This is a genomic window from Devosia sp. Leaf64 (genome assembly GCF_001421945.1).
Taxonomy (GTDB): Bacteria; Pseudomonadota; Alphaproteobacteria; order Rhizobiales; family Devosiaceae; genus Devosia.
This window is the reverse complement of record NZ_LMLO01000016.1, coordinates 1-57,671: the sequence shown is the minus strand read 5'-3', so window position 1 is coordinate 57,671 and position 57,671 is coordinate 1. Positions and strand designations below refer to the sequence as shown.

Sequence of the window (57,671 nt, the reverse complement as noted above, 5' to 3'; positions counted from 1 at the left end):
GTATTTGCCGGCGACCTTCTCCTGTGTCGCGCCGAAAATAACCCTTTTGATCCCTGCGAAACGCATGGCCGAAAGGCACATCTCGCAGGGTTGCAGTGTTGAAATCATCACGCAGGAGGAAAGGTCGGTCGTGCCCATGGATTTGGCAGCCTCGGTGAGCGCAACCATTTCGGCGTGCTTGGTTGGATCTGACTGCAGCCGAACCTCGTTCTCGCCGCGGCCTACCACCTGACCATTGAGAACGATGGCCGCAGCAATGCCCGCTTTGCCACTTTGTACGCGGGCTTCAAGCGCACGATCAACAGCTTCCCGCATCCAAGCATTCTCTGCGTTCGAGATCGTCTGCCTAAACCGGGCGCTGTCCGATGCAGAGTTACCGTCTTCGATATGGTGGGCTGAACGAGAGGGATCAGATCCGAAAGGCATTGGCAACTCCGACAGTGTCAGAGCGAAATCCGCTACGGCGATATGGGTTGCCTAGTGTGGGCAAGATGCAGCTTAGGCAACACGAGTATCGAAGTCGGCCATGGTTGTGTCCGGAAACGACCCCATCTCTGCCGCTCACAACAAAAGCGTCACTTCCCGAAAGCTGCCGCGCCTCGAAGTCAAACCTTTTGCCTCAAGAGGTGCACTGGGGATGGCTTCAAGACGATCGTAAACTCTCTCAAACGGTGTGGGCGGCCAAAAACATTGTCACCGCCGACTGGCAATAGGCTTCGACCTCGTTGTCGTCTTCCGCTTTCGCCCTGTCAAAGCGTGCGATCATGAGGAGATCGGATCCCTTGAGTAGCGCCGCAAACAAACGAGCGGATTGGTGTGGATCAGGCACTTTCAAAAGCGATTTTGCGTGCAATCGCTCAAGCAATGTCTGGACCTGGCTGATGATACTGGCAGGGCCGGCTTCGAAGTGAAGCTTGCTCAAGGTCTCCTTGTTCGTCTTGTCCGCAAGGATCATGGCTTCAACGTTGATGACTTCCGGGTTCAGAAGCGTTCGAAGGAGAGAGCGGGCTACCGTCGTCAACTGTTCCTCGGCAGAGCCGCCCGCCTCTTCAAAGCGCAAATTTGGCGTGAGTTGATGGCAGCGGGCGGAAATGGCAGCGCTGAAGAGCGCTTCCTTGTTTTCGAAGTGCCGATAGATGCTGAGCTTGGATATCTTGGCGTGCTGGGCAACCGCATCCAATGTCGTCGCATGAAACCCCAATTCACCGAACAAGTCGACGGCGGCATCAACGATCGTCTGGCCAAGGGCCTCGTTGGCAGGCCGACCGCGCCGGCCCCGATTGTGTACGTCCACGAAAATTCCGATACTTGACGGTATTGCAATTCTGCGATTACGATACCACCTAGTGTTGTAATTATGCAAGGCGGATAGCGGGCGTAAAAATCGCCGTCCGTTGCGCTGATCTACCGTTCGGAGTTGGTACCATGAATGACGTCGTAATTATCGGCGGGAGCTTTGCCGGGCTTGCCGCGGCCCTGCAACTCGGTCGTGCTCGCCGGAATGTAGTCGTCCTCGATACGGGCAAGCCTCGCAATCGTTTTGCCAGTCATTCGCACGGCGTGCTCGGGCACGATCATAAGCCGCCTCTGCAGATTCTGAGTGAGGCCAGAGAACAACTGCGGCGATATCCAACGATCAAGTTGATCAGTACCTCGGCCGTTAGCACCTCCGGGGCCAAGGACGACTTCACCGTTCTGACGAGCGATGGCGAAGGGATGGCTGCGCGGCGTCTGATCCTCAGCTACGGCGTCATAGACCTTATGCCCGCGGTAGCCGGCTTTGCCGAAGCCTGGGGCACGTCGATTGTGCCCTGTCCATATTGCGACGGTTATGAAGTCGCCGGACAGCATTGGGGCCTCGTCTGGTCAGGCCCCCAAGCACTCAATTACGTCAGGCTGTACCACGACTGGACCGACACGCTGACGGTCTTCTCGGATGGCCATGATATCCCGGGCGATGTGCGGGCGGATCTGGCGCAACGCAACGTGTCGGTTGTCGATGGACGCATCACCGAAATCCAGCGCCATGGAGGCCACCATGCCACCGTCAAGCTGGATACCGGTCTTGATGTCGTTGTCGATATCCTGTTCGCGCACCCGCGCAACAAGCCATCCGCAGGCCTTCACGATGCCCTTGGCCTTGAAACAATGAAGACGCCGCTTGGCATTGCTCTGAAGGTAGACGAGCGCCGCGAGACCAGCATGCCCGGGATTTATGCTGCCGGCGATCTCGCAAATCCCGCCATGTCCTCTGTCACCACGTCCATATCACAAGGCGCGACAGCGGGAATCTCGGCCCAGCAGTCGATGCTGGCCTGAGAACAGAAATGGCGTTCCGACATGTCACTTTCAAATTGCCACATGGAACCTTTCACGCGCTGCAAGGTGGCGATCCCGATGGTCAGCCGACGCTTGTCCTGCACGGCTTCCCTGACCATCCGCCGACCGCGAAGGCCTTTCTTGCCGAGCTCGGCCGTCGGGGTCGTCACGTGCTCGCGCCGTGGCTGCGCGGGTACGCGCCTTCCCCAACTTCGGGGCCATTCGACTTCGCGGCTCTGACCAGCGACGTTATCGCGCTGATCGACAGCTGGACTCCGGGGCGACCCGTCGAACTGATCGGCCACGATTGGGGCGCCCTGATCACATATGACACCTGCGTCACCGCGCCGGACCGAATCGAGCGCGCGGTTACGATGGCCATGACTCATCCACTCACGTTCATGCAGCAGTTGATACGCCCCGCGCAGTTGCGACGGAGCTGGTATATGGCGCTCTTCCAGCTGCCAGGGAGTGGGTGGATAGCCAACGCCCGCGATCTCGCCCTGATAGACCGGCTATGGCGAAAATGGTCGCCGGGCCTTCAGCTCGATACGGCTCAGAAGGCGGAGCTCCATGAACACCTGCGGGCAAGCATGCCCGCGCCGCTGAAGTATTACAGGGCAATGATGCGACCGGGCATGTTGGGTGCGACGCGCCGCATGTCCCAGCCGATCACGGTACCCCTGCTGCACCTTCATGGCGCCAACGATGACTGCATCCTCCCGCCGCAGGTTGACGACGGATTTCGCTTTGCTGCCCCGCACGCGATGAAGATTATCCCCGGCGTCGGGCACTTCCTGCACATCGAAGCCCCCCAGGGGATTGCCGAACGCATTGCGGACTGGGCCGCGCCGTTTCCGATCCGGTCCGAGCAAAAGGCCTTCGGCGCTGACGGCCAGGGTATTGGTGATCCATAAACGGCGTGTCCGCGTCCTGCGTACATAGCCCCTATATCCGACAACTTGTTGCGATTGCCCAAAAGGAACGCTTATGCCTCTCAAGAGCAACGCCGATCGATACGGCAGTGTGGCAATCGCCATTCATTGGGGTACGGCCGTGCTGATCATAGCCCTCTTTGTCACTGGACTGCAGGCGGCCTCACAGACGAACGAGGCAACGAAGATCACCCTGCTCCGCGCTCACATCCCGTTGGTTATCGGCGTGCTGGTACTGACGGCGCTTCGGATCGTCTGGCGCCTTCTGGCTGATCGCGGTCCGAACCCACCTCCTGATGAACCGGCCTGGCGAAGACGTCTGGCCCAGGTGGTGCATGTTGGCCTCTATGTGGTTGTGATCATCGCCGCCGCCAGCGGTATCGCCGTCGTTGTGATTTCCGGCGCCCTGCCATCCATCATAGGCGGCACGTCGTTGCCCGAACTGGCTATCGGTCTGCCCCGCGCGATGCATGGCATAGTGCCGCGCTTGATGCTCGCTCTACTGGCACTCCACGTCGGCGCAGCCCTTTATCACCAGTTTGTCCTGCGCGATCGCCTTCTTGCCCGCATGGGGCTTGGACGGCATCGCAACGCGTAACAGCCTTACCAACGGACCTTTTCGTCCCCCAACGGCACCTTTCATCCTTTAACAGGTGACACATGACTACAACCAATCGCGGCGTTGCCATCGTGACCGGCGCATCCTCCGGCATAGGGTTTTCTTCCTCCAAGTTTCTACGCGATGCGGGATATAAGGTATTCGGCACCAGCCGGCGCCCGCCTGCATCCACCGCGGACGGCATCATGACGCTTGCCCTCGATGTGACGGACGATCATTCCGTGGCGACATTGGTCGATCGGGTGATGACCGAGGCTGGCCGCATCGATGTGGTGGTCAACAATGCCGGTGTCGGCCTGCTGGGTGCCGCAGAAGAGTCTTCGACAGCCCAGGCCCAGGCCTTATTCGACGTGAATGTTTTTGGAGTCATGCGCCTGACAAGGGCGGTGCTGCCCATCATGCGGAGCCAGAGGCAAGGGAGGATCGTCAACGTAAGTTCTGTGTTGGGCCTGATACCCGCTCCATTCTCCGCAATCTACGCATCGACCAAACATGCCGTTGAAGGCTATTCGGAATCATTGGACCACGAGCTCCGCCCCTTTGGTGTTCGTGTAGTCGTGGTCGAGCCCGCATATACGCAGACGGCATTCGATGAAAACCTCATAAAGCCGGACAGCTTGCTGGAGATTTATGACGCCGCACGCGCGGGGGCTGGCGAGATTTCAAGGAAAGCGGTCGAAAATGGTGATGACCCGCAAGTGGTCGCCAAGACAATCGTCGAGGCTTCGACAGCACACTCTCCGAAAGGACGCTACACTGCCGGAAAAATGGCGCGACAGGTGAGCCTGCTGCGTCGGTTCGTCCCCGCAGCCGCCTTTGACAAAAGTTTGCGCAAGCAAAACGGATTGCCGGTCTGACGATCGCGGCACAGTGTGAGCGACTGTTATCGCTAGCAAAAATCTGAGAGCTGACAGGCCGCTTTCCACCCCGGAGTTGCGGATCAGGAATTGACCCATCTCGGTACTTGGGCCATTGGCCTTAGCCAGGCGACGCAACGAAAGCCCTAGGCAAAGATTGGTGATCGGGCGTATCGCCCAGGGACACCTCCAATGCCGTTGATGATTGTCGTTCGCTTCCTGCTATCGCTTGTGTCGCTGGCTATCCTGGCGGGATCGATTTACCTCTTAGCCGAGTGGTATGACGGCACGATCTATGTGATTAAAACCGATGGCGAGATGGTTCGCCATCGCGAGTTGTGGATGCTGATGGTGGGAGCGGCCCTATTTGCCTTTTCGCTGATGGGCCGCTTCGTCATGGTGCCGATGCTCGCCAGGGGCGATACGGACCCGACCAAGCCCGAGCGCGGCGATGGCGTGACGATCTTAAGCCCCACGGGCGCGGGGCTTTACGTCGAGAGCATGGGGGCGCCTAATCTGCCGACAATCGTCCTGACCCACGGCTGGGCGATGGACAGCACGATCTGGTACTACGCAAGGCGGGATTTGCTGGCAGACTTTCGGGTGGTGCGCTGGGACCTTCCGGGTCTCGGCAGGTCAAAGGCAGCATCGGGTGACGGTATCGATCTGGAGGCCTTTGCGAAGGATCTGGCCGCGGTGGTGGAATGGACCGGTACACAACAGGTGGTGCTCGTCGGTCATAGCATCGGTGGCATGACCATCCAGACGCTGGCTCGCGACATGCCGGAATTCTTCAACACGAGGATCGCGGGCGCGGTGTTGCTTAATACGACCTATACCAATCCACTCAAGACCATGATCCTCAGCCGGCTGGCGCAGGCGATCCGCTGGCCGCTGCTGGAACCGGTCATGCGGTTGTTAATCGTTTTGCAACCGCTCGTCTGGCTAGGGGCGTGGCAGAGCTATTTCAGCGGCTCGGCGCATCTGTCCAATCGTCTGGGCTTCGGCAAATATGTAACGCGTAGCCAGCTTGAACATACGACGCTTCTGTCCACGCGCAATCCGCCCGGCAATATCATGCGCGGTAACCTCGCAATGTTCCGTTGGGACGCGACGGGTGCCCTGGCTAAGGTATCTCCGCCAGTGCTCGTCGTCGGTGGCGAAGTCGATATCGTCACCAAGCCAAACGCCGGCGTGGTCATTGCTACCTCGGCGCCACTGGCGCGATACCTGGCAGTTGAGGGCGTCAATCACATGGGATTTCTGGAACTGTCCGCAGTTTATGACAGGGAGATTGCCCAGTTCGCCAAGCTGTGCTTGGGCAACGCTGGCGATAAGGCTCTCTGAGAGGATGGGTGGAGCAGCGCTCACACTTACAAATTGATGATGCTGATGGAGCCATGTCGGACAAACCGAAGTATTGCGCTTAAGTTGCTATGCGGTTCAGGGTACGCTCAGGGCAAAGCTCGGACCGAGACAAAAATGAAGGAATACCGAGAAGCGTCGCGGCCGTTGCGCGTGTTGACGTTGCATTAGTTAAGATGGCCCCTAAAGAACCGTCCGCTTGTTCGACCATTAGCTAGCAAAGCAGAATGTCTGAAAAGCACCCCTTGTCCTGCCCGTGCCATCCCTCGATCCCGAATGGACAACGAGGAGGCGGCCCAAAGTAGACGGGCTGCTACCGGGCTGACCTCCCCTCTCAGCGGATATCCGCGATGTGCGAACATTGATCAGTGGGACAACGCCGATGCAAATTGTGTGAAGCGGATGCTGACCCCAATCTCACGTCAGCAAGGCAAATGGTCGCCCCACGGCCTTGTCCATATCCACCATGTCAGGCCACCGGCTCCATGGCCTCCAGCAACGACCTAATCTTGATAGTGGCAAAGTTTGAGTAGGTGTCGGACACCGCGTAGGGGAGGATGATGCGGCTGCCGTGGCGGATGGCGCCGCAGGTATAGACCACGTTCGGCACATAGCCCTCGCGCTGCGAGACGTCGGGATGCACTAGAGGCTCGCGCGACCGAGCCAGCACCTTGCCGGGATCGTGCTTGTCGAGCAGCGCAGCGCCGATCGAGTAGCGGCGAACCGGGCCAACGCCATGGGTGAACAGCAGCCATCCCTCCTTGAGCTCGATCGGTGATCCGCAGTTGCCGATCTGCACGAATTCCCACGGCCAGAGGGGCTTGAGGATAGGCTTGCCGCCATTCCAGGTGATCAGGTCGTCAGAATAGATGAGATAGAGATTCTCGTTGTCCTGCCGGCCGATCATCGCATAGCGGCCGTCGATCTTGCGTGGGAAGAGCGCCATGCCTTTGTTCACCGCCGCACTGCCCTTGAGCGGGGTCATGCGGAAGGAAAGGAAATCCTTGGTCTCGATCAGCTCCGATCGGATGCCGGCGCTGCTATAGGCCGTATAAGTGGCGTAGTACGTGCTCCGATCGCCATCTTCGAAAAGCACGAAGCGCGCATCTTCGATACCGTTCGACTGTGCCGCGGTGACCGGGAACAGCACGCGTTCGCTAATGTCTCCAGTATCAAACGATACCTCCACCGGCTGGTCGATCGCCGGGTCGAAATCCTTCGGAAGTTTGGAGGTGGCGGCGAGGCGGGCAGTGGGGTCGATGGAAACGCTGCCATCCTCGGTGATGGTGCCTGCGCGAAAGGTGAGGGAGGAGACGTGTCCCTCTCCCACCGCACGCAGGCTCAGGATGAACCGCAAGCCGCCCGGGGGGGCAAGCCCCTGGTCCGGGTGGGGCACGATGCTTGGATTGAACAGGGCCGAGGCCTCGAAGGAATATTCGTTGAGGAAGTAAGCCCCGGCCAATTGGCTCTGCGCTTTGGTAAAGCTCGGATGGTCGAACAGCGCCGCCTCCATTTCGGCGGCGCGTAGCTCGAAGGTGCGCAACAGGTTGCGATGCCGCCCCTCAAAATTCTCCAGCACATCGGCAAGCTGGCGCGTCACAGTCTCTTCATCAAGGGCCAGTACCCGATCAACGATGTGGTTAGCGCGCGTTTTTTCGGAAGGCTTGAGGTCTTTGGGCTCCGTTGTCGGTTTGAACGGGCGAACGACGACACGGGTCGGATCAGGCCTGAGGTAAAGGGCCTGGCGGTTCAGGAAATTTGCTTGCGACAAGACGGCCTCGAAATTTGGGTTGGGGAAGCAGGGTCAGCCGAGGCTTGTCGACCGCCAGTCTGGATGGGCTGGGTGCGAGGGCCAAGCGATCGAACTGCTGCATGTCAAGCAGGCCCAGCAGATAGGACAGGACAGATTCTGCACCGCGGTTCTCGTTTGGCCGATCTGGATGCAGGCCGTCGCGGCAACTTCCCGTCGTGGTGTCGACCAGCGAAACACCCAGATCGTTGCTGCCTGTAAACCAGGCGAAGGCGCGGTTGGCTTCGCTCCGCCAACGCGTATCCGTCGTCACGCGCCAGGCAGCAAGGCAGGCCGCGATACTGGCAGATGCCTCGAGAGGCTGTTGATCGAAGGCGCGCGGCGGCTGACGAACATCGCCGAACCCGGTGCTGCCGACAGGACGGAAATCTCCGGCCGAGCTTGTCTGTCGTGCCATCAGCCAATCCAGCGTTCGCAGGCCCGTCTGGGCGTAGTCCGGCTGTCCGGTCTCACGCCCGGTCAGGATCAGGGCTTCGCAAAAGCGCGCATTGTCATAGGCAAGGCCTTCCTCGAACCAGATCCAGTCCGGGCTCTCGACCTGGGTGAGGAGCGCGCAGAGCCGGTCTGCAAGGATGCGGCGCAGACCAAGGGCGAAACCGTCCTCCGGCCGGACCTCGCAATAGCCGTTGAGGCCAAGCAGTGCGAAGGCCCAGGAACGGGGGGACCCGAAGTTTTCTACCCCTGGCAAAGCCCGTTCGAAAAGTTCGGCGGCCCAATGGCTACGGGAGGACTGGCGTTGGCCGCGGGCCGTAAGGCCGAGGGCCCAAAGCGTGCGCCCGTGACTGTCCTCAGACCCTTGCGGCTCTAGCCAGCGCCGGTCATAGCCCATGAAGTTTCGGAACCGGCCCGTGTCCGAATTGAAGGCATGCTGGACAAAGGACGCGTAGGCCGAAGTCATCCGTTCAGGAATGCTGTCACGGCCCTCGCTCGCCAGTGTGCTGGCCAGGAGAAGCGCCCGCGCATTGTCGTCGACACAGTAGCCGTGCAGCCGATCAGGCACGTCATGGATGGCGTGCTGAATAAGCCCCGTATCATCGCTCATGATTTCGAGGTGGTTGAAACGCAAGGCAGGCAGGGTCGGATTGGTGCTGCGCAGGGGCGACTGCTTGCGCTCCGCAGCTCTAGCCCGATCAAACAAGGTGACATAGCGGGCGGCCACATGGTCCCACGTCATATGCCGGCTATCGGCATAGGCCCGCTGCCGCATCGCTTGGCGGCGAGGCTCATCCGTCAGTAGCGCAGAGATGGTCTGGCCCGTCGCCTCCGCGTCACCGAAAGGGACCAGTAGGCCATGGCCGTGGTCGAGCAATTCGACCGCGTGCCAATAGGGAGTGGAGACGACCGCGTTTCCAAGTCCGAAGCTGTAGGCCAGCGTGCCTGACGTCATCTGCGCCTTGTTGAGGTACGGCGTAACGTAGACATCGCACATGGCGATGTATTGCAGCAGTGTTGGTCGATCGACGAACTTGTCGAGAAAGACGACGTGATCGTGCAAACCCAGTTCGTCCACCCGTGACTGCAGGCTATACCGGTAACTTTCTCCGTGATCGCGCACGAGGTTGGGGTGCGTTGCCCCAAGAACCACATAAACAGCACCGGGATGGCTTTTCAGGACCATCGACATGGCATCGATCATGACCTCGATGCCCTTGTTGGGCGATAACAGGCCAAAGGTGAGGATCACCGTCTTGTCGAAAAAGCCGAGACTTGCCTTGGCAGCTTCCGGTCCGACAAAAGGGTAATTGGGGATGCCATGCGGGATGACCTCGACTTTTCCGCGAGGCGCGTCATAGGTATCGAGCAGCAGGCTGCGCCCCTTTTCGGCCATCACCACAACGCGCGAGGATAGCGCAAGGATGCGATCGAGGACCCGACGCTGGGCCGGCTCGGGATCGGCGAGCACGGTGTGCAGCGTGGTCACGACCGGGATGGTCACTCGCTCAAGCAGGTCCAGGATGTGGCTGCCAGCTTCGCCCCCGAAAATCCCGAACTCATGCTGCAGGCTCATCACGTCATAGCCGCCCTTGTTGATGAATTCGGATGCTCGAACATAGTCCTCCAGGCGATTTTGCTGCACCTCGAAGCCGACCACCTTGGGATAGCTGTATTGCCGCCCCGGGTCCGTCAGGGCGACAATCGTTGTCTCGAGGGGTAGGGCCGTGGCAGCCACCGCCTGCTGTAGATCGGTGGTGAAAGTGGCAATGCCGCACTGCCGCGGCAGGGAATTGCCGACAAATGCGATGCATTTAAGGCGGGTCATGGGGAATTCTCCTCGAGCTCGGCGCCCACAACCAGGGACGGACCGGGATAGGCGAACAGCACCACGCAGGGTACAGCGCCAGTGGCAAGGATAGTGCTCGTCGCGCAAAGGTAGGCCGCTTGCGCAATATCCAGATGCACGTCATCAACGCCGACGCTGCCGGCCACGGCAAGGATCCAACCTTCTCGATTAACGGTTAGCCGGTACCGTGAGAAAGGCGGAAGATTTAAGCGTTCGAGCACAAAGGCGTCGGAGACGACCAACACCGTTCTTATCGTGTCGAGTGCCAGAATCGGCGCCTGATCAGGCAGCGGTCCGGCATCAGCGATAGCCAAGGCATGATCGAGATGCAGTTCGCGCTGCCGCCCGAAGTCGAAGAGCCTGAAGGTGGCATCGCTGCGTTGCTGGATCTCGGCGATCACAATGCCCGGCCCGATGGCGTGTATGGTGCCAGCCGGCACGTTGACCACATCGCCGGCGACGACTTCGCGCCAGGCGATCAGATTGGCAATGGATCCGTCGAGCACTGCGGCGCGCAACTCCGGTTGACTGAGCCTTGTGGTCAGCCCGATGGCAACGCGGCTGCCCGGGCGGGCAGAAAGCACATACCAAGCCTCGGACTTGCCGTTCGGCAGCCCAAGCGCGCGGGCGAAATCGTCGTCCGGGTGTACCTGGACCGAGAGGATTTGTTCGGTGAAAAGGAGCTTGAGCAGCAAGTCTGACTGGTCTGGCGCGCCGCCGGCCGGGTCGAACCAGAGTTCGCCGATCGGCTCTCCGGGTGCGATGACGCTGACGTTCCAAGGGTGCAGGCTTTGCGCACCCCAGGGCTTGCCAACCGCCCTGATGGCCGCTCGCTGCGCGGCCTGGACCCGGGCGCGAGGACGATGCGGGCCGACTGATGCTGCCGGCTCCGCGTCAGGACTCAAAGCTTGCCCTTACGGGCCATAACGCCGGTCACCGTACCCTTGTCCGCCGCCGGTTCGGCGACGGGCTTGATGGCCTTGGGCTTCTTGGCTTCACGATTGCCGTTCTTGCGATTACTGGACATGGGATCATCCTTTTTTGAGGTGCGGCATTAGCGCCGCTAGTTGAATAGGCCTGGTGGTAGGCTTGCGATGGTCAGCAACACGATTGGGGTGTCATAGGCGTCGATTGCGACGTCTACTTCCTTGGGAAAAGGCGACCACTCCGGCGTGAATGGGGCCGAGCCGTTCTGCCCTCGAGATTGCCGCTTCGTGCGTCTTGCACGATTTGACCACGTCTGCGACGAGCCTGCTCCCCTTGAGCCTGAGGCCTTGAACCAAATAGTGTGTTGCTATTTCGTTCTTTTACTGAACCCAATGTTCCTTGGCGAGCGTGGGGGCGAAGTCAAACGTTCAGAGAGTGCGGTAGCGAAGACGCGTCCGATGACCTCGTGCCATCGGTTTCATAGTCTCACGGACCTATGAGACGATCGGTTTAGAAAAATCAGGCGCACACGATGCGTCCGCCCCCAGCAATTGAATAAGAGAGGGACTTGCGGTCGGTCGTACACTGTGGCGCATCTACCGATAAACCTTTGTGCGCTCTAATTGTTCATATAGCAAATGGCTTCGTATGTCCGGCCCGAACTTGCTCTGCACACCTGCATCTGGATAGGCAGACATGGATTGATTTAACGAAACCACACGAGTGAACCGGAAACCCACACGCCCTGAGAGGGGCGTTTACCTCGGACCGCCTCCGCTAATCCTATGTTACTGTGCTCAGGATTAGCTGTTTGAACATCGTCCTGTCGGGTATAGCCAGCGGGTTCTTCGACACCCTTTCAAAGGCGCGAAGACGATCGAACAAACTGCTTCTCGGAACTCTCGGATCGACGTCCCTATCGACAAGCGGCTCGTCGCCACCTGACCGTTACCGACCCCATTGCGGCCACCTGCGGCCAGCACGATCTACGTCTGCTGCTGCCCGCACCTGCCGGGACTTAGACGGCTACGTTGGCTGATCTTGGCGACCGCCTCCTGCCTTATTGCCTTGATCGTCAATGTTGTCGTCGTCCTGTCCACTGTCACCAGTTTCTACGGGAGCAGGTTTTTGCTTGTGGTTCGGGTCGGGTGGCGTCTCGCCCATCGGGGGGACAGGCGTCGTATCTGCATCGCTGCCAGGTTCAACATCTATAGGTCTTTTGTTGGTCATCGCGGCTCTCCTTCAAAGAAGGGCAGCGGATAGCTATGGGAATGGTTCCCATGAGTAACGGTTCTATCGCAATTGCCTACACGGTTGGTCATCCTCGAACGGTTTTGGAGCTGCAGCGACCCGCGAGCTGAACAGGCCGATAGCCACGATATTATGATGATCTCCCGAGACAATTAGGAGAAGCATGGGGGGTGTGATACAAGGCAGGTCAGGAGAGCTGCGTTTAACGCGCTGCCAAACTATCATGGAAATAGTCATCACCTACCTCGCACCGCAAACGGGCGGGCATTCTGGCTCGGCGGGAAAGCAGTCCGAAATGCACTTCGAGTGCCTTGGCGACCTGCGAAAATGGGTTCTTGCGAACATCCCCCAAGAGCAGCGAGCACGAATAAAGGTCTGGATTGACGATCTCAGGATCAGCGGCTCAAAGCGGGATGAACTGTTCAAGCCAGTTCGGTATATTTGGATAAACCCGGAATGTTCGTTCTAGTCCGAACTGCCAGCGCCGGCCTCTAATGCAGACTGCAATCTATGGCGTAGCTGCGATGGACCCGGCCGCATGCTAAATCACTGCGCGCCGGGTGTTGGCTCTATTGCTTCTGCTTGCGCCGGTCGGCGTTGTCGTTCTGAACCCCAAAGACTCGGGCTGGTAGCCCGCAAGGGTCGTTTGAAGATGTATCGGTATGCGGTCTTTTGAGTTCTTCTCTGAGTTGCCGGATCAGGGCAGATCCCTCAATTCGTTCGGTAGAATACCTTTCGGTTCTCAAAACGCTTTTCACGTCCGTCACAGTTCTGCACGAACTGTGTCAGTGCTCGATCCATCCCAAAGTCTGGCTCGTTCACGTCATGCAATCGCTCTTATCTCGATAGGGCAAACCAGCCGTGAAGGCTATTATCCAACATAAAACTACCGCGACAGAGTTGATGGTCCCACCCCGTTAACCCAGTCCTCGGTTGGATGAACAGCAACAGGCACCTGAAGGCGTATATACTCCGATCCGTCAGAGCTGGCTGTAAAGCGTGGTCACTCGTCGTTGGCCAATCGCATCTAGCCCTGTAACTCGGGCACGACGCCGTCGGACGTTGCCGATCTCATGCAGATCCTCGTTCAATGCCTTCATGGCTGCGGCCTTTGGGCTATGCGCAAAGACCAGACAGACATCGGATTGCTGTGAACGCCCTTCTGGGTCGGTGTTAAACGACTCGACTTGAAATTGCTGCAGCGGCGCTTCGGTCATAAGGGCTCCAGGGGAGTATGATATCACTTAAAGCAAGGCTCGTCTGTAGCTACCAGTCACCGACAAAAGAAGCACACCAGCGCTCTGTGGATTCGCCTCCGGACACGAAGATAGTCAACGCCTTCGATCCTTTTTAACTTTCAGCCCGAATGGTATCTCGTGGCGGTCACCATCCTCTGAAGGCATGTTCAGCTTGCGCGCTGGCAGCTTCAGTAGGAAGCATTGCCCGACCACATCCTCGTCACGGAACTCGTCCATGAAGCGCATCCTAGCCCTGTTCATTTTTCTGCCAATGCCGGCGATGGCGAACTGCGTACCGCCGTGGCAGACGCATTTCTCCTGCTACATTCCGGAGCAGAACGCTCACGCGGAGTTCTGCCGCATCGCCGACACCAACTTACATCCGGGCAAAAAGGAAGGCTACTATTCCTATGTGGTCGGCGCTGAGCCAGCTGAACTCTATTTCGAGACCGACACGATCGGTTTCTCGGTCAAGGACACGAATATCGACCATCCGACTGACCTGACCATGTCAATGGGCTACATGCGGAACGACTGGGTCTATGCGTTTGTGATTACGGAAGACGAGCGAATTGGCGGTGACATTCGGGATGCCGAGGTGCGCGTTTATGGTTCGTCCGATGACTTTTTCAACGACAAGAAGGATGTGGAACAAGCCCGTCTATATTGCGAGTCAGGATCGATCATCGCTAACCAGGACATGATCGCTCCATAGCAACCTGTTTGTCGGACATCGACCGATGGCGAACATTCAGGCATTTCGATCACGGACTGACAGCACCTCCTCTCCCGAACCGGGCGGTCCCCGCAAGCCTGGGGTCGCTAAAGCGCTTCGGCGCGAGAGTTGGGGCGAAGAATGCTGGCCGTTTCTGGACGTAGGCGATCTTCGTTTCCTCCGCTCATCGGCAGGCGTTTCCAGAATTGTCGGTAGTCGAAAATGCATTTCGCGCATCGCAGGAGAGCAGATGGTCGGCGAGTGGCGCCGACCCCACCTCGACCCATACTTTGCAGAAAAAGTTGGCGCCCAAAGAACGGTGATGCGATCACCGATCCGTCTAGACTGGTGATCTTCGCGCCCTCCGCAAACACCCGTGCAAATCAGCGCACAATACAAAATCCATGAACGAGAATTTGAAAGAACGCCGAGTGGATTTCCGCAAAACTAAACCCAAGCGGTCGGATGATTTATTCACCACGCGGCCTGTGCACGCCTCGTCCGAGTTGATCCAACAGGTGACGGTCTAGTGCACGGTACCGAGGTTTGCGGAAAACTTGAGCGTCAGGATGATGACTCCTTCAAGATCAGTCACTGTCATCGTCCATTCTTCGCCCTTCCAATTTGAATCCAATTCACTCATCATGGTGGAGGTGATGGCGATGGCATGCATGCGCGCCTCTGCGTTTCCAGACAAGTCGGTACCGTCGAGATCGATTATCGCGCGACTGTTCATAATATGGAAAAAATAGCGAGACATTGACTCCTCCTTAGGGCGGGAGCACCAGTGTCTCTCAAGCATTGCAAGCCGAACGTTGCAACGACGCTATTAAAGTAGCATGCTTCACTCCACATTAGAAGCAAAAGCTCGTTGGCGATGACGTTACCACACTGTTAGCACGCCGGCCTCTACAAGGCTGGTTACGTTGTAATTGCGGCCTTCCTTGTCGGAGTCACCGTTCAGCCAGCCGCCCTGGCGCAATTGCTCATAGGAAAGGTGCAGTTCGTAGCGATGATCGGGGTGTCCAGAAATGGACGTGCTGACCCAACCCGAATACTGCCCGGGAGCAAGGTGAACATCAGCGAAAATGTGAATCTCGTCCTCGGCGACGAAAAAGATGTTTTGCCTAAACCGTTGCGCCATGATCGTCGCCTCCCCGGCGACGTCGGGGAGTTGGAAACACTTACAAAGCAAGTGCGCGAAGGCCTTTAGCCGGGTGCGGCCTGGACATACGCCAACGCCTCCCCGACTTTAGGGTAGCGGAACACGTGTGGCAGTGTCCAAGCCGCGCTTTGTAGGGGTTTCCATGCCCCAGCCCATATTCAAGGGCTAACTAACGATACTATGCTGAGGAATTAAATCAATATATAAATGCATCTCTGAACTAATTCAGTCGGCTTCGCTCTGAAGGATTTGAACGAAAAAATGCGCTCTCTGCGCAAGTTTATCTGCTGATCCAAATTCGACAAACTACCGGATTGAAATTAAAATATTCGCGTAATCATTGTGCACGCGACTGATTGTGCAATGGAGCCAGTTAGAACTTGGTTGCGAGGTAATCGCCGAGGCGATGAGCCATACGCATAAGCGTAAACGTGGGGTTGGCGCTGCCGGCGCGCGGAAATACGGAAGCGCTCAAGACACTCAGATTGCTGACGTCATGGCACGTCAGGTCGCCAGACACTGTGGAGGAGGCCTTGTCCCATCCCATACGGGTTGTGCCGGACGGGTGATAGTAGTCGATGCTGGTGTCAACAAGACGGCTGCAGGAATCGGTTATCGATGGAAGAAAAGCGAGGCTAGCAACCTTATCCCAGCCACTGCGGCTCCAGAATTGTGCTAGGCGCTCGACGCTGACGCGCAGTGTTTTTTCGTCTTCGGCCTTGGGCTCCCAGTCGATGCTGGCAAGGGGTATTCCATGCCTGTCTTTGTCCTTCGAAAGCGTAATGGCGTTGTCCCAGTGCGGCGCTTGCTCGGCGCAGATCTCAACATTGAAATCGACGCTGGCCGGAACGAGGAGGCGCTTGCGCATATAGCGCCAAACAAGCGATTGAAAAATGAGACTACTATGCCCGGACAGGGCCAGCAGCTCGGTTGTATCCATCTGCCCCTGTTGGAGGTTGCGGGCAATTTTCTTTATCGAACCAAGCGCACTGCCATCCATATCCATTGAGACATAGGCAAAGGCGCTCGCTACGCCGCATTCGGCCTGCGTTTGCGGCGAGAGTTCAAGGTGCAAAGAGCGGCGGACGGAATTGGCGAAGCGATAGCCAAGAAGTTTATTGCTTTCTCCGACGTGATGTCTAACCACCTTCGCCGACTTGAGATTAAGGTGATCCTGAAAATATCGCCCTAAAGCTTTGGATCCTAACAGCCCCTGGCCGGGCTGACGTTGCATCCACAGCAAAAGGCGCGTCGATTCAACCGCCCCTGCCGCGATGACGAAGCGCTGGGCGCGAACGGTGATCTCGCGTCCCGAGCAGTGTCTGGCAGTGACTTTGTCAAGGCGACCATCCGCGGCGGCAAAGGCAAAGCCGGTCACCGTGGCATTCGACCAGATCGTGACGTGCCGATTTGAAATGACCTGCCGGTGAAGACGCTTTGCAAGGTTGAGATTGGAAAAGGCCGGCCACTTGGCCCAGCGTATCCGAAAGTCAGGATCGATGTCGGTCTGTCCATAGAGATCGGCTTCGTAGCTCGAATGATCGAGCAATAGCAGCGTCTCAATCTCTGCCGTGTACCGGTCGAGCTCACTGATCGGAAAGGGCCATCCTTCGCTGTCTAGATGAGGCCGCGCTCGTGCTTCCTCGAGTGCAATGGGAATGGTTCGGCCACCCCAGCGCCGCGACGTGCCTCCGATTCCCCGGCATCGACTGCGCAGTGCCCCCGTCCACCTTCCGTTGACGTTGTCGATACGGTTGAGGATTTCAGCCTCGCCATCGACCACCGTGTCCCCGCTCTCGAGCAGCAGTACCCGGATCCCCTTCAAGGCAAGACTATGCGCCAAGGTGAGGCCAGCCATGCCGGCTCCGATGATGCACACGGGCGCTTCGGCCGTGAACGAATTTGGTTGGGCTTGGGCCAGGTCTTTGACGGCCACCTCTTAGCCCAGAATACGCGAAAGAGGTGTTGGCTGACTATCCCTGAAAAATGCCGCAGCCTCGGTCCGGTTGTGGGCGCCGAGCTTGGTGATGATGTTATGAAGATGTATCTTCACGGTGAACTCAGACAGATACAGCTGGGCTGCGATGGTCTTGTTCTGAAGGCCACGGGAGACCAGTTCGAGAATTTGCAGTTCGCGACGGGTAAGCTGGGTGAGTTGCAGCCCGTCAAGCTGAATTATCTCTCTCGCAAGGAGGGGGGGCGGGGCTTGGGCCTCCACAGAAAGCATCTCCCTTGGAAAGTACTGTCCGCCTCTTAGCATGAACGAGACAATCGCCACGAACTCATGGGCTTTGGAACGGAGCGGCACGAGGCCCTGCAAAATCTTTGACGAGGCGACAATTTCGCGCGTCTGAAGCCCTGCGTCAGCAATGTCCGTCTGCAAAAGACCGATCAGTGCCAGTGGGTGAAACCGACGGATCTGTGGTGCGGAGCGCTCGGCGGGTTGCACAGCGTCCGGATGGAGCAGGATCAGAGAAACGGTCTCAGGAAACGTGTTGCAAGCCGTGGCAACATTATCGACTTCATGGAGGACAGCCCAAGGTAGTTCGCGTTCAAGCCCGAAGCGTAGCCTCTCAGGGATTGTGCCCCTCGGAGCGACGACAACAATGGCGCGTTGCCGCTTTCCGGAAACAGCCATTCGAGACGTATGAATATATGGGCTTGAGATGGGCATAAACGCGCTCCGGGTCCAAAATTCAGTATCGATTTGCGTTCGAACGATACCACTTTAAGTACCGGAGAGAGTGCCTTAGCTTGAATAGCTACATTGGCCTATGTGGAAGCAAACAACACTGGGGTAGGACCGGTTGCATTAACTTCTGATCTAGGTTGCGCCAACCATGTCCCTCCATCATTCAACATTCGGCGTTCTTGGTATACCAGTCGATGAATTCGGCATTGATCAAGTCATCCGTGAAATTGACAAGGCTGTTTTCAGTCACAGAAAAATCCTGATCTCAACAATTAACGCCAATTTTCTTGCCAATAGCGCAATCAGCAAGCGATTCCGGCTGTCGCTCTTACGCAGTGATGTGTGCACCGTCGATGGTATTGGCATGTTGCTGATGTGCCGGCTGGCCTTCGTTCGCAAGATCTCGCGAGTTTCTGGCGCCGACGTGATGGAACAGTTGCTCAGCCGGGATCACACCGACATTGGCCGGCCTCTTCGTATCTTCTTTTTCGGCGGCAATGGCGAGATCGCCAACCGTGCCCGCCACATCGTCAACAAGACTCCATCGTCGACCATCTGCTGTGTTGGATCGCTCAATCCCGGCTTTGGCTCGATGGATGACATCAGCAGCCCCGACTTCCTCAGGATCATCAACGACGCCCACGCCGATTTCCTGATCGTATCGCTGGGTGCCGAGCGCGGACAGGAGTGGCTGCTGCGCAATCGAGCGGAGCTCAACGTGGCGGTGTCGGCCCATCTGGGGGCGGCGGTCAATTTCGTGGCGGGTTCGATCACTCGCGCGCCGCGCGGCTGGCAAAGGCTCGGATTTGAATGGCTCTGGCGGATCCGGCAGGAGCCATTGCTGGCCAAGCGTTATTATCGCGATGCTCTGATCCTGTTGCGTCTCCTGATGCGCGATGCGATGCCGCTGGCCTTGGGTCAAATGCGCGATCGCATGTTGCTGGCGATCTGGCCTCGGCCGGTCCGGGTGGAAGTCGAAAGCGAACGTCAGCGCGTCACCATCCGGGTTTCCGGCGCTGCAATCGACTCCGCAGAAATGTTCGACAAGTTCTTTGCCCAGGCGCTGAACGAGCAGCGGGACGTCATGCTTGATTGCCGGCGGTTGACGGCCATCGATGCTGCCAGCGTCGGGGCGATCATGCGCCTCGAGCGCGATCTCGAGGAACGCGGTTTCCATCTCCTCATTAAGCAGGCGCCGCGACGGCTCGGGCGTGGGCCCGATCTGACCAGGGCCGTCGCGTGATGGGGGCCGAGGCAAATGATAGCCGCGTGGCCCCTTGTCCTCGCATCAGCGTCGTCATTCCCCATCTCAATGAACCCGACAATCTCAGGCGATGTCTCGATGCCCTTTATCGCCCTGGCGCGGGCGCACCAAGTTTTGAGGTAATCGTCGCCGACAACGGCTCGGTCGTGCCGCCTTTTGCCGTCTGCGCCACCTATCCAAAAACCCGTCTCGTCCTCGAACCGCATCCTGGGCCTGGGCCGGCGCGCAACACTGCGGCGAGCCTGGCGCGCGGCGACGTGATCTGCTTCATCGATGCGGACTGTTTCGTCGAGCCCGATTATCTGACCATCTGCGCGGCTTTTTTTGACACCCATCCCGGTTGCGATTTTGTCGGGGGCAGCGTCGGGATAGCGCCGAGCCAGCCCTCCCGGCTGATCCCGGCCGAGGCCTATGAAGCCGCCTTCGCCTACCGCACCGAAATGTTCGTACGCCGTCAGGGCTTTGCCGCAACCGCCAATATGGCTGTACGACGTGAGGTTTTCAGGGTCGTCGGGCATTTTGCCGGGATTGCGCGCCACGAGGATCGCGTCTGGGGCCAGAGGGCCGTCTCCATGGGCTTTGAACTTGACTATCTTCCCGCTGCCCGCGTGCTTACTCCAGGAAGCCTCAATTTTTTCGAGCTGAGCGAACGGATCGAGCGCCATGTCGCGCATGACTTTGCCGAACTCGGCCCTGGTTGGGTGGCTAGCCTCAAATGGTTTGTGCGGGCCGGCATGGTGCTGGTCTCGCCCCCGCTCGGCATCGCCGAGATCATCCGCTGCGCCCAGATCGACGGCCCCTGGCTGCAGCTGCAGGTCTTTGCCTATCTCTGCCGCGCTCGGGCTTATCGCGCCTGGCTCATGATGGCCGCACTTGCCAGCAACAAGTCCGGACACCTGCTGGCACGCTGGAACCGATCCTAAACCCTCGACTGCGAGAAACGACAAATGCAGGACACCGAGCTCGACGTCGTGATTGTAACCTACAACAGCGCCTCGGTGCTGAAAGGGCTGCTCGACACATTGTGGATTGCGCTCGCAGACCTGCCCAATGCCAGGGTGATCGTAGCGGATAATGACTCGCGCGATGACTCTGCCGGGATCGCGCGGGATCATGCGATCGGGGCGTCCGTCGTCTCGGTGGGATACAATGCGGGTTACTCCGCCGGCATCAATGCGGCGGTGGCAGCGTTTGGGCGCAGCGGGCCTTTATTGCTGCTCAATGCCGATATTCGCCTGCGTCCCGATTGCATTAGCCGAATGTTGGCCGAACTCGCGCGCCCAGAAGTGGGCGTGGTCGTGCCCAAGACGCTGCACGACGATGGAACGCTGAGCTATTCCATTCGGCGCGAGCCCTCGTTGCTAACCGCCTGGAGCGAGGCGCTTGTCGGGGGCGGATTGGCAGGCCGATTGGGGCTCGGTGAAATCAGCCGTCGGGCGGAAGACTATGCGCAGAACCGCGCTATTGTCGCTGCGAGTGGCGCGATCATGCTGGTGTCGTCTTCCGCGCGGGTCGGTGTCGGCCCCTGGGACGAGCGCTATTTTCTCTATAGCGAGGAAGTCGACTACCAAAGGCGCGCGCGGGACGGGGGGTTCGAGATCCGGCTCGCAGCCAATGCCGTGTGCACCCATGCCGGGGGGGAATCCAACTCCGATGCCACGCTCTTTGCGCTGTTGACGGCAAATCGCCTGCGCTATTTCCGAAGATATCATGGGAGCCTTGAGACCCTGCTGTTCCGGCTAGCAGTGACGACTGGCGCGGGGCTTCGCTACCTGTTCGGACCGACGCATCGAGCGGCGTTCAAGGCGGCTTGGATGACAACGGCCGAGGTGGCGCGGCTGGTGCCTTCGCCACGTGCAGCGGCAGCGCTACTGAAAGAACTTTAGAAAATTTCGCCGGCGCCAGAGGTTCTTGGCGCGGTCGATGCCCTGTGGCCCGAGGGTCCATAGGATTGTGTGCTTGGCCGTTGCCCGCACTGTTTCGGTCATGGTGCGGACGGGAACGCGGACAAACCGCTCGCGCAGCAACTCGCCCAGTGCGGGATCGGCTGCGGTTTCGAGCGCAACGAAGTTCGAGCGGTATTTTCCGGGCGCGACACGCCGGCCGCGGACGCGATTGCTGACATTGTCGCCATGGATGACCTGCAGCCAGCCTGGTGATCCGTCGACGCTCATGAAGGGCATGTGGCGCGAAAGCGCGTTGTGCGGATGGGCCCAGCAGGTGATCGGTTCGTGCCATGGCTCGCTGACGCTGCAGAAGGCGTTCTGCCGGTCGCGATTGAGGAAGACGCGACTGCCATTGAGAACGAGGCCATTGGCAAGGAAAATGGCGCAGCGCGGATGACTGGGGCGAACGGCCTTGATCCGTGCAACGAAGTCGAGCGCGAGGCCATCGTCATTGTCGAGATTGGTGGAGATCAACCGCTGCCGCGGCGTCAGATGCGCGGCAATGTCGGCGTGTTTTTCCGCAAAGCTCACCTCTTCGCGAAAGATGGGATGAAAACGGACATAGCGCTGCCAGGTTTCGATCTTGCGCATGAGCCAGGCGGGACTGTGGGGATCGAAATAGACGATCCAGGCAAAGTCCTGGTCGGTTTGCGCGGCGACCGAGGGCAGGCAGTAGCGCTCGAAAAGGTCGACGCGCTTGTGGAGCCAGTTTTCGGCACTGCGGACATAGCTCTCATAGCCTTTCGAGGGCAGGTTGAAGCGGGTGAAAAACACATAGGCCGGCGTGTCCAGGGCTTGGGTCATGACAGCTTCTCCGCTCGGACAAGATGAGCAATGGCGGCGCCGCCACGCAGGCGGATATGTTCGACGACAGGGACTGAGGTAACCGATGCCAGCCAGCCGCCGGCGCCGAGAAGAAACAAGAACAAGAGATAAGCGGCGCCCCAGAAATGGACGGTCCAGCCGACGAGGAAAAAGCTGGCGATGACGATGAGGTAGGCCACTCGGTAGAGCGCAACACGTCGGTCGGGCTGGTGGGCGGACGTGGTGATCGCGAGAGTAACGGCAGGCAGCGACATCATGAGAAAGCCGCCAGGAATGCCGTGCCGGATGGCGACGGTCATCCAGAACATGTCGATGCTGTCGCTCATCCAGACAGGCCGCACCCATTGGCCGAAGCCGATGCCGAAGAGCGGATGGGCCAGCACCGAGGCCGAACCGAATTCCCAGATCAGCAGCCGGAGCCAGGCGGTTTCGCGGTCGAGCGAAAAGCGGGCGATGTAGAACTGGGGCACCGATTGGGTGGAGCCGAGTTCGATGGCAAGGAAAGTGGCGGCGAAGATGCCGCCGAGCAGCATCCAGTTGTGCGGAATGCGGGACGTGGTTTTGGCCCAGCCGATCAGCGCGACCTGAAAGGCCATCATCGCCAGCGCACCCGACGAAATGGAGAGAAACGCGGTGGCGGCGACCAGCACGGTGCCGAGGCCGCGCCGCCAGATGCTGTGGGTGTCGCCGAGGACCAGATAGACCAGGGCAAGCGTCGATCCTGTGCAGACGCCGAAGAGGATGGGGTGCTCATAGACGCTTTGCACGCGCTTCAATCCCCAGCGGAGGCCATCGTAGGACACGGCGACGGTAGGCAGGATAGAGCCGAAGAAATCCATGGGCAGATTGGTGCCGGTGAGGGCTTCGACGATGGCGAGGGGCAGCAGCGCGATGACGCAGAAAAACAGCACGCGCACAACGGCCAGAAAATCGTCGGCTGTGCGGACATAGCAGCGGGCGAGGAAATAGGACCCGGCGGTTTCAACCGCGACCATGCCGCCGCTCTCGAGCCCGGAGGTCCAGCCCTCGACGACGGCGAGGCTGAGGCAAATCCAGGCGCAGAGCGCGAGCAGCAGGAAATCAACGAGATTGCGCTGTCCCGCCTCGCCCCGCGCCCATTTGAGAAGGCACGGCACCGTGACCACCAGAAGCACGAGGCGCGGCAGGGTAATGCCGAAGGAGCCGAGCTCGACGCTCCAGGGCACGACGAGGCCGATCAGAAAGATCAGCACTGGCGCCGCAGGCCACTGCGCCACCCGGCGCACCTGCGCCGTTCTCATCGATATCGGGGCACGGGCTGCAATTGCGGTCATTGGCCGTTCGGTTCCTGCATTGAACGGCAGGTTCGCCCGGTGCCGGGGCCAATACCATTAGGCTGTTTGATCTATTCAAAAGTGGCCTTGAACCCTGAAGGCTCTGGTTTGAGGAACCAGGGAGAAAGACGTGGAAGCGCCGCACCAGATTGCCCGTTGGACAAGGCAGATCGCCGCTGTGGCGCGAAGCGATGGCCCGAGGGGACTTGAGCGCGCAGCGCGCAGGGGACTTTCGGCCTGGATCGGGCCGCAGGCGGAACGCTGGCCGGTCAAGCCAGAGGATATCGCCGCCGCCGATCTCAAGAAGCCGCGTATGCCGGCGACCCTGCCGATCGAGGCGGGTGACCCGATGGTGCTCAACTGGGTCATGCTGCCGCCCTCAGCTGGGTCGGGCGGACACACGACCATCTTCCGCATGATCAGGCATCTTGAAGGGCAGGGGCACCAGAACCGCGTCTATTTTTACGATCCTTATGGCGGCGATCATCGCCACTATGCGCGGATTGTTCGCTCCTATTTCCGCTTCGACGGCCCGGTGCTGCCGCTCGATGGGATCATGGAAGCGGCACACGGCAATATCGCCACCAGCTGGCCCACCGCCTATGCGGTGTACAACCGAGGCGGGCCGGGAAAATGCTTTTATTTCGTGCAGGATTTCGAGCCGGATTTTCATCCTGCGGGAGCCTTTGCGGCACTTGCGGAAAATACTTATCGCATGGGTTTTCACGGCATAACGGCAGGCCGGTGGCTATCCGAAAGGCTGGAGGCCGATTACGGCATGGCCGCTGGCTACTTCAATTTCGGCAGCGATACCACGGACTATCGCCGCATCGATTTCAAGGACCGGCAAGGCGTCGCATTCTATGCCCGCCCCGGCACGTCACGCCGCGGAACCGAGCTTGGGCTCATGGCCCTGCAGCTCTTTGCGCAGCGCTTTCCCAAGGTGCCGATTCATCTTTATGGCGGCGCGGTCGGCGCATTGAATTTCCCGGCAATTCGATACGGCCACACCGCGCCCGCCCAGCTAAACGGCATCTACAACCAGTGCCGCGCCGGAATCAGCCTCTCCTTCACCAATGTGTCGCTGGTACCGCACGAATTGCTCGCCGCGGGCTGCATTCCCATCGTCAACGATGCGCCCCAAAACCGGCTGGTGCTCAACAATTCTTCGGTTCGCTACGTGCAGCCAACGCCTCATGCCATCGCCGACGAGCTGGAAGTGGTGTCTCACATGCCTGATTTCGACTCTATTTCGGCTAGCGCCGCCGCCAGCGTCACCCATAGTTCGTGGGAGGCCGCGGGGCGGGACGTGGAGAAGATCGTCAAATGCGCCATCACCATGGGCGGCAAGACGCGCGCCGACTATGGCGCTGAATGCTGATGGGCTTTAGAGATCGCGTTTCAACCGTGCTGCCCACGCTCATTGCCTCCGGGATGGGTGGCGCCGTGCGGCGGCTCGTGCCTCTCAAGCGTCGGCCGCGCGTCACCGTCGTCATCCCCTGCTACAATTACGGCCGCTACCTCGGTCCGTGCGTCGCCAGCGCGCTTGATGGTCAAGATGGAGTCGATGTCGACGTCATCATCATCGACGATAAATCGACCGACGATAGCCTCGCGACCGCGCGCGAGATCGCCGACGAGCGGAACAACGTGAGGGTCTATGCGCATCCCTACAATCTGGGTGGGATCGCGACCTATAATGATGGGCTGACGCTCGCCGATGGTGACTATGTCGTTCTGCTCTCGGCCGATGACCTGTTGACGCCCGGATCTCTTTCGCGGGCCGCCATGGTCATGGAAATGGCGCCCAATGTCGGCCTCGTCTATGGCACTTCGCGCGTGTTTCACGACCAACTGCCGCTGTCGCGACCGGGGCACGGCCACTGGATCCACTGGCCGGGCCGAGACTGGCTGCGCATCCGTTGCCAGTCGGGCTACAATGTCGTTGCCTCGCCCGAGGTGATGATGCGCACCAAGCTGCTGCGCAAGATTGGTCTATACCGGGCCGACCTGCCTCATGCTGGGGACTTTGAAATGTGGTTGCGGGCGGCAACCGTGACCGATGTCGGCTTCCTTATCGGCGCCGACCAGGCTTTTTACCGCCAGCATGATACCAACATGCACAAGACCACCTTTCAGGGTGGCACCCATCAGGGCGTACTGGTCGATCTCAAACAACGCTGGTTGGCCTTTGAGGCGGCTTTGGGGACGGGCGAGCACGCAAGCGTCCTGCATTCCCAGCTTCTGACCACCGCCCGCGCCACAATTGCTCGGCACGCGATCCAATATAGCAGCTACGCCTATGCGCGGGGATCGCTAGATTTCCCCTTTCCCGCCTATGAAGAGCTGGCCCTGCGGGCGCGACCCGACATCGGCAAGACATATGGCGGGCGGGGGCTCGCCTGGCGTAAGCGCCTTGGCATGGCGCGGGGCCTGCCACTCCATCCGCTGTGGGCGCCATCGGCGCTGGCGCTGCGCATTACCGAGGTTTTGCGCCGGGTGCGCCGCTTTGGCGCTGGCGTCTAGCTGTGCGGGGCCGCGACGACTAGCTCTCTCGGGCTATTCTAACCCTGCTTCGCGCAAAATACTCTCCTGACATCTGCAGAGACGCCACGCGGAATGTGTGTCGAACGGTTGATGTCCGGAGAAGAAATCTATGTTGTCTCGCGTGACGATGGGTAATGGAGTGGTCATTCACCAGCCTGATCTTGTTAATCTTTACGACTGTCATATCGGGGCCGACAGCCGCATTGGCGCTTTTGTCGAAATCCAGCGCGGTGCCGTCATCGGCGAACGCTGCAAGATTTCCAGCCACAGTTTCATTTGCGAGGGCGTGACCATCGAGGACGAGGTTTTCCTTGGCCATGGCGTCATGTTCACCAATGATACTTACCCGCGTGCCGTCACTGCCGATGGCACGGTGCAGACCGATGCTGACTGGAGCCTTGTCCGAACCACGGTCAAGGTGCGCGCATCGATCGGCAGCAATGCCACCATTCTGCCCGGCGTGACCATCGGGCGAAACGCCATGGTCGGGGCCGGTGCAGTCGTGACCCGCGACGTGCCCGATGGCGCCGTGGCCGTGGGCGTCCCGGCGCGCATCATCAAGGGTGACAGCGAACAAACCGACCCTCCGCTCCTTTGGGAGGAGCGGGCATGATCGGGGTCGGCGTTGTTGGCTATGGCTATTGGGGTCCGAACTTGGTGCGTAATTTCTGGGCCATCCCAGAGGCGGATTTGCGCTGGGTCTGCGACCTCCAGACCGAACGCCTTGGCGGGCTGCGCCAGCGCTTTCCTTCGATAGGGATCACCGAGAATTTTGATGATCTGCTGAACGACCCCAAGGTCGACGCGGTGGCTCTGGCGACGCCGGTTTCCACCCATTTCAAGCTGGCGATGCGGGCACTCAAGGCCGGCAAGCATGTGATGGTGGAAAAGCCGATCGCGGCTACTGTCGAACAGGCTCAGCGGCTTGTGGATGAAGCCGAACGTCGCGGGCTAGTGCTCGCCGTTGACCACACCTTTCTTCACACAGCGGCCGTGCGCAAGATGGCCGAGCTCGTCGTCAATATCGGCGAGATCTATTATTATGACGCCGTTCGGGTGAATCTGGGGCTATTTCAACAAGATACGAGCGTCATCTGGGATCTTGCCGTCCACGACCTGTCGATCATGGACCATGTGCTGCCCGAGCGGCCCATCGCCATTTCGGCGACCGGGATGAGCCATGTTCCCGGCGAACCGGAAAACATCGCCTATCTCACGCTCTTTTTCTCCAGCACATTGATTGCCCATGTGCATGTCAATTGGCTGGCGCCGGTCAAGATCCGCCGCACGTTGCTCGCCGGCAGCAAACAGATGATCGTCTATGACGACATCGAGCCGAGCGAAAAGATCAAAGTCTACGACAAGGGCATCACCCTCAGCCCCAAGGGCCATGGCGGGGAGGCCCTCAACAGCATGAAGGTCGGCTATCGCACCGGCGACATGCGCGCGCCGCATCTCGATCTCAGCGAAGCGCTCGATCTCGAACTGCGAGAATTCCTCAATTGCATCGCGACGGCCGGGCGCCCCACCGCCGACGGCCAAGCAGGCCTGCGCATGGTGCGGCTTCTCGATGCCGCATCGCGCTCGCTGGCCCAGCGCGGCGCCATTGTCCAGATCGAACAGGAAAGGGTTTTTGCATGATCCCGATGTCGGACCTGCAGGCGCAATACAAATCCATCCGGCGTGAAGTGGAACAGGCGGTCATCGAGGTGCTGGCCAGCGGCCAATATGTGCTGGGGCGCGAGGTTGAGGCGTTCGAAGAGGAATTCGCGGCGTTCTGTGGCAGCAAGCACGGGATTGCCGTCAATAGCGGCACAAGCGCGCTGCATCTGGCGCTGCTCGCCGCCGATATCGGACCAGGCGACGAGGTTATCACCACGCCTCTGACGTTCGTTGCCACGGCATCCGCCATCGTTTCGGTTGGGGCGATACCGGTCTTCGTCGATATCGACCCGCTGACCCTGACCCTTGACCCAGTCAAGGTGGAAGCAGCGATCACCGAACGCACGCGTGCTATCCTGCCCGTACACCTGTATGGCCAGATGGCCGATATGGACCCGCTGCGCCTCCTTGCTCACCGCTTTGGTCTCGTGATCGTCGAAGATGCCTGCCAGGCGCATGGCGCGGAATATTTCGGACGCCGTGCCGGCAGCATCGGCATGGCCGGCTGCTTCAGCTTTTATCCCGGCAAGAACCTTGGCGCCTGCGGAGAGGGTGGCTTTGTGACCACCAATAGCGATGCCGCAGCCGAACGGATCCGTCGGCTGCGTGACTGGGGTCAGCTCGAGCGCTATCACCATGTCGAGAAAGGCTTCAACTACCGCATGGATGCGATCCAAGGCGCGATCCTCCGGATCAAGCTGCGATATCTGGAGGGCTGGACCGAGACGCGCCGGGCCCTGGGACAATATTACGGACAGCAACTTGCGGGTGTTCCCGGCATCGATCTGCCGCTCGAAGCCGAAGGGCGTCGGCATGTTTACCACGTCTTTGCCATTCGCCTGCCCGAGCGTGATGCACTGGCGAGCCGGCTCGGCAAAGCCGGCATTCAGACCGGTCTCCACTATCCCGTTCCTGTGCATCTGCAGCACGCCTATGCTGATCTGGGCTATCGGCGCGGTGATTTCCCTGAGGCAGAAGCGGCAGCAACAGAAGTGCTATCCCTCCCGATCTATCCAGAACTCTCCTTTGCCAAGGCCCGCGAAGTTGCTGACTGTGTTGCCGATAGGGCACGTGTCCATGCTTGAGCCCGCCCACGACCGCAGCCATGAACCGCGCACTGTCGCGGCAACGCATGGGTTGCGCCAGACGTTGGAAGCGCCGGCCCACGAGCGCGAACTGATCGAGGAATTCAGCCGCGCCTATGCCGCCAACGAGCGGATGGACCTTTTTGCGCGCTTTGCCAATGGCACGGACCGGTTCAGCACCATGATGCGAAGGGTAATTATCTGCGCGGGCGCCAGCGGCTGGGGTCCCGGGCTGTGGGTGGATAGCGGTGTCAGCTTCCAGCATATCGAAACGATCAAATTCGGCAGCGATGTCCATATCGGCAGCCAAGCCGTGATCCAGGGCCGGTTCGATGGCACCTGCGAGATCGGCAGCAATACCTGGATCGGGCCGCAGGTTTTTCTCGACGCGCGCTTTCTGCACATCGGCCGGCATGTCGGGCTCGGGCCCGGTTGCCGCGTTCTTGGCTCCGTGCACACCGGCGAGCCGGTCCGTCGACCAATTATCGAGACGGATCTCGTGGTCTCTCTGGTTCGGATCGAAGACGGGGCCGATATCGGCATCAATGCCGTGATCCTGCCCGGCGTCACCGTCGGAGAAGGTGCGATCGTCGGGGCTGGGGCTGTTGTGACTGCCGATGTGCCGGCGTTTTCCGTCGCGGCTGGCGTACCGGCGCGGATCATCCGCTGGCGAAAGAGTGAACCTGAGGCGCATGGCGCCCGGCAAGGGGACTGATATGCACGACAAACGCATTCTGATTACGGGCGGGGCAGGGCTGATCGGCTCGCACATTGCCGAACTGCTCGCCAGCCAGCAGCCAAGGGAAATCCTGGTGCTCGACAATTTCGTGCGCGGCCGGCGTGAAAACCTTGCCGCGGCGGAGGCGATCTATCCCATCACCGTCATCGAGGGGGATATCCGAGATCTGCCGACCCTCAAGCATGCGATGGAAGATATTGATGTGGTCTTTCACCAGGCAGCGATCCGCATCACCCAATGTGCCGAGGAACCGCGGCTTGCGATGGATGTGCTGGCGACCGGGACGTTCAACGTGGTGGAAGCGGCGGTTGCCGCCGGCGTCGATCGGCTGATTGCCGCTTCATCGGCCTCGGTGCTGGGACACGCCGAGCAGTTTCCAACGCCGGAAACCCATCACAGCTACAACAACCGCACGCTTTATGGGGCGGCCAAGGCATTCAACGAGGGCCTGCTGCGTAGCTTTGCCGAGATGTATGGCCTCAAATATGTGGCGCTCCGCTACTTCAATGTCTACGGCCCGCGCATGGACGTGTTCGGGGCCTATACTGAAGTGCTGATCCGCTGGATGGAGCGCATCGACGCGGGCCTGCCGCCCATCATTCACGGCGACGGCAGCCAGACAATGGATTTTGTGCATGTGCACGATATCGCCCGGGCCAATATTCTTGCCGCCGAAAGCGACGTCACCGACGAGGTGTTCAATGTTGCCTCGGGGATGGAAACGAGCCTGACCGATCTGGCGCGTGCCCTGGCCCAGGCCATGGGGTCGTCTCATTCTCCCCAGCACGCTCCGGCGCGAAAAGTGAATGCGGTACCGCGGCGCCTTGCCGACACGAGCAAGGCGAAATCCATGCTTGGTTTCGAGGCCGAGATTGCGCTCGATCAGGGTCTTGCCGACCTTGTGCAGTGGTGGCGGCAGGAAAAGTCGGTCACCTTAGAGTCCGTCGGATGAACGACCAGATCCCGATCGCTAAACCCATGCTGGGCGAGCCCGAGATCGCGGCGACAAGGCGCGTGATTGAATCGGGTTGGGTCACCCAGGGGCCGGAAGTCGCCGCTTTCGAGGCAGAATTCGCCGCCTATGTAGGCGCCAAATATGCCTGCGCGGTGTCCAATTGCACGACGGCGCTGCATCTGGCTTTGCTCGGCGTGGGCTGCGCTTCAGGCCATGACGTGATCACGGTTAGCCATAGTTTTATCGCCACCGCCAATGCGATCCTTTATTGCGGCGCCAATCCGATCTTTATCGACATCGAGGCCAACGGCTTCAACATGGATGTCTCCGCCATCGAGGCGGCCATAACGCGCGACACCCATGCCATCCTCTGCGTGCACCAGATGGGCATGCCCTGCGACATCAACGCGATCATCGAGGTGGCCGAGCGCCATGGGCTGCCGGTGATCGAGGACGCGGCCTGCGCCTTTGGCAGCGAATTCAAGCATGAGGGAAGATGGCAGCGCATCGGCAGTCCACGCGGCGCGGTCGCCTGCTTTTCATTCCATCCGCGCAAGGTGGCGACCACAGGCGATGGGGGCATGCTTATCACCAATGACCCTGAGCTCGACCGTCGCTTCCGGCTCTGGCGCCAGCATGGGATGAGCGTCAGCGACACGGTGCGACACGGATCGCGGCAAGTCGTTCACGAAAGCTATAGCGAGATCGGCTTCAACTACCGGATGACCGATATTCAAGCCGCCTTGGGCCGCGAACAGGTCAGGCGCATGCCCGATATGATCCCGGCCCGTCGGCGCATTGCCAGGCTGTATAGCGAACGCCTAGGCGCGATCAAGGGCATAGGGCTGCCCGTCGAGCCCGCTTATGCGCGCAGCAACTGGCAAAGCTATTGCATCCGGCTGCCGCTAGGTTGCGAGCAGCGCGAGGTGATGCAAAAACTGCTCGATCGGGGCATTTCAACCCGGCGCGGCATCATGAACGCACATCTCGAAAAGCCCTACCTCGATCCCGACCAATCGATAGCATCCAGCCTTGTCCGCTCCGAAAAGGCGCAGGCCGAGTGCATCATGCTGCCGATCTTCGCGCAGATGACCGACGCGGAATTCGAGCGAGTTGTTTTAGAAGTGACCAACGTGCTCGAAAGCGTGGAGGCGGCGGTCGTTGCCTGATCTAGCGCAGCCGGCTTGCGAGGGGCCGCATGATCGGGGGGAGCGCCGCAACCGGGACCAATTGCAAAAGCGCGGCTGCGGAAAAGCATCCGGCCAGCACGGTCGCCGTCACGCCGAGCGCAAGGGCCTGCAGCGCTTCGAGCAGATAGAACCCAGCAAAGACCGCGGCGATCACGCTCAGATAGCCCAGGGCGATCAAGGCATTGTCCCGGCTCCAGGCAAAGCCGCTAGCGCGCTTGGCTAGGTAGGTCACAGCCGCGGTATGGCTGAGATACATGAGGCAAAACGCCATGCCGGCGCCCACATGTCCGTAAATTGGGACGAGCACGACCATCAGGGTCACTTGCACCACGGCGGTTGAAACCTCCAGCCAGAAAAACGGACGCTTGGCGCCCTTAGCGAGGAGGATGAAACCGGCGGGCCAGGCGAGGGTCTGGAGGTAGGTGCCAAAGCCGATCCAGCGCAAGGTGTCGGCGGCGGCCTCGAACTGCGCCGCATAGAACAGATGCATCACTAGTTGCGCGAAGGTGATGGTACCGAGAACGCCGGGCGCTGCAAGCAGGATGCTGACGCGTATTTGCTCGTTGACGAGTCGGTTGCTGACGGCGTCATCATTGGCAATGCGGCTGAGCCGGGGGAAGAAATCTGAACCCATCGCCTGCAGGATGAAGCCGCTATAGAGCACGCCCAGGGCCCAGGCCGCCTGATAGAGGCCCGCGCCGACAATGCCGGCATTTTGCAGAATTACGAGCCGCGCGAGGTATGCGGCCCCCGTGGTCAGCAGCGTGCTCGCCATGAACACCAGGCCCAGATGGACGAGCGCTTTGCTTTCGGTCGCGACTTGCGGCCATGCGGCGCGGCTGGATGGCACAAAGCGCTGGCCGAGGCGCCAGGTGACGATCGCGGTGACCCCGGCCATGACGACGACGACCGGGGCAACTGCTTGCTCTTTCCAGAAATAGACCATGGGTACGCAAATGGCGGTGCTGGCGAAGGCGGAAAGGATATTGGCCCGGGCCAAAATACTGATCTGGCGCAAGCCCTGCAGCAGCGCCAATTGGCCGCCGCCGAGAATCCGCAACAGTACGGCAAGCCCGAGAATTGCGACGGCAGAGACATAGTGATCACTGCCAAAGGTCAGATGGGAGATCGGCAGCGCCGTGATCAGCAGAATGGTCGCGCCAACAACGCCCAGTCCCAACGAAAGCCAGCGGATTGCCGAGGCAACATCGTCCCGCGCAACATCGCTTTGCGCCGCGGCCACTTGCCGAACGCCGCTCTGCTGCACGCCAAGTCCCGCCAGAGCAACGCAAAGGTCGAGTATGGTCGAGAGCACCCCAAGTAACCCCACCCCCGACGGCCCCAGCCACACCGCCATGAATTTCATGCGAACAAAGGAGAACACCATGACGATGGCAAAGGAGGCTCCCATGACGGCCGAGGACCTGAGGATCGTGGCATAGCTGTTATTGGTCGTGCCGGTTGCTGCTGGTTCGAGATTGGCCATGGTTGCCGCAATTGTGAGGTGAGCTTCCTCAATATCGGCAGGGCCCGTGGCCCTCCATAGATCGAATTATCTAACAAACTCGCGGAAGCACAATGTTAATCTGCTGTTAACCTGTGAAAGTAATTTTTCACCTAGAGGATATCATGAAGAACGACGACATTGTTTATACCGCACAATTATCATTGACACAAAAATCGCTCCACAATGTCCTAGGTACCAGACAACCACAAAATACTTTGAATTTCTTGATGACCAAGCGGATCGTCGATATTTTTTTGTCCCTGATCTTGATCGTTCTGCTTGCTCCGTTGATGCTCATTCTCGCAGCTTTGGTTCGGCTTGACGGAAGTCCTGCCATCTATGGCCAAAAGCGACTGGGCCAGCATGGACTGCGCTTTACGCTTTGGAAGCTGCGCACCATGTCCCCCGATGCCGAGCACGCGTTGGCCGCCTATCTCGCCAGTGATGCCAAGGCGGGGGAAGAATGGCGCGCCAACCAGAAGCTGCGGCGCGACCCGCGCATCACCTTGATCGGGCGGCTTCTGCGCAAATACTCACTCGATGAACTGCCCCAACTCTTCAATGTTCTCCACGGCGATATGAGCCTTATCGGGCCGCGCCCGATGATGGTGGATCAGGAGAGCCTCTATCCCGGCCTCGTTTATGCCGGATTGCGGCCGGGACTGACAGGGCTTTGGCAGGTCAGCAGGGGCGACGACGCCACCTTTGCTGCACGCGCCCATTTTGATGCCGCCTATGCCGCGACCCTGTCGTGGCGCTCCGATCTCAAGATTGCTGTAACTACAATTGGTTATCTGTTCGCTGGACGTGGCTGCTGAACCAACATCTCAGGTCCCGGATGCGCGGGCAGTTTCGGCAATAGCGGTCGATACTTTGACGACATCCGAGGGCAGCAGAATTTCCGCCTCGCCAACTGGCAGGTCGACAATGCGGTCGTCCACCGTTCTGACGATGGTGAAGGAAATGGCGGACGCTTCGCCGGTATCGCCCTCGATGAGCAATTGCTTGTCGAGATTGGCGAGCAAGGTGCGATTTGTCTGCGCATCTAGCTGCAGTTGTTCGAGGAGAGCCTGCTCGGTCAGCAATTGCTCCGTCAGCTCGCTACGGCGCGTGTCCTCGATGCCATCGGCATTCCGTTCGGCTTCGGTCATGAACTGCTTGGCACGCATGATGGCCGTGTTCTGTTCGAGCCGGTCGGAGCGGAGCGACGCCAGGAGCCTTTCCAGTTCGGAGCGACGAGAGACCGTCGCCATGCCGGTTGCCACGAGCTTCTCGACGCCAGCCAGTTCGCTTTCGGTGCTGGCGATAGACTTTTCGATATCGGCAGTCCGAATTTCGAGAACATCGATCTCTTGCTGATAGAGCACCTGCAGATCGGTCAGCGAAGCAATCTGGCGGTCGCGGGCTGTTTGTCCGGCTTTGAGTACAGCCTGTTCCTGGACGAGGGCTTTATCATCGGCGTCTTCAGGCACGTCAATTTCGGTCGCGTCCGCCAATTCGGCGTTAAGTCGGGCGACGCGGAGGCTCGAGCGACCGATCTCGTTCTCATGAGCGGCCAGTTCGGACAGCAGCTGAATGCGTTCGGACGCCATGCTGATAGTGTTTTCGGCGCGCAATTGTCCCCCGCCGAGCGCCAGCGCCTGCAGTACCGTCATACCAGGCTGGAAGGCATATTGGCCCGGTTGTGCCACCGCACCAACCACGTAAATGGGCGGATATGCGACGACCTCGATCGTTGCGGCAAGCGGATCAATGAGACCCATTTCGACCTGAAAGCGGGCCGCAATTTCTTGCGACAGCGCTTCGATGGACAGGTCGCCGATGGTGATGGCGCCGATGACCGGCACGGTGACCACCCCTCCTGCGCCCACCACCAGTTCGCCGCTCAAGGCGTCCCAACGCGCGTATTGGCCGGTCTGCGTCATGAGCTGGAATATGTTGAGCCGAAGCCGCGTTTGGGGGCCGAGATAGTCGCTCTGCGCCGATGCCGCACCGGTCAGTGCCACGGTATACACCAATGGAGCCAAGTATCTGCTCATCAAAGAAAAAATGCTCGCCGACATTTGAACCTCGCATCTTGTCATGGAGGGATAATTAGCCTCCGGCAGCAAGAACAATAATAGTCCGGATGAACTATTGTTCTGCAAGGGTGGGGCGGTACCGTCAAAGCAAGTTGTTTGCCACTAGGGCACAACCGCCTTAGCAACGGATTTCTCCATGACGGCCGCGGATCTCAGGTTTTATTTTTCTATTAGTCTTCGCTGGCTGCCAGTGGCTCTGGTGGCGGGTTGTGTGACCACAGCCATGGGCGCCTTCGTCGCCTTTGCGTTGCCGCCGGTCTACACATCCGTTGCAACGATCGTCGTCGAAGCGCCCGACCTCCCCTCGCAGCTGGCGCGCTCAACCGTGCCCGAAAATGCCATCGCCCAGGTGCAGTTGTTGCGCGAGGAACTGCTGACCGACACGGCGCTCGCCGCCATGGCCGAAGCGCTCGATCTTCAGCCGCGCGGCGGGACGGTGTCGGACGACTTCATCGAGACGATGCGCAGGAATACGGCGCTTGAACAGATCCATTTTGGTTCTGGCGAGCAGGTCATCAATGCCTTCACCGTTTCCTATAGCGCGCCAGGTCCCAAGGTTGCCGCTCTTGTGGCCAACAAATTCACGTCGCTGATCCTTGCCAATGATCTGGATCACCGGCAACGACGCGCCGCGGCGACGCTGACTTTTTTTAGGGAGGATGTCGCGTCACTCGGCAGCGACCTGAAGGCGAGCGAGGCTGCTTTGCTCGCCTTCAGGAACCAAAATATTTCGGCCCTGCCTGAAAGCCTCTCTTTCCGCCGCGCCCAGATTGCGGCCGGGCAGGCAACGCTTTTCGCGCTGCAGGTGGAGGAAGCCAGTGCGCGTCTCAGGCGCGCCGAACTTGTCTCGAGCGTGCGCATGCGCGGGCAGAACGAGCGCGGCGAGACGACCCTTGAAAGCACGATGCTCGGTGAACTCAAGACCGCACTGGCCGCGCAACTGGGGATGTTTAAGCCCGATAGCCCGAGCGTCGCGAGCCTTCAGTCCCGCATCAAGGTTCTCGAAAGCGGCATGCCTGCCCTGACATCGAACGCGGTGTCAGGCAGGCTACCCAGCGAGATCGAGGAAATCGACACGCGCCTTGCCGAAATCGAGAGCGAGACACTGGCGCTGGCAACCACCCAAGCGGCGCTTGAAGCATCGCTTCTTGCCACGCCCGGCAATGAAACGAGCCTCCGCACCATGGAACTCGAGCGGGACAATATCCAGTCGCAATATACCGCTGCAGTGGCGCGTCTCGCCGAGGCGAGCACGGGCGAACGGGTTGAAACGCTGCTCAAGGGCGAGCGTCTGGTGCTTTTTCAGGAGGCGCTGCCACCCGATTACCCCAAGAGCCCGCAGCGTCGCCTGATCGTCATTGCCAGCGCTTTGGCCGGTCTGGCGCTCGTGGTGGCCCTCGCCGTCGCCCGCGAAATGCTCAATTCCAGCATCCGCCGCCCGGCTGACCTGCAACGCCGCCTCTCGATGCAGCCGCTCGGCGTCATCCCCTATTTCGCGGCTGATCAGACCGCCCGCCGCCGACCGCCACGGGCGGTCAAGAGCGCATTCCAAGCCAACGTCATGCCGGTCGATGGGAGGCCATCTTGGACGATATGATCCGAAACCGCGATCGGAGCTTTGACGACAACGCCAATCGCGTGTCGGACGGTTATCTCCGCACGAACGGCGAGGGCCGCCTCTCCTGGCCCATGCTGCGACGTGCCGAGTTCGAGGCGACGTCCGCCGATCAGGCGTCGCGGGGGGCGGCGGCGCAAAGCGCCTTCGACATGCTCCGCACCAAGATTGCTGCGACCATGCAAGCCAATAGCTGGTCAACGCTTGCCGTCACCGCGCCCACCGCCGGCTGCGGCACGACCACACTGGCCGTTGCGCTGGCGACGGGTCTGGCGCGGCAGCGGGATACACGAGTCACGCTCCTCGACCTTAACCTCCGCAGGCCCGGCGTGGCGCGCATGCTCGGGCTCAAGGGGCAGTTCGACATCGCCGACTTTCTCAATGGGGTGGCGAGCACCGAGGATGCCGTGGTGCGGCGCGGCGACAAGCTCGCCATTGTGCCCAACACGTCCAGCATGGCCGATCCAACAGAAGTGCTGCATTCGGCCTCGGTCGCTGCGGCCGTTGAGACGGTGCAGCAGGATCTGGCGCCGCGTTTCATCATCTTCGACCTGCCGCCCATGCTGGAGCACGACGATCTCCTGGGCTTCCTGCCCTTTGTCGATTGCGTGCTCCTGGTGCTCGGCGCCGAACAAAGTAGCCTCGGCCAGGCCGATGCCTGCGAGCGCGAATTGTCGGGACGCAACAAGCTGCTGGGCGTGGTGCTCAACAAATGCCGGCTCGGGCTCGGCGAATTCGACGTCTGAACCGGGAGGCGGCATTGAAAGGCATTATTCTGGCAGGCGGCAGCGGCACGCGGCTCTACCCCCTGACACTGGCAGTCTCCAAACAGATATTGCCGGTCTACGACAAGCCCATGGTTTATTACCCGCTGAGCACGCTGATGCGGGCGGGCATTCGCGAGATCCTGATCATCTCGACCCCACGCGACTTACCGGTCTTCCAATATCTCCTAGGCGACGGCGCCGAGTTCGGGCTTGCCCTGAGCTATGCCGTGCAGCCCGAACCCAAGGGGCTGGCAGAGGCCTTCATCATCGGCCGCGATTTCATCGGCGACGACAGGGTCGCCATGATCCTTGGGGACAATCTCTATTTCGGCGATGGCCTGACCGAGCTCAGCCGCACCGCCGCCGAGCGCGAGGACGGGGCGACGGTCTTTGCCTATCAGGTTGAAGACCCTCAGCGCTACGGCGTCGTCACCTTCGACCCATGCACCAACAAAGCGGTGCACATCGTCGAAAAGCCCGAGTTCCCCCAATCGGACTGGGCCGTCACCGGGCTTTATTTCTACCCCAATGACGTGGTCGATATCGCCGCCGCAAACGGCCCCTCGGCGCGCGGCGAGCTCGAGATAACGGCCATCAACAATAGCTATCTTACCCGCGGGCTTCTGCATGTGGCGCGGCTCGGCCGCGGCTATGCCTGGCTCGATACGGGTACGCATGAAAGCCTTCATGATGCAGGGTCTTTCGTGCGCACGGTTGAACAGCGGCAGGGCATGCAGATCGCGTGTCTTGAAGAAATCGGACTTGAACTCGGCTGGCTCGATGCCGACCGGGCCATGGCGCGGGCGGGACTGCTCGGCAGTACGCGCTATGCCAAATATCTCAAGCGGCGCATCGGGGAGTTGGCCCAATGAGTCTTTCCGTCCGGCGCCTGTCACTCCCAGGCGTGCTCGAGATCGTGCCGACGCAGCACAGTGATGACCGTGGTCTTTTCAGCGAAGTCTGGAATGCCGCCGACCTGGCGCGCCATGGGGTGATCGTCGATTTCATCCAGGACAACCACTCGATATCGCGTCTGCGCGGCGTGATGCGCGGTCTTCACTATCAGCTTCCGCCCTTTGCCCAGGACAAGCTCGTTCGCGTAGTGCGAGGTGCGATCTTTGATGTCGCAGTCGATATCAATCCAGATTCGCAAACATTCGGCCAATGGGTGTCGGCCGAGCTTTCCGCCACGCGCTGGAACCAGCTTTTCGTTCCTGCCGGCTACGCCCATGGCTTTGTGACCACGCAGCCCGATACCGAGGTTATCTATAAGGTTTCCAATCCCTATAGTTGCGAACACGAACGGTCGATCCGTTTCGACGATCCCCAGCTCGCCATCGCGTGGCCGATCAAGGCCGATGACATGCTGCTGTCTGAAAAAGACCGGCTGGCGCCTACGCTCGACGCCGCTGATCTGCCCGCCATGAGAGAGAACGTCGCATGAAGATACTCGTCACCGGCGGCGCCGGCTTCATCGGCTCTGCGGTTTGCCGGCACATGGCCCGAAACCCCGACAATACCATCGTCGTCCTCGACAAGCTGACCTATGCCGGAGGTCTTGCAGCCCTTGATCCCGTCCGACAAACGCCGCGCTTTGTTTTCGTCCGCGGCGATATCGGCGACGAGGCCCTGGTCGGCAAATTGCTTGTGTACCACCAGATCGACCACATCATGCATCTAGCCGCCGAAACCCATGTCGATCGCTCGATCGATGCGCCCAGTGCCTTCATGGTCACCAATGTCATGGGGACATATTCACTCCTCCAAGCGGCGCTGGCCTACTGGCGGAGCCTTTCTTCAGGGGACCGCGACGGTTTCCGGTTTCATCATGTGTCGACCGATGAAGTGTTTGGCGACTTGCCCTTTGACGATAGCCGCTTCACCGAGACGACGCCCTATGCGCCATCCTCGCCCTATTCGGCATCAAAGGCCGCCTCCGACCATCTGGTGCGCGCCTGGCACCGGACCTATGGTCTGCCTGTGGTCCTCTCCAATTGCTCGAATAATTACGGGCCTTACCATTTTCCCGAAAAACTCGTGCCCCTGATGATCCTTAACGCGCTCGATGAGCGGCAGCTGCCGGTTTATGGCGCGGGGGCCAATGTGCGCGACTGGCTCTATGTCGAGGATCACGCCCGCGCCCTGGTGACGGTCAGCCAGAGCGGCACTGTAGGAGAGAGCTACAATATCGGCGGCGAGGCTGAATGCAGCAATCTCGATCTCGTGCATCAGCTTTGCATGCTGCTCGACCAGAAAGAGCCCCGGCGCAATGGGGGACGCTATGCTGATCTCATTCACTTCGTTTCCGACCGGCCTGGCCACGACCGGCGCTATGCCATGGATATCGATAAGGTCGGGCGCGAGCTCGGATGGAGGCCGGAAGAAACGCTGCAGTCAGGCCTCTCCAAAACCGTCGACTGGTATCTCGCTCATGCCGCCTGGTGGCGCCCCCTGCGCCAATCCGGCCATTCGATCGAACGCCTGGGAAAGGCCGTTGCCTCATGAAAATTGTTGTCAGCGGCAGGACCGGGCAGCTCGCCCAATGCCTCGTCGAACGCGCCATCTTTCATGGCGATATTGAACTGATCACGCTCGGCAGGCCCGAATTTGACCTCCTCGAACCACAATCGCTTTTACGCTATCTCGACCGCATCAGGCCCGATGTCGTCGTTTCCGCTGCGGCCTATACCGCCGTCGATCAGGCAGAAAACAAGCCTCACCTTGCCTTTACCGTCAATGCCGATGGTGCGGGTCACCTGGCGGCCGCCGCCGAGCAGGTGGGCGCGTCGATTATCCATATGTCGAGCGACTACGTGTTTTCCGGCGACAAGGGCTCGCCCTATGATGAACGCGACGCCGCCTCTCCGCTCAGCGCTTATGGGCTTTCAAAATATTCTGGCGAACTGGCGGTCAGCGCCGCCAATGGCCGGAGCGTGATCCTGCGCACCGCCTGGGCCCATAGCCCCTATGGCCGCAACTTTGTCCGCTCCATGCTCGATCTCGCCGCCACACGGCATCGCCTGCGCGTCGTCGCCGATCGTTTCGGCTCGCCCACCTCCATGCTCGATGTGGCCGATGCCATACTTCACGCCGCCGGCCGGCTGAGCGTTGCCAACTATGGCACCTATCACCTGGCCAATCGTGGCGGCACCAGCTGGGCGGGCCTTGCCAACCATGTGCTGGCCGCCAGCCGCGCCGTGGGCGGGCCTTGGGCCGAAGTCGAGGAAATTACCGCCGCCGAGTATCCGATGCCCGCCCCGCGCCCGGTCAATAGCCAGCTCACAAGTGCCTTTTTCGAGCGCAGCTTCAAATGGCCCATGCCCTCCTGGCAGGAAAGTGCCACTGCTGTCGCCCAGCGCCTCGCACGGGAAATGATCCTGCCGCTCATGAGGCATAGATGACTCCGGGCCTCCGCCGTGACCTATGACTGTTGCATCATCGGGGCGGGCATTGTTGGGCTAGCCACGGCGATGAGCCTTTTGCAGCGGCAACCGCGCCTGCGCCTCCTGATCCTTGAAAAGGAAAAGACCGTCGCCGCGCATCAGACCGGGCATAATAGTGGCGTCGTGCATTCGGGCGTCTATTATCATCCCGATAGCCTCAAGGCGCGACTTTGTCGGCAAGGCTGCGCCGAGATGAAGCAGTTTTGCGCCGACCATGGCGTTCCACTGGAGACGATCGGAAAACTCATCGTTGCCACATCCCAACTCGAATTCGAGCGGATGCTGGCCATCTCCCAGCGCGCGGCCGACAATGGCATCGCTGTTGAACGGCTCAATCACCACGAGTTGAGACAGCTAGAGCCGGACATCACCGGCCTTGGCGCCCTTCATGTGGGCTCGACCGCCATAACCGACTATCGTGCCGTCTGTCAGGCCATGCTCGCCTTGCTGATCAGGCTGGGCGCCGAGGCTCGCTTTGGCGTTGAGGTGACGGGCATCGTCGAGCGACCAGATGCCATCAGCATAGACCTAGCAAACGGCGGTACGGTTATCTCAGACAGGCTCGTTGCCTGTGCTGGGCTGCAGTCGGATCGGCTTGCCCGCTTGGTCGGCCTCGCGCCCGACAGTCGTATCGTGCCGTTCAAGGGAGAATATTACACCTTGCCCAAAAGTCGATCTAGCCTCGTGACGCACCTGATCTATCCCGTTCCCGATCCGAAACTTCCATTCCTCGGCGTGCACCTCACCCGGCATATCAATGGCGAGATCAGCGTTGGGCCCAACGCTGTCCTTGCCCTGTCGCGCGAAGGATATGACCGGCACAGTCTCGATCGGGCTGATGTACATGATACGCTCAGCTACGGCGGTTTCTGGCGCTTCGCCCGGTCCAACCTGCGCTCCGGCGCGCGGGAGCTGGCCCTATCCCTCTCCAAGCAGCACTACCTGACCGCGGTCAAAAAATACTGCCCGTCGCTGGTGCTTGCAGACCTTGAAAGATACTCTTCCGGTATCCGCGCCCAGGCCATTAATGCGCAAGGCCAACTGGTAGACGACTTCCAGTTCGCCCGTACGGCGCGGACCTTTCATGTGCTCAATGCCCCCTCACCGGCAGCAACCTCTTCGCTCCCTATAGGCAGGATGATCGCGGAGGCCATGGGTTACAATTCGCAATCCGCGTACAGGTAATCTTATCCAAGCTTAAGCCGCGGGTCGCATCTGCGACCGTGTACTACTCCAAGATCACCTTGTGGTCGTCTCTCCGGCTCACAGCCAAAGCGACCGCATGCGGAAGACCGAAACCCTTGGTCGCTTCTTGAACAAGGCGTGCACTTCTCAAGCACGACATCTTTGCCGCTCGTGACCTCTATACGCTGCCCAGACCCATTAGGCAGGTCGCGGGTGATCCTTTCCGCTATAGCTACGTCCATATAAAAAGACCGGCGCGCCAGCACGTTCGCACGCTGCATAGCCTGCTCCCCGGCTTAACTGATGGCTTCCTCCTATTTGTTGGCGTTCTCAAGCAGCATGGTATGACCCCCCTGCGATATGTCACCCACAAAAGTTGGGGCAGGGGAGCAAAACTTCGGCCCTGTTCAAATACCCAGAATTTTGACGTTAGGCCCCCGCGCTTTGGCTCGCGATGACACGGGCGGCAGCAAGCGCTCATTGAATGGCGCTGGGACTGTGGGAGGCTCTAACTTCCAAGTCGGATAGAGCCTGTTGCCGTAACGAGATCGGGTCGGTCGGGGAGCGCCCGGCCAATGGCCAGCAATAGGGTCGCATGCCCCCCCCCGCTGTTTGGCATCGCGCCAGCATAGTCCCAGCAGCGCCGTGCAGATGAGGCCAGAGCATGGCGCTGCGATCCTCGTGAGCCCTGGCCCTGTTCGATCGGTATCAGTCTGCGGGCGCTGTCAATATCATCGAGCTGGTGGTGCGCCGCCTCAGGGGACGCGCAGCCCGGCGCCATAGTCGATCCCGAGGGCAGCCCAGTATCCGATGCCGGGTACGGCCTGACGCAGCCTGCCTGCCTCCGCGATGCTGAGCAGGTCCGGCAATTGGCGCTGCTGGCGGGTGATCACCAGGGTCTGGGACAAATGAGGGCGCTTGAGCTGTACCTCGAACAGGAATCGCAGGGCCGAGACGGCATCATTAATCCTCGAGGGACGATGCCGTTCTCATGCTGAAAAGCTGGTAGAAACGAAGATCGTCTGCCCTCTTGGCGCCGTCCCAGAGATACGGCAAGGCGCCGGTCCTGACGGACATAATCGTGCTAGGTGTGAACGCCCATCCTGACAAGGGGAAATGTCCGATAACGCCGGTTGCCTTAGCTATCGCGTCTCGAAGTGGCCGATTTCGATCCGGCTTCGCCAATCGACTTGGAGTTATCTTGAGCTGCTGTTCAGATTTCAGCTCTAAGCTGGATTGAGCTTCCACGCCAGGTCGTTGAGGCCCATGTCCGCCAAATGATCAGCCACTCTTTGCCATGTGATGATCCGTGGCGCTCCCCGCGGGCAGGTCGTGCGCTTGGTATAGATTTTCTCGATCAGACGATTTCGGAATTGCCGTCTATATAGCTGTCGAAATGCACCGTCGTCTGGTCCTCTTCGCCGATAACGAAGGCCATTTGTGCCGGCCCGGCAAGGCGGCGCATGGGAACGTGGTCCTGGTCCACCGTGCAGTAATAGTGGCCACCGGCAAGGGTGGTGAAGGGGATGCCGCGCCAGAGGGCGGTCGAGGTCAAGTGGACATGGCCAGCGATGACCTGGCGAATGTCGGGATGGGTCTTGAGCGCGGCGATGAAGGGTTCAGCGTCGAGGATGCGAATGTCATCGGAGTTGATCTGGAGCGCATTGGCATTGTGATGGAGGATCACGATGACCGGGCGGTCCGATGCCTCGACAAGTCGGGCCTTTAGCCAGGCGATCTGAACCTCGGTGAGCACGCCGTCGACGCGTCCGGGCTCGGAGGAATCGAGGAGAATGATGCGATAGCCTTTGGCGTCGAGGGCTTTGTCGATCTTGCCGGTTTCGGCGAGGTATTCCTCGCCGAAAACAGAGACAAAAGTCTCGCGATCGTCATGATTGCCGAGAGTCAGATGGACCGGGATTTCTATCCGGTCGATCAGTGACTTGAGGCGCTCATAGGCGGCGGGTTGACCAAGATCGGTGAGGTCCCCGGCAAAGACGCAGAAATCGACAGTGTGGTAGCGGGCGGCGATGGTTTGGACGGCTTGCGCAAGCCTTGCGCCGGTGTCGAGCGTCACCGAAAGCTCGCCCTCCGGCATGACGTGAAGGTCGCTGAGGACGATGAATTTGAGGGTCATGGCTGAGCGGTCCGCTAGGTTTTAGGCAGTCTGACGCAGTTTAATGTCAGGGAGAGGCAGCGCCGGATTTTGGCTCGCGCGGGCCATGGCCAATTCGATTTCTTCAAGCAAAGCAGGGAGTTCGCCGGGAGTGCGAATGGTGTAGCGCGGCACTTCGTGGGCGAATTCGGGGATGTGGCTGCGCTTCTTGGACCAGCTCTGCCAGATGCTAATGATGCCAAGTTTGTTGGCGCCGCCAATGTCGCGCTCGAGATGATTGCCGACCATGACGATTGCGTCCGCGTCGTCCGGTCCTAAGCCTAAGGAGTGCATAGCTTTTTCAAACATGCGGCGATCGGGCTTTTCGCAGCCTTCGGCTTCGGAAATGACCTGGGTGTGGAAGTGCGGTTCGATGCCGTGGCCACCGAGGATGGTGGCAAAGCTGCGGACGCGGCCGTCGGCGACGAGGGCCAGGCGATAGCCTTCGCGGGTGAGGGCGTCGATCATCTCCAGGGCGCCGGGGATAAGTCCAGCTTCAATGACATAGCCTTTGGCGTCGAAAACTTCGGTCGCTTCATTGACGAGGGTGTCGCCGCTATCCAAAAACACCGCTTTGAGAAGGGGTTGCTGGGCGCGCACATCAGCGAGCACGGCTTTTACGCGGCCCGGAATCCAGGCAACGAGTTCGGTCCAGGAGGTGAAATCGACCGTGGATAGATCAACGCGCTGGTGGAACTGAAAAGACGGCAGGAAGGCGCGGGACTGCAGGTGGCGCTTCACGGCGCGGTGGTCTTCGGCGGTGAAGCCGTGGAGTGCCTCACCGAACATATCGTTGATGAGAATGGCGCCGCTGCCAGCGAGGTCCCGGCAGGCGAGGGTGATGTCTGCGGCGACGGCGCGCTGGGCGTCGGCTGTGGCGGTGAAGGCGTGCTTGCCCGGAGCGGAAAACAACGTGACGCGGCCCTCTTCGAGGGGGAGGGTACCGTCGGGGAGAGCCATCGAGTACACGCCGCCATGGGCGCTGGCTTCGACGGCGACCACGCTATTTTCGGCGTCAAGGTGGAGCCAGATATGTTCGAGCTCATAGAGGTGCTGAATATCCCAGTCCCACCAGATGGCATATTCGATGACCTTGGCGATGCCTGAGCCGAGGGTGATCGCGTGGCTCGCTGAGGGTGAGGGGCTGGGCTCGGTAAAGACCGTGACACCGATGCGGCTTGGGAGAAAAGGCTCGTTATCGCCAAATCGGATGTTGGGCGCGAGGTGGCGAGCGAGCTCGAGATATGCGCTGGTGGCGACCTTATTGGATGGTGACATAAAACTTCCTCCCGCGCTAAAAAGCAGTTTCCAATCTTGTAATCGTTTTCAAACTTATGCGGCAAGATGGTGAGACGGATATTTTTGCGATGGCGCATTTCTCCCGAGATTTTCCGTTTCGCCGAAATTTGGCGTGGAGCTCGTCGATTATAGCGCGTGCGGACGTCACGAGGATTATTAAGCGAGCGGGATGGTCGAGGCGCGGGCGATGAGGGTGTTTTCGAGGACCACCTGGCGCGGCGACTTGCTGGCGCTGGTCATATGGTCGATCAGCGTCATAGCGGCGATCTGACCCATTTCGTGGATCGGCTGGGCGATGGTCGAGAGCGTTGGGAAGGTGACGGCAGATTCTAGAACGCCATCATAGCCGAGGATCGAGAGGTCGCGGGGCAGGTCTAATCCGAGACTATGGGCGGCGTGCATAACGCCGATGGCTAGCATATCTGTGGTGCCGAAAATGGCCGTCATACCGGGATTGCCGGTGATCATGGCGGCGCCGGTTTCGCGGCCAACATCGAAGCTGGCGCTTTCAAAGGGCGGCGAGAAGATGATCTCCACATCGGTTGCAAGATCTTGTGCGGCCTGGCGAATGCCGCGGACGCGCTCGCTGCCGACATCCTGGCTGCCGCCGCGTTGGGCGACACTGCCGGCGACGATGCCGATCTTGCGATGGCCGAGCTCGATCAAGTGGCGCATGCCTTGATAGCCGCCCGAAAAATTGTCGCAGACCACCGAGCTGATGGCGGGAATCTTTGGCTTCATGTCGACAAAGGCGACGGAAATGCCGCGCTCCTGCAGGAGTTTGACCTGTTTTACCGTGCGGGCGTTCGTGCCGGATGGCCGGATGATGACGCCTTGGACACGCATGTCGAGCATGGTCTCGAGATAGGCCTCTTCGCGATCGGCGTCGCCATTGGTCGAGCAGAGCAGCACGCGATAGCCCTGGTCGAACATGGTGGTTTCGATGGCATAGGCGAGGGCGCTCGAGAAGGGTGTGCGCTGCTGACGCAGCAGAACGCCGACGATGTTGGATTGTTGGGTGCGGAAGGAGCTGGCGAGGCCATTGCGGCGATAGCCGAGGCTGTCGATGGCTTTATTGACCGCCTCGCGCACTTCCGGCCGCACATGGGCATAGCCATTGAGGACGCGTGAGACAGTCGCGATCGACACGCCCGCGAGCTTTGCAACGTCCTTGATGGTGACCACTTGGTTAGCATTCCGTTAGCATCGAGCGCAGCTTAAGGCCCTTTGCGATAGCATTTTGCACCGCGTTGAACCATGTCGATTTTCCTAGCTTGTATTGAAAACGTTTACAAGATAGCGTCACTAAACCGATAGAGGTGGGAACTAGTGACGAGGGGCAAAAGCACCCTCAGGAAGGTGAGGCTTCCGGCTCCAAACCCACCGGCCGGACCTCGGAGGATGCGAAGTGTTCATTTCGTGGGAGGGAAGCAAATGCAGATGGTTCGTTATGGCGTGACCCGGCTGATGGCAGCGTCGCTGCTGCTCGGGGTGGCAACTATGCCCGGCGCGATGGTGCTGCCTGTGGCGGCGCAGGAACAAGCGGCGGCAGTTTGCGCCAGCGGGTTTACCGAAGCGCCGCAGCTCAAGGCTATGGTCGATGCCGGCACCTTGCCGCCCGTGGCCGAGCGCCTGCCGGCCGAGCCGCTGGTGATCCAGCCGGCCGAGGAAGTCGGTGTCTATGGCGGGCAGTTCATCGATAGCTGGGGCGGCGGCAATATCGCCGATATGCGCCAGTTCGGCTACGAACCTCTGGTGCGTTGGAGTGTCGATGGCTCCGAAGTCGTACCGGGGATCGCCAAGAGCTGGGATGTTTCGGAAGACGCGCGAAGCTATACCTTCCATCTGCGCGAGGGGATGAAGTGGTCTGACGGGCAGCCGTTTACCGCTGACGACATCCTCTTCTGGTGGGACCGCGTCGAGAACAATCCGAAGGTGATGACCGGCGGACCGCGGGCCGAGCTCAAGAACAATGGCGCTGTGCCAACCGTGACCAAGGTCGACGATTATACGGTCACCTTTGCCTATGAAGAACCGAACGGGCTCTTTCTCCAGAATATGGCCGGGCCTTATGGCCAGCGCGCCGTGCAGTTTCCAAAGCACTATATGGAGCAGTTCGATATCGACCTGAACCCCGATGGTGTGGCCGAGAAGATGGCAGCGGCTGGGGCGACCGATTATGCGGCGTGGTGGAAGGGCAATGTCGGCTCCTATAATGATCCGGCCCAGTTCAATGACCCCAAGCGCCCCTCTATCCATGCCTGGATCGGGACCGATACGCTGCTCGGCAAGGAGCGTGTCACATACGTCCGCAATCCCTATTATTTTGCGGTCGATCCGTCCTGCCAGCAATTGCCCTATATAGACGAACGCGTTTGGGCGGTGGCGGCTGATCCGGAGGTCACGCTGCTGCAGTCGATCCAGGGCCAGATCACCATGTCGCCGCGCAACGTGTCGACGCCGCAGAACCGGGCCGTGTTTTTCGACAATCAGCAGGCCGGCGACTATCGGCTCGTGCCCGCTTCAAGCTGCGACTACAACACGGCTGTTCTCGGGTTCTCCGTGACCCATCCCGATCCGGTCAAGGCGCAGGTGTTTGGCTCGAAGGATTTCCGCGCCGGCGTATCGCTCGCCATCAACCGGCAGGAAATCATCGACACGATCTATCTGGGGCAGGGGGAGCCATTCCAGCCCGCACCACTGCCGAATTCGCCGTTCTACAACGAAAAGCTCGCCAAGGAATTCACCGAATTCGATCTCGCCAAGGCGCAGGAGCATCTCGACAAAATCATCCCCAAGGACGCCAGCGGCGTGCGCGTCGGGCCGGATGGAAAACCGTTCAAGTTCTCGGTCGAGATCAATGCCGACTTCAAGCCGGACACGGTCGATGCATTCCAGTTGATCGAGCGAACCTGGAAACAGGCCGGGCTCGATGTGACGGTCAACTATCACTCCGATGAACTCTTCGGAAATGCGCGGGCCAAGCCCGAGGCCGATGCGGCCGTATGGGTGGGCGAGAATGGCTGCGGTCAGTTGCCGCTTCTCAATCTCAGCCGGTTCATGAACGACTACGGCTATTGGTCGCTCGGCAATTGGTCGGGTTGGGCCGCCTGGGACATGAAACGCCTCAACCCTGACGCAGAACTGGCTGAGGGTGTCAGTGTCGTCGAGCCGCCGGCCAATGTGCAGCGCCTTTATGAACTGCGGTCGTTGATCCCGACGACGATCGGAGAGGAACAGACGGCGCTGATGCAGGAATTCACCGATCTCCTCGCCGAAGAGTTTCTGACCATCGGCATCGCCAACCCGGCGGGGTACTACCGCTCGGTCAAAAACAACCTGCACAATGTGCCGGCTGAGGTGATCGAAGGTTGGCTCTATCCGGGTCCGGCACCGGCGAATTTTGCGACGTTCTTCTTCAAGTAAGTTCACTCCCTGCAAGCGGGATAGCCGCGGGAGACTGCGGCTGTCCGATGTTCAATTGCAGTGCCACGCCCTCGTGGTTCGAGGGTCGCTACGCTCCCGCCTCACCATGAGGGCTACTGGGGCGCGGTGGCACGAGTAGTCCTCATGCTTTGCACAGCAAAGCCTCGAACCGTGATCACCGGTAGCAATAGCTCCAGTGGAGCTATTGCCGGGAAGAACGCCCAGAGCGCTACGCGCGTCGGGCTATGGGCGTGGCACTGAAAGGAGACCGCGATGGGTTCGTTCATGATACGCCGGATCATCTATGCGATCCCGGCGCTGATCGCGGTGTCGTTGATTTCGTTTCTCGTCATCGCCATTCCGCCCGGCGACTATGTCACGCGGCTCGCCGAGATGTCGGCGGCGGCTGGCGATGTAATGCCGATGGCAGAGCAGGAGGCCATGCGCAAGGCCTATGGGCTCGATCTGCCATTGATGGTTCAATACTGGAACTGGATCAGCGGCGTCGTGCTGCGCGGCGATTTTGGCTATTCGTTTTCGTTCAATCTGCCGGTGAAAGACGTCATCTGGCCGCGGCTCGGGCTGACGATCGTCCTGTCAGTTGCGAGCCTCCTTTTCATCTGGGTTGTCGCCATTCCGATCGGGATTTTCTCGGCGGTGAAGCGCTATTCGGCCGGCGATTATCTCGCGACATTCCTCGGCTTTCTCGGCCTGGCCATTCCCAATTTTCTCCTGGCGCTGGCGGCAATGTATATCGCCTTTGCCTGGTTTGGCGTGAATGTCGGTGGGCTGTTCTCGCCGCAATATGTCGAGGCGCCGTGGAGTTGGGAGCGGGTGCTCGATCTCCTGGGCCATCTCTGGCTGCCCATGATCGTGTTGGGAACAGCGGGCACGGCGAGCGTCATTCGGGTGATCCGCGCCAACCTGCTCGATGAGCTGCACAAGCCCTATGTGACTGCGGCGCGGGCCAAGGGGAAGGGCGAGTTTTCGCTTTTGATGAAATATCCGGTCCGGCACGCGCTCAATCCGTTCGTGTCCGGCCAGAACGATGTTTTCGTCGACATCGTCTCAGGCGGCACCATCGTCGCCATCGTCATGGGGCTGCAGACGACGGGGCCGCTGCTGCTCGACGCGCTGAGGACGCAGGACATGTACATGGCCTCAAGCTTTATCCTGATGCTGTCGGTGCTCGTGGTGATCGGGACGCTGCTGAGCGATTTGCTGCTGGCCTGGCTCGATCCGCGCATTCGGTATCAGCAGGGCTAGGAGGCCGGCATGAGCACGTTTGACGAAACCACTGGCCAGGTCGCGCCCGTCGCCAAAACCCATCAGCGAGGGCGCGGCTTTGATGGGCATTGGGCGCTGGTCTGGCAGAAATTTCTGCGACACAGGCTGGGCGTTGCGGGCGGAGTCGTTGTGATCCTTGCCTATGTGGTCGCTGCGATCCCCGAGTTTTTGGCGCCGGTGACGCTCGAAGCCTATAATCCGGCCTATAGCTATGCGCCGCCGCAGACGCTGCATCTAGGGCGGGACGACGGCGGAGGCTGGCAATTCAGGCCCCATGTGAACGCCTATAAATCCGAGATCGATTATAATTCGGGACGGCGGACATTTGTCGAGGATGAGAGCCAGCCGATCGATCTCGCGCTTTTCGTCGAGGGCGAGAGCTACAACCTCTTCGGCTTCATTCAGACCAATCGGCATCTCTTTGGCCCGGTCATCGAAGGGCAGCCATTCTTCCTTTTTGGGGCGGATCGGCTGGGGCGGGATATTCTGAGCCGCACGATCTATGGCACGCGGATATCGATGACCATCGGGCTGATCGGGGTGGCGCTGAGCCTCGTCTTCGGCATCCTGATCGGCGGGATATCCGGGCTCTTTGGCGGGGTGACCGACAATGTTATTCAGCGGCTGATCGAGTTCATACAATCGGTGCCGGCGATCCCGCTTTGGATCGGCTTGGCGGCGGCCATTCCGGCAAGCGTGCCGCCGCTGCAGGTCTATTTTCTCATCACCATCATTCTCTCGGTGCTCGGATGGACCAGCTTGGCGCGTGTGGTGCGCGGGCGGTTCCTCGCCATGCGCAACGAGGATTTTGTTAAGGCCGCACGGCTCGATGGGTGCGGGCCCGTACGGATTATTTTCCGGCATATGCTGCCCAGCTTCCTGAGCCACATCATCGCGACGGTGTCGTTGGCCATTCCCGGCATGATCCTGGCGGAAACGGCGCTCTCCTATCTTGGCATTGGCCTGAGGACGCCGATCGTCTCCTGGGGCGTCTTGCTACAGGAGGCGCAGAACGTGCGCACGATTGCGTCGGCGCCATGGCTGCTGCTGCCGGGCGCAGCGGTGGTGGTGGCGGTGCTGGCGCTCAATTTCCTCGGCGATGGGCTGCGCGATGCGGCCGACCCCTATTCGGACTGAGGCGCATGGACAATCTCATTGAAATTCGCGATCTCCGCGTCACCTTTGCCGGGGCGATCGATGTGGTCAACGGGCTCGACCTCGATATCGCGCCGGGCAAGACGCTGTGCCTTGTCGGCGAAAGCGGTTGCGGCAAATCGGTGACGGCCAAGGCTATCCTGCAGGTGATCGATCATCCTGGGCGCGTGTCTGGCGGGTCGATCAACCTGCGGCAGCCCGATGGCTCGGTGCTCGATATCGCCAAGACCAAGCCGACAAGCCCGGTAATGCGGCATGTGCGAGGCGGCGATATCGCCATGATTCACCAGGAGCCGATGAGCTTCCTGTCCCCGCTCTATACGATCGGCAACCAGATCAGCGAAGCGCTGATGCTGCACCGTAAGGTCGGCGAGAAGGCCGCGCGAGCCGAGGGCATTCGCATGCTCGAAGAGGTCGGCATGCCGGATCCTGCGCGGCGCTATGACAGCTATACGTTCCAGCTTTCGGGTGGTCAGCGGCAGAGGGCGATGATCGCCATGGCGTTGATCAACAAGCCGCGGCTACTCATTGCCGACGAGCCGACAACGGCGCTCGATGTGACGACGCAGGCCAATATTCTCGACCTTTTGGCGCGGCTTCAGCGCGACACGGGCATGGGCGTATTGTTCATCACCCACGATCTTGGCGTCGTTGCGGAGATCGCCGACGAAGTGGCGGTCATGTATCTGGGCAAGATCGTCGAGCGTGGGCCAGTGCGCGAGGTGCTGGAGCATCCCAAGCATCCTTATACGCGTGGGCTGCTTGCTTCGATGCCGCGGCTCGACGGGGATTTCAAGGCGCCGCTGCAGGCTATTCGCGGCATGGTGCCGCCGCCGGCATTGCGGCCTGCGGGCTGTCCGTTTCATCCGCGCTGCGATTGGGCGCGGGCCGATATGTGTGGGCATGTGCAGGTGCTCGAAACCGAGCTGGGGCAAGATCATATGGTTGCCTGCCATGCCTATGGGCCGCAGGCGCACAAGTTCGATCGCGTGGATCGGCCTGTGGCGGCAACGGCGGCTGCCGCGCCGAGGGTGCGTGAGGAAAGTGCTGCGCCACTTCTCAGCGTGCGCGATATCAAGAAACACTTTCCCATCCGTTCGGGCTTTTTCCAGCGGCAGACCGGGGCAGTGCGGGCGGTTGACGCGGTTTCGCTCGATATTTTTCCCGGCGAGACGCTGGGGCTCGTGGGCGAGAGCGGCTGCGGGAAATCGACTTTGGGTCAGACCATTGTCGGACTCCACCGGGCCGATAGCGGGTCCATGCGCTTTGCCGAAGACGACAGGCCGGCAGTCGATCTTCTGGCGGCGCGCGGTGCGGAGGCACGGCGCCTGCGCACCGATATCCGCATGATCTTCCAGGATCCGACAGGATCGCTCAATCCGCGCATGCGGGTGCGCAATATCATTGGCGAAGTGCTGCAGGTCGAAGGCCAGCTTAGCGACGCCGAGATCGAGGCACGGGTTCAGGCGCTGCTCGCCAAGGTTGGGCTGAGCCCCGATTATGCGCAGCGCTATCCGCATGCATTTTCGGGCGGCCAGCGGCAGCGCATCGCCATTGCCCGCGCGCTGGCATCGGACCCGCGTCTAGTGATTGCCGATGAAGCGGTGTCGGCGCTCGATGTGTCGGTGCAGACCCAGATCATCAATATGATGAAGGCGCTGCAGGCCGAGATGGGTTTGACCTATCTCTTTGTCAGCCATGATCTCGGCGTTATCGCCAATATCAGCGATCGGGTGGCGGTAATGTATGCCGGGCGGATCGTCGAACTGGGATCGACCGAAGAGATTTTTCGCAATCCGCAGCACCCCTATACCGAGGCTCTTCTGGCGGCCATTCCGGGGCGCGGGGAGGCGGCGGGCGGGCGCATACGCCTTGGTGGCCATGTGCCCGATGTGGCGGGTCGGATCGAGGGCTGCGCTTTTGCCGATCGCTGCCCCTATGCGCTCGAGGCCTGTCGGCAGGTCCGGCCCGAACTCAAGGGAGCGGGTGGGCATCTTGACGCCTGCATCCGTTCCGATGAACTGCATCTGCGGCCGGTCGCGTCAAATGAGACGCTGGTGCCGGCGTAAGCGAGGAGAGTGCTTATGGTTTTGCGTCTTGGCGTGATCGGCGCCGGTCTCAAGGCGGCCGATTATGCGCGCGGCTGGGCAGCTATGCCTGAGGTGCAGATCGTCGCGGCGGCGGAGGTGAGCACGGGCTCGCTCGAGCGCTTTGCGGGCGTTTGCGAAGCGGCCGGCGCGGCGCGGCCCGAGGGCTTTGCCGACGCCGATGCGATGCTGGCGACAATGCAGGGCAAGATGGACGCGGTCTATGTGTCTACCCCGCACGTGTTCCATGGCGCCAATGCGCTGGCGGTGGTCGAGGCGGGCTATGACCTGCTGCTCGAAAAGCCGATGGTGACGACGCAGGACGAGGCGCTCAAGCTGGCTGAGGCGGAAAAGCGCACGGGACGGACCGTGGTCATCGCCTTCCAGGGCGGGTTGTCCCCGCTGATCCACGATACGCGCGACCGGGCGCGGCGCGGCGAATTCGGGGAACTGGTCAGCGTCAATGCCTCGATCTGGGAGGGCTGGAAGGACAATTATGCCGGGCAGTGGAAGCAGGACCCGGCAATCTCGGGCGGCGGCTTCATGTTCGATACCGGCGCGCATATGATGAATACGGTCTGCGTGCTGGCCGACAGCGAATTCGTCCGGCTTTCGGCCTTTGCAAACAATCGCGGACTGCGCGTCGATCTGGCAACGGCCGTGGCGGCGCGGTTGGCAAATGGCGCGCTCGTGACTTTCAATGCGGCTGGTGAAGGCCCGCCGGGCTGCGCCTCAGCGATCACGTTCTTCTATTCTAAAGCCATCGTGCGGGTTGATGCCTGGGGCAAGTGGCGCGAGATCGCCGATATACGCGAGGAAGGCGAGGTGCGGGATACGCCGATCCAGACATTCATGGCGGTGCGCGAAGGGCGGCTCGACAATCCCTCGACGGTAGCCAACGGCCTGCGGTTTGCCAAGCTCTGGGATGCCATCAAGGCGTCTGCAGCGCAGGACGGCACCGCGGTCGACGTCTAGGATCGCTTTGTGCTGCACATTTGTGCAGCACGTTCTCGCCTATTTCGATCATCGATCTTCTCGCTCACAAAACGCAAAAGTGCGGACAGTATTGCACACGCGTGCAAAGTTCGGTTGCGTCGCCCCCCGCCCTGTGTCCATGATTATTGTTCGGCGGCTTTGCGGTAAAGAGGAGGCCTGATGTACTTCATTATCGTTCATCTCGTGGCAGCCATCGTGCTCCTCCTTTGGGCCGTGCGCATGGTGCGGACTGCTGTGGAGCGTGCTTACTCGGCACAGCTCAAACGTACACTTGCCCATGCCGAGCGCAGCGCCTTTTCTGCTGCTACGGTCGGCGTCGGCATGGCCGTTGCGCTCCAGAGTTCGACGGCGGTGGCAGCGCTGGCATCGAGCTTTGCTTCGGGCGGTCTGCTCGCCGGCAGTACGGGGCTGGCGCTGATGCTGGGCGCCTATTTTGGGTCGGCGTTGGTGGCCTCAGTCCTCTCCTTCGACCTGACTCTGCTGACCGCGCCTTTGATCATTGTGGGCGGTGCGCTGTTCCTGCGCGCCAATGACCGGCAGATGAAGCAGTTGGGCCGCATGATCCTCGGCATTGCCTTTGTGCTCCTGTCGCTCGAAATGGTATCCGAGGCGACCGCGCCATGGCGTGAGAGCGACGTGTTGCTGATGGGGATCGACTATCTGCGGGGAGACCCTTGGACGGGATTTATCATCGCCGCGCTCGTGACCTGGTTTTCCTATTCGTCAGTGGCGAGCGTGCTCGTCATCATCACCTTTGGCGCTTCAGGCGTCATCCCGTTCGAGGTGGCCGCGGCACTGGTTCTCGGCGCCAATCTCGGCGGCACGCTGATAGCGCTCGGGATGACGCGCGGCGCCGACGTGCGGGCGCGCCGGATTGCGATTGGCGCGCTGTTGTTTCGCGGTGGCGCTGCGGTCATGGCGCTGGCCATCATCGAAATCTTCCAGGTGCGTTCGATTGGCCTGCCGGGGGATGTTGGGCTGCAGGCGAGTCTCTTTCATAGCGGCTTCAATCTCCTCGTCATGATCCTCGGCCTGCCGATGGTGGGGCCAGCCTCACGACTTCTCGACCGTTTTGTGCAAGCAGGGGCGAGTGAAGAGTCAACAGATCTCGCGCGCCTGCGCCGACCCGCGTTGACGGCATCAAGCCACGGCAATGTCGATGCCGATCTTGCGAGCGCTACCCGTGAACTCCTGCGCATGAGCGAGCTGGTGGAGGTGATGCTGCAGCCCACGATGGAAATCCTCAAGGGGGGCGACAAGGCTGCGATCCGGCGGGTCAAGGCGCTGGAGCCTGAGGTCGATCGCGCCAATGCCGAGATTAAGCTTTTTCTCTCCCAACTCGACTGGGACAATATGGACGAGGGTCAGACGAGCCGCGCGTCAGATCTCAGCACCTTTGCCATCAGCCTCGAACAGGCCGGCGACATCATTTCGCGCCAGCTTCTGCGGGTGGCCGACCAGCTCAACGACCGTCACCTGACCTTTTCGGCGCAGGGCTGGGAGGAGCTGCTGGACCTCCACACACGCGTGCTCGGCAATCTGCAACTGGCTCTCAACGTGCTTGTTTCCGAAGATATTGAATCTGCACGCCACCTTGTTGCGGAAAAGGACGAAGTGGGCATTCTGGAGCGCAACAGCGTCAGTCGGCATTTTGCGCGGTTGCGGACCGGCGATCCCAACAGTTTTGAAACCAGCGAACTGCACCTTCAAACACTACGCTCGCTGCGGCACATTAACTCGCTGCTATGTAGCGTTGCCTACTCGATCCTGAGCGAACAGGGCGAGTTGCTGGGTTCCAAGCTCGCCAGCCGCTCAGCACGCTAGACCCGCCTCTCTGGATGCAACTGATCATCCAGGCATTCGCGATGAACGCGCGTAACAACTCTTGCGTCGTTTTAGCTCGAGCGCTTCTCGCTATGGCCCACAACTTCAGCACCAAGACACAATGCGGCCCATTATGGCCATCGGAGTTGTCGTCGCGTGGCCGTAAACTCAGCACATTTGGCTTCTAGCCCTACTTGTGGTGGACGTTCATTTCCGGCCGCTTCATCGCGCTTCGACCAGCGCAAACTCAGACGTTTCAATCGTGAGGGTTCTGCCATGTTCAGGATTTTGCCCACTCTATCCATTTTCGCGCTCATCTCTGCCAGCGCGGTACAGGCTCAACAGTTTGTGGCTGCGGGGAGCACGTTGAGTGTGGGCGATGAGGCCACTGTGCCTTTTCTTCTGCCCAATGGTCCTGAAGTTCCGATCACGTTGACCGTCACCGATATCGAAGCTGGCAATATCGCCGATCTTTCCAATTTCGATGTTCCGGCTGAGCTTAACGACGCAACGCCCTATTACGTACGCTTCAGCTATACCAATGAAGGCGACGATGACCTTGGCGGTTATCAGGTTGCAGGCTTTGTGGGCCTGGATGCGGATAGGTCCGAACTTATGCCCTCAACGACCATGGGCGGTAGCGAGCCATTCACGGCTTGTCTAAACCCCGCTCCATCGACATTGACGGAAGGCGCAAGTCACGAGGGTTGTGTTCTCTTCCTAGTTCCCAAGGACAGTGAACTGGTCTCGGTCGGGTATCGCGGCAATTACCGTTATGAGGAAGGTAAGGACACCGAAGCCAACTTCCCGATTTATTACAATCCGGTGCTCTGGAGCTCAGAGGACGCTCCTAGCAAAAGCAAGGGCACTGTCGTTACGCCCGCAAACTAGCGACGCAGAGAGCCAGCACTTGGCAGCCGCAAGCCCTGCTCATTTTGCGCTTTTGAACGTCAAACATATTTTCCCGTTCAAAAGCGGCGGCAAGAAGGTCCACCCGTCCGCCATGAAAGGTTAGACCCCACCTAACTGAACATCTCCGAGTCCGACGCGCTCCTGATGACAGCGTAACCCATGTCCCGAAGTGAGCTGCTGCCGGTTCGGTAGACACTAAGTTAGGCTAGTTTTGCTTGCTCTTCGTATTCCA

53 protein-coding genes (1 of these 53 running past the window's edge) are annotated in these 57,671 nt (G+C 60.1%); 32 read left to right on the top strand and 21 right to left on the bottom strand.

All coding sequences use genetic code 11. The annotated features are described in order from the left end of the window. Both ASE94_RS08695 and ASE94_RS08690 read right to left on the bottom strand, forming a co-directional pair. On the bottom strand, positions 1-426 hold the 5' portion of the coding sequence (locus ASE94_RS08695) for a nucleoside deaminase (protein ID WP_082461106.1). Its footprint begins 117 nt before the window's first position; only the first 426 of its 543 coding nucleotides appear in the window; it begins with the start codon at positions 424-426; its stop codon lies beyond the left edge, outside the window. A gap of 238 nt (positions 427-664) precedes the next feature. Further along, positions 665-1,294, bottom strand: a complete 630-nt coding sequence (locus ASE94_RS08690; protein ID WP_156352081.1) for a TetR/AcrR family transcriptional regulator — start codon at positions 1,292-1,294, stop codon at positions 665-667. Between the two features lie 131 nt (positions 1,295-1,425). Here ASE94_RS08690 and ASE94_RS08685 point away from each other — a divergent pair, with 131 nt between their 5' ends. From ASE94_RS08685 to ASE94_RS08665, 5 genes are all read left to right on the top strand, one after another. Then, positions 1,426-2,319 (top strand): NAD(P)/FAD-dependent oxidoreductase, encoded by an 894-nt coding sequence (locus ASE94_RS08685; RefSeq protein ID WP_062630083.1) that lies wholly within the window; start codon positions 1,426-1,428, stop codon positions 2,317-2,319. An 8-nt stretch (positions 2,320-2,327) separates the two neighbouring features. Further along, positions 2,328-3,236, top strand: coding sequence for an alpha/beta fold hydrolase (locus ASE94_RS08680; protein ID WP_062630082.1), 909 nt, complete (start codon positions 2,328-2,330; stop codon positions 3,234-3,236). Positions 3,237-3,309: 73 nt separating this feature from the next. Continuing rightward, positions 3,310-3,852: a cytochrome b/b6 domain-containing protein gene (locus ASE94_RS08675; protein WP_062630081.1), complete on the top strand. Its 543-nt coding sequence runs from the start codon at positions 3,310-3,312 to the stop codon at positions 3,850-3,852. A gap of 62 nt (positions 3,853-3,914) precedes the next feature. Next, the gene (locus ASE94_RS08670; protein ID WP_062630080.1) at positions 3,915-4,730 is read left to right on the top strand and encodes an oxidoreductase; all 816 of its coding nucleotides are present in this window, start codon (positions 3,915-3,917) and stop codon (positions 4,728-4,730) included. Between the two features lie 192 nt (positions 4,731-4,922). Continuing rightward, on the top strand, positions 4,923-6,077 hold the full coding sequence (locus ASE94_RS08665; protein WP_062630079.1) for an alpha/beta hydrolase: 1,155 nt from the start codon (positions 4,923-4,925) through the stop codon (positions 6,075-6,077). Between the two features lie 487 nt (positions 6,078-6,564). On the opposite strand, the gene ASE94_RS08660 is transcribed toward ASE94_RS08665, so the two are convergent. The 7 genes from ASE94_RS08660 to ASE94_RS20950 all read right to left on the bottom strand — a co-directional run bounded on the left by ASE94_RS08660 (position 6,565) and on the right by ASE94_RS20950 (position 13,839). Next, positions 6,565-7,866, bottom strand: coding sequence for a glycoside hydrolase family 130 protein (locus ASE94_RS08660; protein WP_062630078.1), 1,302 nt, complete (start codon positions 7,864-7,866; stop codon positions 6,565-6,567). Continuing rightward, a complete protein-coding gene (locus ASE94_RS08655) occupies positions 7,817-10,165 on the bottom strand; it encodes a glycosyltransferase family 4 protein (protein ID WP_062630077.1) in 2,349 nt (782 codons plus the stop codon). Before ASE94_RS08655 ends, ASE94_RS08660 begins: the two co-directional genes overlap by 50 nt. After that, positions 10,162-11,091, bottom strand: coding sequence for a class I mannose-6-phosphate isomerase (locus tag ASE94_RS08650; RefSeq protein WP_062630076.1), 930 nt, complete (start codon positions 11,089-11,091; stop codon positions 10,162-10,164). The genes ASE94_RS08655 and ASE94_RS08650 overlap by 4 nt, the downstream gene beginning before the upstream one ends. After that, positions 11,088-11,213, bottom strand: coding sequence for a hypothetical protein (locus tag ASE94_RS21580; RefSeq protein ID WP_280137172.1), 126 nt, complete (start codon positions 11,211-11,213; stop codon positions 11,088-11,090). Before ASE94_RS21580 ends, ASE94_RS08650 begins: the two co-directional genes overlap by 4 nt. Positions 11,214-12,139: 926 nt before the next feature. Continuing rightward, positions 12,140-12,343, bottom strand: a complete 204-nt coding sequence (locus tag ASE94_RS20960; RefSeq protein ID WP_156352079.1) for a hypothetical protein — start codon at positions 12,341-12,343, stop codon at positions 12,140-12,142. 1,001 nt (positions 12,344-13,344) lie between these two features. Further along, complete coding sequence (locus ASE94_RS20955; RefSeq protein ID WP_156352078.1) at positions 13,345-13,581, bottom strand: hypothetical protein; 237 nt, start codon at positions 13,579-13,581, stop codon at positions 13,345-13,347. A 114-nt stretch (positions 13,582-13,695) separates the two neighbouring features. Beyond that, a complete protein-coding gene (locus tag ASE94_RS20950) occupies positions 13,696-13,839 on the bottom strand; it encodes a hypothetical protein (protein WP_156352077.1) in 144 nt (47 codons plus the stop codon). On the opposite strand from ASE94_RS20950, the gene ASE94_RS08640 reads away from it, so the two are divergent. After that, positions 13,838-14,317: a hypothetical protein gene (locus tag ASE94_RS08640; RefSeq protein ID WP_062630074.1), complete on the top strand. Its 480-nt coding sequence runs from the start codon at positions 13,838-13,840 to the stop codon at positions 14,315-14,317. The genes ASE94_RS20950 and ASE94_RS08640 overlap by 2 nt on opposite strands. A 526-nt stretch (positions 14,318-14,843) precedes the next feature. Here ASE94_RS08640 and ASE94_RS08635 read toward each other — a convergent pair. From ASE94_RS08635 to ASE94_RS08620, 4 genes are all read right to left on the bottom strand, one after another. Beyond that, positions 14,844-15,077, bottom strand: a complete 234-nt coding sequence (locus ASE94_RS08635; protein WP_156352076.1) for a hypothetical protein — start codon at positions 15,075-15,077, stop codon at positions 14,844-14,846. Between the two features lie 123 nt (positions 15,078-15,200). After that, positions 15,201-15,461, bottom strand: coding sequence for a hypothetical protein (locus ASE94_RS08630; protein ID WP_156352075.1), 261 nt, complete (start codon positions 15,459-15,461; stop codon positions 15,201-15,203). Positions 15,462-15,855: 394 nt separating this feature from the next. Further along, positions 15,856-17,361 (bottom strand): GMC oxidoreductase, encoded by a 1,506-nt coding sequence (locus ASE94_RS08625; RefSeq protein ID WP_280137171.1) that lies wholly within the window; start codon positions 17,359-17,361, stop codon positions 15,856-15,858. A gap of 60 nt (positions 17,362-17,421) precedes the next feature. Continuing rightward, positions 17,422-18,156, bottom strand: coding sequence for a response regulator transcription factor (locus ASE94_RS08620; protein WP_082461104.1), 735 nt, complete (start codon positions 18,154-18,156; stop codon positions 17,422-17,424). 166 nt (positions 18,157-18,322) lie between these two features. On the opposite strand from ASE94_RS08620, the gene ASE94_RS08615 reads away from it, so the two are divergent. From ASE94_RS08615 to ASE94_RS08605, 3 genes are read left to right on the top strand one after another with little or no spacing between them, the layout of a single operon-like run. Further along, positions 18,323-19,417, top strand: a complete 1,095-nt coding sequence (locus ASE94_RS08615) for a WecB/TagA/CpsF family glycosyltransferase (protein ID WP_062630069.1) — start codon at positions 18,323-18,325, stop codon at positions 19,415-19,417. A gap of 26 nt (positions 19,418-19,443) precedes the next feature. After that, positions 19,444-20,361 carry a glycosyltransferase family 2 protein gene (locus ASE94_RS08610; RefSeq protein WP_162236070.1) on the top strand — a complete coding sequence of 306 codons (918 nt, stop codon included), beginning with the start codon at positions 19,444-19,446 and terminating at the stop codon, positions 20,359-20,361. A 24-nt stretch (positions 20,362-20,385) separates the two neighbouring features. Next, positions 20,386-21,324: a glycosyltransferase family 2 protein gene (locus ASE94_RS08605; protein ID WP_082461103.1), complete on the top strand. Its 939-nt coding sequence runs from the start codon at positions 20,386-20,388 to the stop codon at positions 21,322-21,324. On the opposite strand, the gene ASE94_RS08600 is transcribed toward ASE94_RS08605, so the two are convergent. Both ASE94_RS08600 and ASE94_RS08595 read right to left on the bottom strand, forming a co-directional pair. Beyond that, complete coding sequence (locus ASE94_RS08600; protein ID WP_062630067.1) at positions 21,307-22,188, bottom strand: glycosyltransferase; 882 nt, start codon at positions 22,186-22,188, stop codon at positions 21,307-21,309. The two genes, ASE94_RS08605 and ASE94_RS08600, sit on opposite strands and share 18 nt — an antisense overlap. Further along, entirely contained in the window at positions 22,185-23,522 is a 1,338-nt protein-coding gene (locus tag ASE94_RS08595) for a hypothetical protein (RefSeq protein ID WP_156352073.1), read from the bottom strand. The genes ASE94_RS08600 and ASE94_RS08595 overlap by 4 nt, the downstream gene beginning before the upstream one ends. A gap of 130 nt (positions 23,523-23,652) precedes the next feature. Here ASE94_RS08595 and ASE94_RS08590 point away from each other — a divergent pair, with 130 nt between their 5' ends. From ASE94_RS08590 to ASE94_RS08555, 8 genes are all read left to right on the top strand, one after another. Further along, positions 23,653-24,903 (top strand): hypothetical protein, encoded by a 1,251-nt coding sequence (locus tag ASE94_RS08590; protein ID WP_062630065.1) that lies wholly within the window; start codon positions 23,653-23,655, stop codon positions 24,901-24,903. Next, the gene (locus ASE94_RS08585) at positions 24,903-26,048 is read left to right on the top strand and encodes a glycosyltransferase (protein WP_244484008.1); all 1,146 of its coding nucleotides are present in this window, start codon (positions 24,903-24,905) and stop codon (positions 26,046-26,048) included. Before ASE94_RS08590 ends, ASE94_RS08585 begins: the two co-directional genes overlap by 1 nt. Positions 26,049-26,178: 130 nt before the next feature. After that, positions 26,179-26,682: an acyltransferase gene (locus ASE94_RS08580; protein WP_062630064.1), complete on the top strand. Its 504-nt coding sequence runs from the start codon at positions 26,179-26,181 to the stop codon at positions 26,680-26,682. Beyond that, positions 26,679-27,710 (top strand): Gfo/Idh/MocA family oxidoreductase, encoded by a 1,032-nt coding sequence (locus tag ASE94_RS08575; protein ID WP_062630063.1) that lies wholly within the window; start codon positions 26,679-26,681, stop codon positions 27,708-27,710. The genes ASE94_RS08580 and ASE94_RS08575 overlap by 4 nt, the downstream gene beginning before the upstream one ends. Then, the gene (locus ASE94_RS08570; RefSeq protein ID WP_062630062.1) at positions 27,707-28,816 is read left to right on the top strand and encodes a DegT/DnrJ/EryC1/StrS family aminotransferase; all 1,110 of its coding nucleotides are present in this window, start codon (positions 27,707-27,709) and stop codon (positions 28,814-28,816) included. The genes ASE94_RS08575 and ASE94_RS08570 overlap by 4 nt, the downstream gene beginning before the upstream one ends. Beyond that, complete coding sequence (locus tag ASE94_RS08565) at positions 28,809-29,531, top strand: acyltransferase (protein WP_062630061.1); 723 nt, start codon at positions 28,809-28,811, stop codon at positions 29,529-29,531. The genes ASE94_RS08570 and ASE94_RS08565 overlap by 8 nt, the downstream gene beginning before the upstream one ends. Before the next feature lies 1 nt (position 29,532). Then, positions 29,533-30,507, top strand: a complete 975-nt coding sequence (locus tag ASE94_RS08560) for an SDR family NAD(P)-dependent oxidoreductase (protein WP_062630091.1) — start codon at positions 29,533-29,535, stop codon at positions 30,505-30,507. After that, a complete protein-coding gene (locus ASE94_RS08555; protein WP_062630060.1) occupies positions 30,504-31,679 on the top strand; it encodes a DegT/DnrJ/EryC1/StrS family aminotransferase in 1,176 nt (391 codons plus the stop codon). Before ASE94_RS08560 ends, ASE94_RS08555 begins: the two co-directional genes overlap by 4 nt. A gap of 1 nt (position 31,680) precedes the next feature. Here the strand turns inward: ASE94_RS08555 and ASE94_RS08550 are convergent, their stop codons facing one another. Further along, entirely contained in the window at positions 31,681-33,186 is a 1,506-nt protein-coding gene (locus tag ASE94_RS08550; protein ID WP_062630059.1) for an O-antigen translocase, read from the bottom strand. A gap of 143 nt (positions 33,187-33,329) precedes the next feature. Between ASE94_RS08550 and ASE94_RS08545 the strand changes: the two genes are divergently transcribed. Next, positions 33,330-34,025: a sugar transferase gene (locus tag ASE94_RS08545; protein ID WP_156352072.1), complete on the top strand. Its 696-nt coding sequence runs from the start codon at positions 33,330-33,332 to the stop codon at positions 34,023-34,025. 9 nt (positions 34,026-34,034) lie between these two features. Here the strand turns inward: ASE94_RS08545 and ASE94_RS08540 are convergent, their stop codons facing one another. Further along, positions 34,035-35,234: an SLBB domain-containing protein gene (locus ASE94_RS08540; protein WP_162236069.1), complete on the bottom strand. Its 1,200-nt coding sequence runs from the start codon at positions 35,232-35,234 to the stop codon at positions 34,035-34,037. A 265-nt stretch (positions 35,235-35,499) separates the two neighbouring features. On the opposite strand from ASE94_RS08540, the gene ASE94_RS08535 reads away from it, so the two are divergent. From ASE94_RS08535 to lhgO, 7 genes are read left to right on the top strand one after another with little or no spacing between them, the layout of a single operon-like run. After that, positions 35,500-36,885, top strand: coding sequence for a hypothetical protein (locus tag ASE94_RS08535; RefSeq protein ID WP_162236068.1), 1,386 nt, complete (start codon positions 35,500-35,502; stop codon positions 36,883-36,885). Continuing rightward, entirely contained in the window at positions 36,873-37,649 is a 777-nt protein-coding gene (locus tag ASE94_RS08530) for a CpsD/CapB family tyrosine-protein kinase (RefSeq protein ID WP_062630055.1), read from the top strand. The genes ASE94_RS08535 and ASE94_RS08530 overlap by 13 nt, the downstream gene beginning before the upstream one ends. A 14-nt stretch (positions 37,650-37,663) precedes the next feature. Beyond that, positions 37,664-38,542, top strand: coding sequence for a glucose-1-phosphate thymidylyltransferase RfbA (gene rfbA, locus ASE94_RS08525; RefSeq protein ID WP_062630054.1), 879 nt, complete (start codon positions 37,664-37,666; stop codon positions 38,540-38,542). Then, positions 38,539-39,114 carry a dTDP-4-dehydrorhamnose 3,5-epimerase gene (gene rfbC / locus ASE94_RS08520; RefSeq protein ID WP_062630053.1) on the top strand — a complete coding sequence of 192 codons (576 nt, stop codon included), beginning with the start codon at positions 38,539-38,541 and terminating at the stop codon, positions 39,112-39,114. Before rfbA ends, rfbC begins: the two co-directional genes overlap by 4 nt. After that, a complete protein-coding gene (gene rfbB, locus ASE94_RS08515; protein WP_062630052.1) occupies positions 39,111-40,175 on the top strand; it encodes a dTDP-glucose 4,6-dehydratase in 1,065 nt (354 codons plus the stop codon). The genes rfbC and rfbB overlap by 4 nt, the downstream gene beginning before the upstream one ends. Then, positions 40,172-41,071, top strand: a complete 900-nt coding sequence (gene rfbD / locus ASE94_RS08510) for a dTDP-4-dehydrorhamnose reductase (protein WP_062630051.1) — start codon at positions 40,172-40,174, stop codon at positions 41,069-41,071. The genes rfbB and rfbD overlap by 4 nt, the downstream gene beginning before the upstream one ends. 15 nt (positions 41,072-41,086) lie before the next feature. Beyond that, positions 41,087-42,298 carry an L-2-hydroxyglutarate oxidase gene (gene lhgO / locus ASE94_RS08505; RefSeq protein WP_062630050.1) on the top strand — a complete coding sequence of 404 codons (1,212 nt, stop codon included), beginning with the start codon at positions 41,087-41,089 and terminating at the stop codon, positions 42,296-42,298. 755 nt (positions 42,299-43,053) lie between these two features. On the opposite strand, the gene ASE94_RS20945 is transcribed toward lhgO, so the two are convergent. The 4 genes from ASE94_RS20945 to ASE94_RS08490 all read right to left on the bottom strand — a co-directional run bounded on the left by ASE94_RS20945 (position 43,054) and on the right by ASE94_RS08490 (position 46,937). After that, positions 43,054-43,206: a hypothetical protein gene (locus tag ASE94_RS20945; RefSeq protein WP_156352070.1), complete on the bottom strand. Its 153-nt coding sequence runs from the start codon at positions 43,204-43,206 to the stop codon at positions 43,054-43,056. A gap of 449 nt (positions 43,207-43,655) precedes the next feature. Then, complete coding sequence (locus ASE94_RS08500; RefSeq protein WP_062630049.1) at positions 43,656-44,435, bottom strand: metallophosphoesterase; 780 nt, start codon at positions 44,433-44,435, stop codon at positions 43,656-43,658. A gap of 21 nt (positions 44,436-44,456) precedes the next feature. Continuing rightward, the gene (locus ASE94_RS08495; protein WP_062630048.1) at positions 44,457-45,731 is read right to left on the bottom strand and encodes an HAD family hydrolase; all 1,275 of its coding nucleotides are present in this window, start codon (positions 45,729-45,731) and stop codon (positions 44,457-44,459) included. Positions 45,732-45,908: 177 nt separating this feature from the next. Next, on the bottom strand, positions 45,909-46,937 hold the full coding sequence (locus ASE94_RS08490; protein WP_062630047.1) for a LacI family DNA-binding transcriptional regulator: 1,029 nt from the start codon (positions 46,935-46,937) through the stop codon (positions 45,909-45,911). A gap of 249 nt (positions 46,938-47,186) precedes the next feature. Here ASE94_RS08490 and ASE94_RS08485 point away from each other — a divergent pair, with 249 nt between their 5' ends. From ASE94_RS08485 to ASE94_RS08455, 7 genes are all read left to right on the top strand, one after another. Beyond that, positions 47,187-49,178: an ABC transporter substrate-binding protein gene (locus ASE94_RS08485; RefSeq protein ID WP_200913628.1), complete on the top strand. Its 1,992-nt coding sequence runs from the start codon at positions 47,187-47,189 to the stop codon at positions 49,176-49,178. A gap of 273 nt (positions 49,179-49,451) precedes the next feature. After that, the gene (locus tag ASE94_RS08480) at positions 49,452-50,444 is read left to right on the top strand and encodes an ABC transporter permease (protein WP_062630046.1); all 993 of its coding nucleotides are present in this window, start codon (positions 49,452-49,454) and stop codon (positions 50,442-50,444) included. Positions 50,445-50,453: 9 nt separating this feature from the next. Continuing rightward, complete coding sequence (locus ASE94_RS08475) at positions 50,454-51,602, top strand: ABC transporter permease (RefSeq protein WP_082461101.1); 1,149 nt, start codon at positions 50,454-50,456, stop codon at positions 51,600-51,602. 5 nt (positions 51,603-51,607) lie between these two features. Then, entirely contained in the window at positions 51,608-53,689 is a 2,082-nt protein-coding gene (locus ASE94_RS21140; protein WP_082461099.1) for an ABC transporter ATP-binding protein, read from the top strand. Positions 53,690-53,698: 9 nt separating this feature from the next. Further along, on the top strand, positions 53,699-54,682 hold the full coding sequence (locus ASE94_RS08465; protein WP_156352069.1) for a Gfo/Idh/MocA family oxidoreductase: 984 nt from the start codon (positions 53,699-53,701) through the stop codon (positions 54,680-54,682). A 180-nt stretch (positions 54,683-54,862) separates the two neighbouring features. Then, positions 54,863-56,527, top strand: a complete 1,665-nt coding sequence (locus ASE94_RS08460) for a Na/Pi cotransporter family protein (RefSeq protein ID WP_062630044.1) — start codon at positions 54,863-54,865, stop codon at positions 56,525-56,527. Positions 56,528-56,803: 276 nt separating this feature from the next. Then, positions 56,804-57,418 carry a hypothetical protein gene (locus ASE94_RS08455; RefSeq protein WP_156352068.1) on the top strand — a complete coding sequence of 205 codons (615 nt, stop codon included), beginning with the start codon at positions 56,804-56,806 and terminating at the stop codon, positions 57,416-57,418. The last annotated feature ends 253 nt before the right edge of the window (positions 57,419-57,671 follow it).

What these genes read in the sequence shown, in the direction of transcription:
- ASE94_RS08685 (WP_062630083.1), top strand. Translation starts at nt 1,426, where the DNA reads ATGAATGACGTCGTAATTATCGGCGGGAGCTTTGCCGGGCTTGCCGCG.
- ASE94_RS08680 (WP_062630082.1), top strand. Translation starts at nt 2,328, where the DNA reads ATGGCGTTCCGACATGTCACTTTCAAATTGCCACATGGAACCTTTCAC.
- ASE94_RS08675 (WP_062630081.1), top strand. Translation starts at nt 3,310, where the DNA reads ATGCCTCTCAAGAGCAACGCCGATCGATACGGCAGTGTGGCAATCGCC.
- ASE94_RS08670 (WP_062630080.1), top strand. Translation starts at nt 3,915, where the DNA reads ATGACTACAACCAATCGCGGCGTTGCCATCGTGACCGGCGCATCCTCC.
- ASE94_RS08665 (WP_062630079.1), top strand. Translation starts at nt 4,923, where the DNA reads ATGCCGTTGATGATTGTCGTTCGCTTCCTGCTATCGCTTGTGTCGCTG.
- ASE94_RS08655 (WP_062630077.1), bottom strand. Translation starts at nt 10,165, where the DNA reads ATGACCCGCCTTAAATGCATCGCATTTGTCGGCAATTCCCTGCCGCGG.
- ASE94_RS21580 (WP_280137172.1), bottom strand. Translation starts at nt 11,213, where the DNA reads ATGTCCAGTAATCGCAAGAACGGCAATCGTGAAGCCAAGAAGCCCAAG.
- ASE94_RS20960 (WP_156352079.1), bottom strand. Translation starts at nt 12,343, where the DNA reads ATGACCAACAAAAGACCTATAGATGTTGAACCTGGCAGCGATGCAGAT.
- ASE94_RS20955 (WP_156352078.1), bottom strand. Translation starts at nt 13,581, where the DNA reads ATGACCGAAGCGCCGCTGCAGCAATTTCAAGTCGAGTCGTTTAACACC.
- ASE94_RS08640 (WP_062630074.1), top strand. Translation starts at nt 13,838, where the DNA reads ATGAAGCGCATCCTAGCCCTGTTCATTTTTCTGCCAATGCCGGCGATG.
- ASE94_RS20950 (WP_156352077.1), bottom strand. Translation starts at nt 13,839, where the DNA reads ATGGACGAGTTCCGTGACGAGGATGTGGTCGGGCAATGCTTCCTACTG.
- ASE94_RS08635 (WP_156352076.1), bottom strand. Translation starts at nt 15,077, where the DNA reads ATGTCTCGCTATTTTTTCCATATTATGAACAGTCGCGCGATAATCGAT.
- ASE94_RS08630 (WP_156352075.1), bottom strand. Translation starts at nt 15,461, where the DNA reads ATGGCGCAACGGTTTAGGCAAAACATCTTTTTCGTCGCCGAGGACGAG.
- ASE94_RS08620 (WP_082461104.1), bottom strand. Translation starts at nt 18,156, where the DNA reads ATGCCCATCTCAAGCCCATATATTCATACGTCTCGAATGGCTGTTTCC.
- ASE94_RS08615 (WP_062630069.1), top strand. Translation starts at nt 18,323, where the DNA reads ATGTCCCTCCATCATTCAACATTCGGCGTTCTTGGTATACCAGTCGAT.
- ASE94_RS08605 (WP_082461103.1), top strand. Translation starts at nt 20,386, where the DNA reads ATGCAGGACACCGAGCTCGACGTCGTGATTGTAACCTACAACAGCGCC.
- ASE94_RS08600 (WP_062630067.1), bottom strand. Translation starts at nt 22,188, where the DNA reads ATGACCCAAGCCCTGGACACGCCGGCCTATGTGTTTTTCACCCGCTTC.
- ASE94_RS08595 (WP_156352073.1), bottom strand. Translation starts at nt 23,522, where the DNA reads ATGACCGCAATTGCAGCCCGTGCCCCGATATCGATGAGAACGGCGCAG.
- ASE94_RS08585 (WP_244484008.1), top strand. Translation starts at nt 24,903, where the DNA reads ATGGGCTTTAGAGATCGCGTTTCAACCGTGCTGCCCACGCTCATTGCC.
- ASE94_RS08580 (WP_062630064.1), top strand. Translation starts at nt 26,179, where the DNA reads ATGTTGTCTCGCGTGACGATGGGTAATGGAGTGGTCATTCACCAGCCT.
- ASE94_RS08575 (WP_062630063.1), top strand. Translation starts at nt 26,679, where the DNA reads ATGATCGGGGTCGGCGTTGTTGGCTATGGCTATTGGGGTCCGAACTTG.
- ASE94_RS08570 (WP_062630062.1), top strand. Translation starts at nt 27,707, where the DNA reads ATGATCCCGATGTCGGACCTGCAGGCGCAATACAAATCCATCCGGCGT.
- ASE94_RS08565 (WP_062630061.1), top strand. Translation starts at nt 28,809, where the DNA reads ATGCTTGAGCCCGCCCACGACCGCAGCCATGAACCGCGCACTGTCGCG.
- ASE94_RS08560 (WP_062630091.1), top strand. Translation starts at nt 29,533, where the DNA reads ATGCACGACAAACGCATTCTGATTACGGGCGGGGCAGGGCTGATCGGC.
- ASE94_RS08555 (WP_062630060.1), top strand. Translation starts at nt 30,504, where the DNA reads ATGAACGACCAGATCCCGATCGCTAAACCCATGCTGGGCGAGCCCGAG.
- ASE94_RS08550 (WP_062630059.1), bottom strand. Translation starts at nt 33,186, where the DNA reads ATGGCCAATCTCGAACCAGCAGCAACCGGCACGACCAATAACAGCTAT.
- ASE94_RS08545 (WP_156352072.1), top strand. Translation starts at nt 33,330, where the DNA reads ATGAAGAACGACGACATTGTTTATACCGCACAATTATCATTGACACAA.
- rfbC (WP_062630053.1), top strand. Translation starts at nt 38,539, where the DNA reads ATGAGTCTTTCCGTCCGGCGCCTGTCACTCCCAGGCGTGCTCGAGATC.
- rfbB (WP_062630052.1), top strand. Translation starts at nt 39,111, where the DNA reads ATGAAGATACTCGTCACCGGCGGCGCCGGCTTCATCGGCTCTGCGGTT.
- rfbD (WP_062630051.1), top strand. Translation starts at nt 40,172, where the DNA reads ATGAAAATTGTTGTCAGCGGCAGGACCGGGCAGCTCGCCCAATGCCTC.
- ASE94_RS08500 (WP_062630049.1), bottom strand. Translation starts at nt 44,435, where the DNA reads ATGACCCTCAAATTCATCGTCCTCAGCGACCTTCACGTCATGCCGGAG.
- ASE94_RS08495 (WP_062630048.1), bottom strand. Translation starts at nt 45,731, where the DNA reads ATGTCACCATCCAATAAGGTCGCCACCAGCGCATATCTCGAGCTCGCT.
- ASE94_RS08485 (WP_200913628.1), top strand. Translation starts at nt 47,187, where the DNA reads ATGCAGATGGTTCGTTATGGCGTGACCCGGCTGATGGCAGCGTCGCTG.
- ASE94_RS08480 (WP_062630046.1), top strand. Translation starts at nt 49,452, where the DNA reads ATGGGTTCGTTCATGATACGCCGGATCATCTATGCGATCCCGGCGCTG.
- ASE94_RS08475 (WP_082461101.1), top strand. Translation starts at nt 50,454, where the DNA reads ATGAGCACGTTTGACGAAACCACTGGCCAGGTCGCGCCCGTCGCCAAA.
- ASE94_RS21140 (WP_082461099.1), top strand. Translation starts at nt 51,608, where the DNA reads ATGGACAATCTCATTGAAATTCGCGATCTCCGCGTCACCTTTGCCGGG.
- ASE94_RS08460 (WP_062630044.1), top strand. Translation starts at nt 54,863, where the DNA reads ATGTACTTCATTATCGTTCATCTCGTGGCAGCCATCGTGCTCCTCCTT.
- ASE94_RS08455 (WP_156352068.1), top strand. Translation starts at nt 56,804, where the DNA reads ATGTTCAGGATTTTGCCCACTCTATCCATTTTCGCGCTCATCTCTGCC.